General features: G+C 69.1%; 53 protein-coding genes, 3 tRNA genes and 2 pseudogenes (1 of these 58 running past the window's edge). 22 read left to right on the top strand and 36 right to left on the bottom strand.

Annotated elements, in window-relative coordinates; translation table 11 throughout:
- On the bottom strand, positions 1–1,244 hold the 5' portion of the coding sequence (locus tag I6N91_RS05460; protein ID WP_198811407.1) for an NAD(P)/FAD-dependent oxidoreductase. It extends 190 nt beyond the left edge of the window; only the first 1,244 of its 1,434 coding nucleotides appear in the window; it begins with the start codon at positions 1,242–1,244; its stop codon lies off the left edge, out of view.
- On the bottom strand, positions 1,241–2,107 hold the full coding sequence (locus tag I6N91_RS05455) for a UbiA family prenyltransferase (protein ID WP_198811405.1): 867 nt from the start codon (positions 2,105–2,107) through the stop codon (positions 1,241–1,243). The genes I6N91_RS05460 and I6N91_RS05455 overlap by 4 nt, the downstream gene beginning before the upstream one ends.
- A 216-nt stretch (positions 2,108–2,323) precedes the next feature.
- On the opposite strand from I6N91_RS05455, the gene I6N91_RS05450 reads away from it, so the two are divergent.
- Positions 2,324–3,349 (top strand): 6-phosphofructokinase, encoded by a 1,026-nt coding sequence (locus I6N91_RS05450; protein WP_198811403.1) that lies wholly within the window; start codon positions 2,324–2,326, stop codon positions 3,347–3,349.
- Between the two features lie 62 nt (positions 3,350–3,411).
- Positions 3,412–4,125 (top strand): GNAT family N-acetyltransferase, encoded by a 714-nt coding sequence (locus I6N91_RS05445; RefSeq protein WP_198811401.1) that lies wholly within the window; start codon positions 3,412–3,414, stop codon positions 4,123–4,125.
- A 23-nt stretch (positions 4,126–4,148) separates the two neighbouring features.
- Here the strand turns inward: I6N91_RS05445 and I6N91_RS05440 are convergent, their stop codons facing one another.
- The 4 genes from I6N91_RS05440 to I6N91_RS05425 form a co-directional block, all read right to left on the bottom strand.
- The gene (locus tag I6N91_RS05440) at positions 4,149–4,565 is read right to left on the bottom strand and encodes an ankyrin repeat domain-containing protein (RefSeq protein WP_198811399.1); all 417 of its coding nucleotides are present in this window, start codon (positions 4,563–4,565) and stop codon (positions 4,149–4,151) included.
- The gene (locus I6N91_RS05435) at positions 4,562–5,647 is read right to left on the bottom strand and encodes a folate-binding protein YgfZ (RefSeq protein WP_198811397.1); all 1,086 of its coding nucleotides are present in this window, start codon (positions 5,645–5,647) and stop codon (positions 4,562–4,564) included. Before I6N91_RS05435 ends, I6N91_RS05440 begins: the two co-directional genes overlap by 4 nt.
- 67 nt (positions 5,648–5,714) lie before the next feature.
- Positions 5,715–6,314: an FABP family protein gene (locus I6N91_RS05430; RefSeq protein ID WP_159617707.1), complete on the bottom strand. Its 600-nt coding sequence runs from the start codon at positions 6,312–6,314 to the stop codon at positions 5,715–5,717.
- Positions 6,315–6,603: 289 nt separating this feature from the next.
- Positions 6,604–7,347: a hypothetical protein gene (locus I6N91_RS05425; protein WP_307843246.1), complete on the bottom strand. Its 744-nt coding sequence runs from the start codon at positions 7,345–7,347 to the stop codon at positions 6,604–6,606.
- A 211-nt stretch (positions 7,348–7,558) separates the two neighbouring features.
- Here I6N91_RS05425 and I6N91_RS05420 point away from each other — a divergent pair, with 211 nt between their 5' ends.
- The 8 genes from I6N91_RS05420 (at position 7,559) to I6N91_RS05385 (ending at position 15,955) form a co-directional block, all read left to right on the top strand.
- Positions 7,559–8,269, top strand: a complete 711-nt coding sequence (locus I6N91_RS05420; protein WP_198811395.1) for a response regulator transcription factor — start codon at positions 7,559–7,561, stop codon at positions 8,267–8,269.
- A 281-nt stretch (positions 8,270–8,550) separates the two neighbouring features.
- Entirely contained in the window at positions 8,551–9,564 is a 1,014-nt protein-coding gene (gene mshD / locus I6N91_RS05415; protein ID WP_198811394.1) for a mycothiol synthase, read from the top strand.
- 70 nt (positions 9,565–9,634) lie between these two features.
- Positions 9,635–11,857, top strand: coding sequence for an RNA degradosome polyphosphate kinase (locus tag I6N91_RS05410; protein WP_198811392.1), 2,223 nt, complete (start codon positions 9,635–9,637; stop codon positions 11,855–11,857).
- Positions 11,857–12,825 (top strand): NUDIX hydrolase, encoded by a 969-nt coding sequence (locus tag I6N91_RS05405; RefSeq protein WP_198811390.1) that lies wholly within the window; start codon positions 11,857–11,859, stop codon positions 12,823–12,825. Before I6N91_RS05410 ends, I6N91_RS05405 begins: the two co-directional genes overlap by 1 nt.
- Before the next feature lie 99 nt (positions 12,826–12,924).
- Entirely contained in the window at positions 12,925–13,701 is a 777-nt protein-coding gene (locus tag I6N91_RS05400; protein WP_233091531.1) for a thymidylate synthase, read from the top strand.
- Positions 13,698–14,255 (top strand): dihydrofolate reductase, encoded by a 558-nt coding sequence (locus I6N91_RS05395; RefSeq protein ID WP_198811386.1) that lies wholly within the window; start codon positions 13,698–13,700, stop codon positions 14,253–14,255. Before I6N91_RS05400 ends, I6N91_RS05395 begins: the two co-directional genes overlap by 4 nt.
- A gap of 76 nt (positions 14,256–14,331) precedes the next feature.
- Positions 14,332–15,477, top strand: a complete 1,146-nt coding sequence (asd, locus tag I6N91_RS05390) for an aspartate-semialdehyde dehydrogenase (protein WP_198811384.1) — start codon at positions 14,332–14,334, stop codon at positions 15,475–15,477.
- 49 nt (positions 15,478–15,526) lie between these two features.
- Positions 15,527–15,955, top strand: a complete 429-nt coding sequence (locus tag I6N91_RS05385) for a hypothetical protein (protein WP_198811382.1) — start codon at positions 15,527–15,529, stop codon at positions 15,953–15,955.
- Between the two features lie 124 nt (positions 15,956–16,079).
- Here I6N91_RS05385 and I6N91_RS05380 read toward each other — a convergent pair whose 3' ends face one another.
- The 6 genes from I6N91_RS05380 to I6N91_RS05355 all read right to left on the bottom strand — a co-directional run bounded on the left by I6N91_RS05380 (position 16,080) and on the right by I6N91_RS05355 (position 20,923).
- Entirely contained in the window at positions 16,080–17,189 is a 1,110-nt protein-coding gene (locus I6N91_RS05380; RefSeq protein WP_198811380.1) for a UDP-N-acetylmuramate dehydrogenase, read from the bottom strand.
- Positions 17,186–17,626, bottom strand: a complete 441-nt coding sequence (locus I6N91_RS05375; protein WP_198811378.1) for a MaoC family dehydratase — start codon at positions 17,624–17,626, stop codon at positions 17,186–17,188. The genes I6N91_RS05380 and I6N91_RS05375 overlap by 4 nt, the downstream gene beginning before the upstream one ends.
- Entirely contained in the window at positions 17,623–18,075 is a 453-nt protein-coding gene (locus I6N91_RS05370) for a MaoC family dehydratase N-terminal domain-containing protein (protein WP_198811376.1), read from the bottom strand. The genes I6N91_RS05375 and I6N91_RS05370 overlap by 4 nt, the downstream gene beginning before the upstream one ends.
- A 77-nt stretch (positions 18,076–18,152) precedes the next feature.
- The gene (locus tag I6N91_RS05365) at positions 18,153–18,389 is read right to left on the bottom strand and encodes a hypothetical protein (RefSeq protein ID WP_198811374.1); all 237 of its coding nucleotides are present in this window, start codon (positions 18,387–18,389) and stop codon (positions 18,153–18,155) included.
- Between the two features lie 20 nt (positions 18,390–18,409).
- A complete protein-coding gene (locus I6N91_RS05360) occupies positions 18,410–19,333 on the bottom strand; it encodes a DUF2797 domain-containing protein (protein WP_307843245.1) in 924 nt (307 codons plus the stop codon).
- 129 nt (positions 19,334–19,462) lie between these two features.
- Entirely contained in the window at positions 19,463–20,923 is a 1,461-nt protein-coding gene (locus I6N91_RS05355) for an ATPase (protein ID WP_198811372.1), read from the bottom strand.
- A gap of 152 nt (positions 20,924–21,075) precedes the next feature.
- Between I6N91_RS05355 and I6N91_RS05350 the strand changes: the two genes are divergently transcribed.
- Positions 21,076–22,281, top strand: a complete 1,206-nt coding sequence (locus I6N91_RS05350) for a low temperature requirement protein A (protein ID WP_198811370.1) — start codon at positions 21,076–21,078, stop codon at positions 22,279–22,281.
- Positions 22,282–22,360: 79 nt separating this feature from the next.
- Here the strand turns inward: I6N91_RS05350 and I6N91_RS05345 are convergent, their stop codons facing one another.
- Positions 22,361–22,942, bottom strand: coding sequence for an XRE family transcriptional regulator (locus tag I6N91_RS05345; protein ID WP_198811368.1), 582 nt, complete (start codon positions 22,940–22,942; stop codon positions 22,361–22,363).
- A gap of 106 nt (positions 22,943–23,048) precedes the next feature.
- Here I6N91_RS05345 and I6N91_RS05340 point away from each other — a divergent pair, with 106 nt between their 5' ends.
- Together I6N91_RS05340 and I6N91_RS05335 are read left to right on the top strand one after the other, a co-directional pair.
- Positions 23,049–24,095 (top strand): NAD(P)/FAD-dependent oxidoreductase, encoded by a 1,047-nt coding sequence (locus I6N91_RS05340; RefSeq protein WP_198811366.1) that lies wholly within the window; start codon positions 23,049–23,051, stop codon positions 24,093–24,095.
- Complete coding sequence (locus tag I6N91_RS05335) at positions 24,085–24,753, top strand: bifunctional 2-polyprenyl-6-hydroxyphenol methylase/3-demethylubiquinol 3-O-methyltransferase UbiG (protein WP_198811364.1); 669 nt, start codon at positions 24,085–24,087, stop codon at positions 24,751–24,753. Before I6N91_RS05340 ends, I6N91_RS05335 begins: the two co-directional genes overlap by 11 nt.
- Before the next feature lie 67 nt (positions 24,754–24,820).
- Here I6N91_RS05335 and I6N91_RS05330 read toward each other — a convergent pair whose 3' ends face one another.
- From I6N91_RS05330 to I6N91_RS05310, 5 genes are all read right to left on the bottom strand, one after another.
- Positions 24,821–25,696: a hypothetical protein gene (locus I6N91_RS05330; RefSeq protein WP_198811362.1), complete on the bottom strand. Its 876-nt coding sequence runs from the start codon at positions 25,694–25,696 to the stop codon at positions 24,821–24,823.
- Between the two features lie 470 nt (positions 25,697–26,166).
- A tRNA-Met gene (locus tag I6N91_RS05325) sits at positions 26,167–26,240 on the bottom strand.
- A gap of 54 nt (positions 26,241–26,294) precedes the next feature.
- Positions 26,295–26,366 (bottom strand) — tRNA-Thr (locus I6N91_RS05320).
- Positions 26,367–26,494: 128 nt separating this feature from the next.
- Positions 26,495–28,402, bottom strand: coding sequence for a DEAD/DEAH box helicase (locus tag I6N91_RS05315; RefSeq protein WP_198811360.1), 1,908 nt, complete (start codon positions 28,400–28,402; stop codon positions 26,495–26,497).
- A gap of 338 nt (positions 28,403–28,740) precedes the next feature.
- Positions 28,741–29,382: an MOSC domain-containing protein gene (locus I6N91_RS05310; RefSeq protein ID WP_198811358.1), complete on the bottom strand. Its 642-nt coding sequence runs from the start codon at positions 29,380–29,382 to the stop codon at positions 28,741–28,743.
- A gap of 98 nt (positions 29,383–29,480) precedes the next feature.
- On the opposite strand from I6N91_RS05310, the gene I6N91_RS05305 reads away from it, so the two are divergent.
- Together I6N91_RS05305 and I6N91_RS05300 are read left to right on the top strand one after the other, a co-directional pair.
- Entirely contained in the window at positions 29,481–30,692 is a 1,212-nt protein-coding gene (locus tag I6N91_RS05305; protein ID WP_198811356.1) for an amidohydrolase, read from the top strand.
- Positions 30,689–31,129 carry a hypothetical protein gene (locus I6N91_RS05300; protein WP_198811354.1) on the top strand — a complete coding sequence of 147 codons (441 nt, stop codon included), beginning with the start codon at positions 30,689–30,691 and terminating at the stop codon, positions 31,127–31,129. Before I6N91_RS05305 ends, I6N91_RS05300 begins: the two co-directional genes overlap by 4 nt.
- 30 nt (positions 31,130–31,159) lie before the next feature.
- On the opposite strand, the gene I6N91_RS05295 is transcribed toward I6N91_RS05300, so the two are convergent.
- Together I6N91_RS05295 and I6N91_RS05290 are read right to left on the bottom strand one after the other, a co-directional pair.
- On the bottom strand, positions 31,160–32,326 hold the full coding sequence (locus I6N91_RS05295) for a cystathionine gamma-synthase (protein ID WP_198811352.1): 1,167 nt from the start codon (positions 32,324–32,326) through the stop codon (positions 31,160–31,162).
- A gap of 22 nt (positions 32,327–32,348) precedes the next feature.
- On the bottom strand, positions 32,349–33,725 hold the full coding sequence (locus I6N91_RS05290; protein WP_198811350.1) for a cystathionine beta-synthase: 1,377 nt from the start codon (positions 33,723–33,725) through the stop codon (positions 32,349–32,351).
- 242 nt (positions 33,726–33,967) lie between these two features.
- Between I6N91_RS05290 and I6N91_RS05285 the strand changes: the two genes are divergently transcribed.
- Complete coding sequence (locus I6N91_RS05285; protein ID WP_198811348.1) at positions 33,968–34,942, top strand: 3-methyladenine DNA glycosylase; 975 nt, start codon at positions 33,968–33,970, stop codon at positions 34,940–34,942.
- A gap of 141 nt (positions 34,943–35,083) precedes the next feature.
- On the opposite strand, the gene I6N91_RS05280 is transcribed toward I6N91_RS05285, so the two are convergent.
- Positions 35,084–35,476, bottom strand: coding sequence for a co-chaperone YbbN (locus tag I6N91_RS05280; protein ID WP_198811345.1), 393 nt, complete (start codon positions 35,474–35,476; stop codon positions 35,084–35,086).
- Positions 35,477–35,683: 207 nt separating this feature from the next.
- On the opposite strand from I6N91_RS05280, the gene I6N91_RS05275 reads away from it, so the two are divergent.
- Positions 35,684–36,457 (top strand): hypothetical protein, encoded by a 774-nt coding sequence (locus tag I6N91_RS05275; RefSeq protein WP_198811343.1) that lies wholly within the window; start codon positions 35,684–35,686, stop codon positions 36,455–36,457.
- A 20-nt stretch (positions 36,458–36,477) separates the two neighbouring features.
- Complete coding sequence (locus I6N91_RS05270) at positions 36,478–36,963, top strand: DUF6314 family protein (protein ID WP_198811342.1); 486 nt, start codon at positions 36,478–36,480, stop codon at positions 36,961–36,963.
- Positions 36,964–36,980: 17 nt separating this feature from the next.
- Here I6N91_RS05270 and I6N91_RS05265 read toward each other — a convergent pair whose 3' ends face one another.
- Positions 36,981–37,277, bottom strand: a complete 297-nt coding sequence (locus tag I6N91_RS05265; protein WP_198811340.1) for a hypothetical protein — start codon at positions 37,275–37,277, stop codon at positions 36,981–36,983.
- A 122-nt stretch (positions 37,278–37,399) separates the two neighbouring features.
- On the opposite strand from I6N91_RS05265, the gene I6N91_RS05260 reads away from it, so the two are divergent.
- Positions 37,400–37,621 carry a hypothetical protein gene (locus tag I6N91_RS05260; protein WP_198811338.1) on the top strand — a complete coding sequence of 74 codons (222 nt, stop codon included), beginning with the start codon at positions 37,400–37,402 and terminating at the stop codon, positions 37,619–37,621.
- 71 nt (positions 37,622–37,692) lie between these two features.
- On the opposite strand, the gene I6N91_RS05255 is transcribed toward I6N91_RS05260, so the two are convergent.
- From I6N91_RS05255 to I6N91_RS05245, 3 genes and pseudogenes are all read right to left on the bottom strand, one after another.
- Positions 37,693–38,076, bottom strand: coding sequence for a YtxH domain-containing protein (locus I6N91_RS05255; RefSeq protein ID WP_198811336.1), 384 nt, complete (start codon positions 38,074–38,076; stop codon positions 37,693–37,695).
- A gap of 977 nt (positions 38,077–39,053) precedes the next feature.
- Positions 39,054–39,440 (bottom strand): annotated as a pseudogene (locus I6N91_RS17555) (M15 family metallopeptidase); the annotation flags it as partial.
- Between the two features lie 315 nt (positions 39,441–39,755).
- Positions 39,756–40,430, bottom strand: a complete 675-nt coding sequence (locus I6N91_RS05245) for an HNH endonuclease family protein (protein WP_198811332.1) — start codon at positions 40,428–40,430, stop codon at positions 39,756–39,758.
- Between the two features lie 218 nt (positions 40,431–40,648).
- Here I6N91_RS05245 and I6N91_RS05240 point away from each other — a divergent pair, with 218 nt between their 5' ends.
- Both I6N91_RS05240 and I6N91_RS05235 read left to right on the top strand, forming a co-directional pair.
- The gene (locus tag I6N91_RS05240) at positions 40,649–41,764 is read left to right on the top strand and encodes a GNAT family N-acetyltransferase (protein WP_198811330.1); all 1,116 of its coding nucleotides are present in this window, start codon (positions 40,649–40,651) and stop codon (positions 41,762–41,764) included.
- Positions 41,765–41,921: 157 nt separating this feature from the next.
- Positions 41,922–43,433: an oligosaccharide flippase family protein gene (locus I6N91_RS05235; protein ID WP_198811328.1), complete on the top strand. Its 1,512-nt coding sequence runs from the start codon at positions 41,922–41,924 to the stop codon at positions 43,431–43,433.
- 63 nt (positions 43,434–43,496) lie between these two features.
- Here I6N91_RS05235 and I6N91_RS05230 read toward each other — a convergent pair whose 3' ends face one another.
- Positions 43,497–45,644, bottom strand: coding sequence for an acyltransferase family protein (locus I6N91_RS05230; protein ID WP_307843244.1), 2,148 nt, complete (start codon positions 45,642–45,644; stop codon positions 43,497–43,499).
- A gap of 244 nt (positions 45,645–45,888) precedes the next feature.
- Positions 45,889–45,970: transfer RNA gene (locus I6N91_RS05225), tRNA-Tyr, on the bottom strand.
- Between the two features lie 236 nt (positions 45,971–46,206).
- Here I6N91_RS05225 and I6N91_RS05220 point away from each other — a divergent pair.
- Positions 46,207–46,695: a YajQ family cyclic di-GMP-binding protein gene (locus tag I6N91_RS05220; RefSeq protein ID WP_120164599.1), complete on the top strand. Its 489-nt coding sequence runs from the start codon at positions 46,207–46,209 to the stop codon at positions 46,693–46,695.
- A 133-nt stretch (positions 46,696–46,828) separates the two neighbouring features.
- On the opposite strand, the gene I6N91_RS05215 is transcribed toward I6N91_RS05220, so the two are convergent.
- The 9 genes and pseudogenes from I6N91_RS05215 to I6N91_RS05175 all read right to left on the bottom strand — a co-directional run.
- Entirely contained in the window at positions 46,829–47,776 is a 948-nt protein-coding gene (locus I6N91_RS05215) for a hypothetical protein (RefSeq protein WP_307843243.1), read from the bottom strand.
- A 155-nt stretch (positions 47,777–47,931) separates the two neighbouring features.
- Positions 47,932–48,984, bottom strand: a complete 1,053-nt coding sequence (locus I6N91_RS05210; RefSeq protein WP_198811324.1) for a hypothetical protein — start codon at positions 48,982–48,984, stop codon at positions 47,932–47,934.
- Positions 48,981–49,235: a hypothetical protein gene (locus tag I6N91_RS05205; RefSeq protein WP_198811322.1), complete on the bottom strand. Its 255-nt coding sequence runs from the start codon at positions 49,233–49,235 to the stop codon at positions 48,981–48,983. The genes I6N91_RS05210 and I6N91_RS05205 overlap by 4 nt, the downstream gene beginning before the upstream one ends.
- Positions 49,235–49,570 (bottom strand): hypothetical protein, encoded by a 336-nt coding sequence (locus tag I6N91_RS05200; RefSeq protein WP_198811321.1) that lies wholly within the window; start codon positions 49,568–49,570, stop codon positions 49,235–49,237. Before I6N91_RS05200 ends, I6N91_RS05205 begins: the two co-directional genes overlap by 1 nt.
- Complete coding sequence (locus I6N91_RS05195; protein WP_233091516.1) at positions 49,567–51,348, bottom strand: glycosyltransferase; 1,782 nt, start codon at positions 51,346–51,348, stop codon at positions 49,567–49,569. Before I6N91_RS05195 ends, I6N91_RS05200 begins: the two co-directional genes overlap by 4 nt.
- Positions 51,345–52,631, bottom strand: a complete 1,287-nt coding sequence (locus I6N91_RS05190) for a lipopolysaccharide biosynthesis protein (RefSeq protein WP_198811319.1) — start codon at positions 52,629–52,631, stop codon at positions 51,345–51,347. Before I6N91_RS05190 ends, I6N91_RS05195 begins: the two co-directional genes overlap by 4 nt.
- Positions 52,621–53,439 (bottom strand): glycosyltransferase, encoded by an 819-nt coding sequence (locus I6N91_RS05185; RefSeq protein ID WP_198811317.1) that lies wholly within the window; start codon positions 53,437–53,439, stop codon positions 52,621–52,623. Before I6N91_RS05185 ends, I6N91_RS05190 begins: the two co-directional genes overlap by 11 nt.
- A gap of 10 nt (positions 53,440–53,449) precedes the next feature.
- A complete protein-coding gene (locus I6N91_RS05180; RefSeq protein ID WP_198811315.1) occupies positions 53,450–54,541 on the bottom strand; it encodes a hypothetical protein in 1,092 nt (363 codons plus the stop codon).
- A gap of 106 nt (positions 54,542–54,647) precedes the next feature.
- Positions 54,648–55,184: pseudogene (locus I6N91_RS05175) on the bottom strand (glycosyltransferase family 2 protein); the annotation flags it as partial.

Here is a 55,184-nt window from a genome sequence, read left to right as displayed (position 1 = left end):
TAGAGCGCTCCTCCGGCCGACCCGGCCTTGCTGAAATACTCCGGGTCGAGGACGAGGTGTTCGCCCAGATAGCCGGCCAGGGGCTCCGGCAGTCCGAGGGCCTGCGAGACCCGGTCGACCTCCCCGGCGATGAACCGGTCGTCCATCGCGTAGGCCCGGCCGTTCGCCGGGCTGGTCAGCAGAAGGGCAAGCGTCGGGGCCGCGTTCGGGTACACCTCGCCCGCCGGATAGTAGTTCGCGAAGGCCATGGTCTGCCCCGGTTCCGCCCCGGCCTCCAACGCGGAGTACAGCTCCCCCGGGGAATCGGGCAGGATCACGCTGTGCCGGGGGGTCCCCTCGGGCAGCGGCCGGTCCAGCACCGCATACAGTCCCACGGCCGAGCAGGAAAGCCTCCGCGGCGTCCGCGGCGGCCGGCCGGTAAGCAGCCCGGCCACCCGCTGCGCATCGACGCCGGCGACGACGGCGTCCGCAGGGTAGGTCCCCCGGGCCGTGCTCACGCTGCCCCGCCTGATCCTCCCCACCGGCTCCCCCGTGGAGATCTCCACCCCGGCGTCCACCGCCAGCCGCTCCAGCGCCAGCACCAGCTCATACACCCCGCCCCGGGGCACCCAGACACCGTCCTGGGCCATGACCGCAGGCATGCTCGCATACAGCGCGGGCGTCCGGGTGGGACTGACCCCGGCGTTGAGGGTATGGATCGCGATGACCTCCCGGAGCCCCTCCGGGAGCCACGGCAGGCTGTCCAGGTAGCTGCGGGTGGTGAGGCGGCCACCGTACAGCCGGGCGAGCCGGGTGAGCGCGGGATACGCGGCGCGTTCGAGCGGAGGGGTCGTCAGCAGCGTGGTGACCTCCGGCCCGAGGCCCCCGTGCAGCGCAGCGAACCGTTCCCAGGCAGCATGCCAGGGGTGGCCGGGCGGCACCGGAAGGCTGCAGGCCTCACCCCGGAAGGAGTACGTTCCCACCTCGGTGAGCCGAACGAGTTCGAGCCCGGCGGTGCCGGCGGCGCTGCCGGGCGCTCTGCCGGTGAGGGCGTCGATGCGGCGGAGCAGTTCCTCCCAGACTCCCGGAAAGGTGAACAGCGAGGGTCCGGTGTCCATGCGCTGCCCGGCAACCTCAACGCGCCGGCTCTTCCCGCCCAGGGTGGCCCCGCCCTCCAGCACGGTCACCGCGTGCCCGGCGGCGCCGAGGAGGGCGGCGGCCGCCAGGGACCCGATGCCTCCGCCCACGACGACGATCCGGCTCACCGGTAGATCCCCAGCAGCAGCGACCCGGTGAGCTGCACCCCTGCCACGGTGCCCGCGACATACGGGAAGGCGATGGAGTACCGGTAGAGCCGGTGCCCGGTTGCCGGGGACGGCGAGCGCAGGAGCGAGACGAGCAGCCAACCGGCGATCCCGCCGCTCACGATGGCCACGGGCAGGCTCACCAGTGCGAAGCAGACCGTGGAGAGGGCCCACCAGAACCCGCTCCAGCCAACGACGCCGCGCGCGCCCAGGCGCACCGCCGTCGTCGTGATCCCGGCCGCACGGTCCTCCCCGATGTCCTGGACGGCGTCGAAGGTGTGCTTGGCGGCGCTCCAGGCCATCAGGCCGACGGCGGCGGGCCAGAGGGGCGCGGCGCCGAGCGCGAGCGGGACGAAGACCAGGGGAAAGGCGTAGGCGGCGTTGCTGAGCGAATCGAGGTACGGACGGGCCTTGAAGCGCGGCGGCGGGGCGGAATAGGCGATGAACACCGCCGCGTACAGGCCGATCCAGGCCAGGGCCGGCCACGGCAGGGTTACCAGGAACCAGGCGAGGAACGGGAGGTTCGTGGCGGCCACCCAGGTCCAGATGGAGCGGACCTCCGCGGCCCGGATGCGCGCGCCCTCGAGCGATCCCTTGCGCGGGTTCAGCGCATCGGTGTCCTGGTCGAAGATGTCGTTGACGCCGTAGATCAGCAGGTTGAAGGGCAGGGTCAGCCAGATCAGCAGCGCCAGCGCCCCCGGATCCCACAGCTCGCCGGCGAGCCACATGCCCACCGCGCCGGTGCCCAGGGTGTTGATCCACAGCACGGGCCGCGAAATGGCAACCATCCGGGACGGTGCGGCCAGCAACCCTGATCGGGGCACGCGGGTCCTCCTTGGTTTGAGTTCGGGCTGAAACCGCCGGGCCGGACCTCGCCCGGCCGTGCGTGCGGCCGCGCGGCCGCTGGCGCTTTCCCAACACTACGGGCCACCACGGCCGAAGAGTGCGTCGGTGTCCGTTCCCGTGTGTCTAGAATCATAGTTGAGCTCGACGGCGCGCTCTGCGATGAACCGTCAACCCAGCTGAAGGAACACACCCCTATGAAAATCGGAATGCTCACGAGTGGCGGCGACTGCCCAGGCCTGAACGCTGTGATCCGGGGGGCGGTCCTCAAGGGAATCAAGGTCCACGGCCAGGAGTTCGTCGGCTTCCGCGACGGCTGGCGCGGCGTGGTCGAGGGCGATGTGATGGAACTCCAGCGCCACGACGTGCGCGGCATCTCGAAGCAGGGCGGCACCATCCTCGGCACCTCCCGGACCAACCCCTTCGACGGCAACGGGGGGCCGGAGGCCATCAAGGCCACGATGGACCGCCTGGGCATTGACGCCATGGTGGCCATCGGGGGCGAGGGCACGCTCGCCGCCGCCAAGCGCCTCACCGATGCCGGGCTCAAGATCGTTGGTGTCCCCAAGACCGTCGACAACGACCTCGACGCCACCGATTACACGTTCGGCTTTGACACCGCGGTACAGATTGCCACCGAGGCCATCGACCGGCTGCGCACCACCGGGGAATCCCACAGCCGGTGCATGATTGCCGAGGTCATGGGCCGCCACGTGGGCTGGATCGCCTTGCACGCCGGCATGGCCTCCGGGGCCCACGCCATCCTCATCCCCGAACAGCAGACGAGCATCGAACAGATCGCCCGGTGGGTCAGCGAGGCCAACGCACGCGGCCGGGCGCCGCTGGTCGTGGTTGCCGAAGGCTTCGTGCCCTCCCACATGGAACAGCCCCACTCGGAGCGCGGCCTCGATACCTTTGGCCGTCCCCGCCTGGGCGGCATCGCCGACCAGCTGGCGCCGGAGATCGAAGCGCGCACCGGCATCGAGACCCGGGCGACGATCCTGGGGCACATCCAGCGCGGCGGGGTTCCCTCCTCCTTCGACCGGGTCCTCGCGACCCGTCTGGGCATGGCCGCCGTCGATTCCGTGGCGGAGGGCCTCTGGGGCACCATGGTCTCCCTCCACGGAACCGAGATCGCCCACGTCGGGTTCGAGGACGCCCTCGGCAAGCTCAAGCGGGTTCCGCAGCACCGCTACGACGAGGCCGCAATCCTCTTCGGATGATCTTGGTCCCGCCGGCGCCGCACGGGGCCGGGCGCGGCGTCCGTCCGTGTTAGTTTGCCGTCATGGAACTTGATCCGGGAACCGTGGCCATCATCCAGCTGGCCTGGTCGAGGCTGCTCCGGCTCGAGGACGCGGCGTTGGCCGGCGACCCCGCCGAACGGATCGTAAGGGTCGATGAGGCCTCGGGCCGGCTCACCTTCGTGACCCTCTTCGGCAAGGAGGCTCTGGTGGGTCCGGAGTGGGCGGTTGAGGCCGCCCGGCGCCTTCCGGGTGGGCAGCTGCGGCAGCAGAGCACCCTGGTGGAGCTGAGCCGGAAACACGGAGGCAGGGGCCTGGGCGAGGCCCAGCTGTACTTCAGCGATACCCTGCCCGACCTTGAGGCCCTTCGAGACACCGCGGTGTCGAGCGACCAGGAGTTCGTCGACGGGTTGGAACGGATGTGCCCGCCGGACGACGTGTCCGAGGCGGGACTTGGCAGCCTCGACCACCGGTTCATCCTGGTCGATGACCGGCGCTCCGAGGATCCGGCTCCGCTGGCGGGAGCGGGCTACGAGCCGTGGGCGGGAATCCTCGCCCACCTCCGAGTGCTGACCGCCCCCCAGCACCGCGGCCAGGGCCTGGCCGGCCGGATCGCCGCCGTCGCCGTCGAGGAAGCCATGGCCGCCGGATTCGTGCCCCAGTGGCGCGCCCGCGTCGACAATACTGCCTCCCAGCGGGCCGCGCGCCGCGCCGGATTCGCCTTCGGCGGCACGCAGACCAGCGTGGCCCTCGGCTGAACTGCCGACCCGGAGCGCGGCGGTCAGCCGAACAGCTCGGTCAGGTCCGTCCGCTCGAACATCCTCGCGGCGTCGCGCGCACTCGGGGTGCCCGCGTCGGGGTCTGCACCCGCCTCGTGGAGCAGCTGCGCGGTCGAGGTGTGGCCCTTGAACACCGCACCGGCCAGCGGGGTCTGGCCGCGGTCATTGGCCTTGTTGACGTCGACTCCGCGCCCCAGGAGGTCCCTCACGATGGCCGGGTGGCCGTTGTAGGAGGCGAGCATCAGCAGGGAGTCCCCCGCCGAGTTGGTCAGGTCCGGCGGAACCCCGGCGTCGAGGTAGCGGACCAGAGTGGCGGCGTCGCCGTGGCGTGCCGCGTCGAAGAGCCGGCCGGCGAGGGCGAACGCCGCCTCGGCGCCAGTGTCCGCGCCGGTGTCCGCGCCGGTGTCCCGGCCGGTCACCGCGGGCCCTTCAGGAAACCGGTGGCCCGGCCCACGACCTGGCCGGCATCGGGGGGAACGATGACCTCCTGGGCGGCCGCGTACTGCTCGTCGGCGTCCTGCACCAGCAGCCGGGCGGACGGGTCGACCGAGCGCTTCACCACCGCGAGGGCGATGGGCCCCATCTCCCAGTGGTGGGCGACGGAGGTGATCCGCCCGACCGTGCGGCCCTCGGCGACGATGCCGCTGCCGCGCGCGGGAAGCGTGTGCTGGCTGCCGTCGAGGTGGAGGAAGACCAGCCGGCGCGGCGGGTGCCCAAGGTTGTGGACCCGCGCCACGGTTTCCTGGCCCTTGTAGCAGCCCTTGGCCAGGTGCACGGCGGTGCGCATCAGGTCCAGTTCGTGCGGGATGGTCTTGTCGTCGGTTTCGAACCCGACGCGCGGGCGCCAGGCGGCGATGCGCAGCGCCTCCGCCGCCATCATTCCCGCCGGCGTGAAGCCCTCGAGCCCGGTGACCGCCTCGAGGAGCGAGGCCTGCGGGATGAGGTATTCGAACCAGGGCCGCTCCAGGCCCGGGTGGGATTCCACCGCGGAGTAGGCGAACCCTCCGGCGCCGACGCCCGGCCAGGGATCGGCCCAGACGGTATGCCCTTCGAAGGCATCGATCCGAGCCACCGAGCCCACCACGGCCCAGTCCGCCGAGACGTCGGCGATCTCCACGCGCAGCATGAACTTCATCCGCTGGAGCCACTCGCTGAGCCCGGGCGCCTCGGCGCCCTCGACGATCAGCCAGGCGGTGGCGCCGTCATCGACAATGCGCGCACTGAAGTCGATGCGCCCCTGGACGCTCAGCAGCAGGGTCTCCGAGGCCTCGCCCGGCTGCAGCTTGAGCAGCAGCTGGGAGGAGAGCGTATTGAGCCAGCTCAACCGGTCGGGCCCGGTGACGGTCACGACGCCCCGGTGCGAGAGGTCGACGACGGCCTGCCCCCCGGCGAGGAGGCGCTGCTCGCGGAAGGGATCCCCGTAGTGGGCGGCGACGGCCTCGTCGGGGGCACCGCCCGGGACGGCTCCGGGCAGGCTGAGGAGCGGGCTGGTGTAGATCATGTGGATGTAACGCCTTTCAGGCGGTGCTATTCCCCTGCCCGGCCGGCCGGACGGCACCGGATCGGGGTCAGGAAAGCTTTTTGAGGATCGCCGAGGCGTGGGCCTGCAGCGCGTTTCCGGACGCGGCGACATCCCAGCGCCAGTACAGGTCGCCGCCGACCAGCCCGAACAGGCGGGTGGCGGCCGCGTACTCCTTGGAGTGCTGCCCGCGCATCACCACGTCGGTTGAAAGCTGGATCTGCGGACCCTTGATGGTGCCGTAGTAGAGCTCGGCGATGCTGCCGGGGTGGACGATGGTGGCGGTGATGTCGAACCCTCCCGCTTCGTTGCGGAAGTGCTCCACCTCGTCCGCGGTCTTCAGCGCCGGAACGATGTCCGCCGGGGAGAGCCCCGGCCCGACGTCGGCGTCGTTGAGCTTGCGGTCAAGCGCCCAGAACCCGGTTTCGACCGACAGCGGCCGCAGCCGGGAGCCCTGCTCATCAGTGAGCCAGCTCTCGGCGGTGTACTGCAGGTACGGCAGCCCGTGGTGTTCGAACGTCATCCGCTGCCCGAAGTGCTCCGAGTCGGCGTCGCCCTCACCGAGGCGCCCGGTCCCTTCCCAGGTGCCAAGCAGCCAGGAGAGCGGAACCAGCTCAGGGGTGAGGTCGGTGGGAAGTTCGATTGACATTGCCGGGTTGCCTAACCGCTACTTCTGGCCCTTGTACAGGCGGGCGACCACGAGCGCGGCGAAGCCCGCCATGGCGAGGCCGGCGACAACGAGCAGGCAGATGAAAAAGATTTCCAGTGCGAGGATCGACATATTTCCATCCTAACGCGCCCTTCCGGCCCGCAGTACACCATCGCGGGCGTGCCTCCGGGCGGGCGCCGGTGGGCCCATGGACCGCTGGAGGAACCTGCAACGCGGCAGGCGAAGCGGGCGGGCCCGACGTGCCCTGCGCCCCGCGGAGCCGGCGCGTTCAGGAGAGCAGCAGGGTGTCCAGGAAATAGACGAGGGCACCGATGGCAAGAACCGGGGTGATCCCGGCGGAGAGCGCCGCCGCGGCGTTCAGCGGTGCCTCCCGGGAGGTGAGCAGGCGCCGGCCGCTCACGAGCACCGCACCGCTGACGAGGCCGACGAGGACAGCGGGCAGGACGGGGACGCCGGGGAGCAGGAGTGCGCCGGCGCATCCGGCGGCAGCGGCGAGGACCAGGCCCAGCGGTGCGGCCACCCGGTCGGGCCACCGCGGAAGCAGGCCCGCGAGGCCCGCGAGGACGCTGATCCCGGTCACGAGCATCATGGACGTCCCGGCGGCGTTGACCGGAAGCCGGTCGGCGGCAGCCCACCCGGAGCCCAGGGCGACGGCGAAGACGCCCGAGCTGGCCCCGAGGGTCGATTCGAGGCGGTGGCTCTGACCGGTCCCCCGGAGCAGCTGGATCAGGAATACGGCACTCACGCCAAGGGCGACCGCGCCGGGGAACCAGACCATGAAGCCCGGGCCCGGGGTGAAGGCGGCGGCGGCGGTGGCAGCGATGGCGCTGAGTCCGATGGCCGCGGACTGGCGCTTGCGGGCGGGGACGCCCAGCAGATGGGGCCAGCCGATGGCGGCAACAGCGCACAGGAGCGCGGTGACGGCGGCGACGGCCAGCGGTGAGACGAAGGATGCGCCGACCAGGCCCGCCACCGAGGCGGCGGCTGCCGCGGCCACTATCCAGAATCTCACCCGAGCAATACTGCCCTATGCCTCCAAGGTCTGGGAAACTCCGGGCCCGCGGTCTGCACAGGGTCGGAGCAGGGCGCGGCTGCGGCCTCGGGCGCGGCGCCCGCCCTGCGGTTATACTTGTCCAAATCTGTACCGCCGGCGGCTTCCGGTTCTCCCGGTTCAGCTCCGGTCCGCCCGCCCGATGATGCGCGTCCCGACCCGTGGAGGACACATGCCGCACATCCTGCTGCTTACCAACAGTGCGGGATCCTCTGTGGAGATCCTCCCGGCCCTTGAACTGCTCAGCCACAAGGTGCATATCCTCCCCGCCGAACCCACCGCCCTGCTGGAGACCGAACCCTGCGACGTCGTCCTGGTCGACGCCCGGCGTGACCTCGTGGGGGCGCGCTCCCTCACCCAGCTCCTGAAGGCCACCGGGCTCAGTGCGCCGTTGATGCTGGTGCTGACCGAGGGCGGCATGACGGCGGTGACCGCCGCCTGGCTGGCAGATGACGTCCTGCTGGACTCGGCCGGTCCCGCCGAGGTCGAGGCACGGCTTCGGCTGGTCATCGCCCGGGCCCAGGCGGCCGGGGAGGAGACCAGCTCCGAGATCCGGGCCTCGGGAGTGGTGATCGACGAGGCGAGCTACACCGCCCGGGTTGGTGGGGTTCCGCTGAACCTCACCTATAAGGAATTCGAGCTGCTCAAATACCTGGCCCAGCATCCCGGGCGGGTCTTCACCCGCGACCAGCTGCTGCATGAGGTGTGGGGTTACGACTATTACGGGGGCACCCGGACGGTCGATGTGCACGTGCGGCGGCTGCGGGCGAAGCTCGGCACCGACCACGAACAGCTCATCGCCACGGTGCGCAACGTCGGCTACCGGTTCACGCTGACGCGGATGCCCGAGGAGACCGGGGCCGACGTCGTCCAGGACGCCTGACCGGCGCCTGACCCACACCCCTCCTGACCCGCACCGGCGCCGGCGCACCGGCGGGGCAGGGCCTTAACGCAAAGAACCCCCATCCCTGCGGATGGGGGTTCTTCGTGGGCCGGGCCCGAAGTGGAGGACATACGGGTCGAACGTATCGCGGGCACCCCAGTGGTGCATCCCCCCTGAACGGTTTCCCACGCTACCCCACCCCGGGGCGTCCCGCCAAACCGGCGGCCTGAACCTTGGCCGGCGGCCGGTCCCGGCGGGCGCCGGGGCACTAGGCTGGGCCCATGACGGCCGATGCGCAGCTTTCCCCCTGGACGATTACCCGGACCTCCGGCACCCCGCAGGCCCCCCTGCTGGCGGAAATCCGCGAACTCGCCGCTCGTGCGGCCGAGGCCGACGGCAACCCTCCCCTGTCCGAGCAGACCCTCGTGAACCTGCGTTCCTCCGCGCCCGACGCCGCCCAGGTCCTGCTTTTCACCGCGCGGCCGGGGGCCGGTTCCGGCGGAGACGACGGGGACGCCGGTGAACTGGCCGGCCTCGCCGTCGTCAGCCTGCCGGCGGACGGGGCGCCGGACGCAGGCCAGGAGGCCGCCGTCCTCGAACTGGTGGTGGCTCCTGACGCCCGCGCCGAGGGGGCCGGATCCGCCCTCGCGGACGCGGTCGCCGCCGAGGAAATTCCCGGGCTCCGGGCCTGGTCGCACGGCAACCATGCCGCCGCGGCCGCCCTCGCCGCCCGGCACGGGTTCCGGCCCGTCCGGGAGCTGTGGCGCATGCGCCAGACCCGGGCCGCGGCCGCCGAGCTGGCGCCCTCCCCCGCCCTGCCCGACAAGGTCCGGCTTCGGACCTTCGTCCCCGGACAGGACGAACAGCTGTGGCTCGAGGCCAACCGGTCCGCGTTCGCCCACCACCCCGAGCAGGGGTCCACGACCCTCGCCGACCTGCAGGCCCGCATGGCCGAGGACTGGTTCGACCCCGAGGGCTTCTTCCTGGCCGAGGACACCGAGACCTCCCGCCTGCTCGGCTTCCACTGGACCAAGGTCCACGCCGGCTCGGGCGCCCACCCGCCGCTCGGTGAGGTGTACGTCGTCGGGGTAACCCCCGAGGCGCAGGGCCGCGGCCTGGGCAAGGCCCTTACCGTGGCCGGCATCGAGTACCTGCACCGGCGCGGGCTGCAGGCCATCATGCTCTACGTCGACGCGGACAACACCGCCGCGGTGGCCCTCTACCGCCGGCTGGGCTTCACGCGCTGGGACGTCGATGTCATGTATGCAGGTGGAGAAGACACGCCCAGCTTGTAAGGTTGGATTCCAGCACAGTGCCCGCTTCTACGCGCGCCCCGAGACACCATTGAACGCCGCAGGAGACACCATGGCATCCGAGACAGCCGCCCGAGTCCCATCCCGTTACGGTTCCTCGGAGACCGCACCCGCCCGGGCCACCCAGGACCGCATCGAGATTCCCGAGTTCGCCCCGAGCCTGCTGCCGACCGGCGACATCCGCCCGGACCGGTTCCTTGACCGCGAGATCAGCTGGCTCGACTTCAACGCGCGGGTGCTCGAGCTCGCCGAGGATCCCGACCTCTACCTGCTGGAGCGGGTCGCGTTCCTCTCCATCTTCGCGTCCAACCTCGACGAGTTCTTCATGGTGCGCGTCGCCGGCCTGAAGCGCCGCATCGCCACCGGGCTCGCCGTCCCATCCGCCGCCGGGCTCAGCCCCATCGAGCAGCTCGAGAAGATCATGGGGGACGGCTACCGCCTCCAACAGCGCCACGCCGCGGTCTTCGCCGAGCAGATCCGCCCCGCCCTGGCGAAGGAGCACATCCACCTCACCACCTGGGACGAGCTCGACGAACCCGCACGGCTCGAGCTGAACAAGCTGTTCACCGAGAAGGTCTTCCCGATCCTCACCCCGCTGGCGGTGGACCCGGCGCACCCCTTCCCGTACATTTCCGGGCTGTCGTTGAACCTCGCCGTCGTGGTACGCAACCCCATCAGCGAGAAGGAGCTCTTCGCCCGCGTCAAGGTGCCCGACCAGTTGCCCCGCCTGATCTCCGTGGACGGGCACCGCGCCGGCAGCGTCTCGGGACGCACCGCCCGCTTCATCGCCCTGGAGGACGTCATCGCCGTTCACCTCGACCAGCTGTTCCCCGGCATGGAGGTGCTCGAACACCACACCTTCCGGGTCACCCGCAACGAGGACCTCGAGGTGGAGGAGGACGACGCGGAGAACCTGCTGCAGGCCCTCGAGAAGGAGCTGCTGCGCCGCCGGTTCGGCCCGCCGGTGCGGCTCGAGGTGGCCACCGACATCAACCCGAGCATCCGGGCGCTGCTCTCGCGCGAGCTGGGCATCGAGGAGGACGAGGTCTTCACCCTCCCCGCACCGCTGGACCTGCGCGGGCTCAGCGTCATCGGCAAGATCGACCGCGGGGAGCTCCACTATCCCAAGCACGTCCCCCACACGAGCCGGCACCTCAACGAGAGCGAGACCTCCAAGGCCGCCAACGTGTTCGCCGCCATGCGGCGCCGGGACATCCTGCTGCACCACCCGTACGACTCCTTCTCCACCTCGGTGCAGGCGTTCCTCGAGCAGGCGGCCGCCGACCCCAAGGTGCAGGCGATCAAGCAGACCCTCTACCGCACCTCAGGAGACTCCCCGATCGTCGATGCCCTGATCGACGCTGCCGAGGCGGGCAAGCAGGTGCTCGCCCTGGTGGAGATCAAGGCCCGCTTCGATGAACAGGCCAACATCTCCTGGGCGCGGAAGCTCGAGCAGGCCGGCGTGCACGTGGTGTACGGCATCGTGGGGCTGAAGACCCACTGCAAGCTCTCGCTGGTGGTCCGGCAGGAGATCGACGGGCTGCGCCGCTACTGCCACATCGGCACCGGAAACTACCACCCGCGCACGGCCCGTTACTACGAGGACCTCGGCCTGCTGACCTCGAACGACCAGGTGGGCGAGGACCTGTCCCGGCTGTTCAACCAGCTCTCCGGCTACGCGCCCAGGTCCACCTTCAAGCGCCTCCTCGTCGCTCCGCGGTCGGTGCGCTCGGGGCTGATCGACCGGATCGAGCGGGAGATCGCGAACAAGAACGCAGGCCGGGCGGCCCGCGTGGTGATCAAGGTCAACTCGATGGTCGACGAGGCGATCATCGACGCCCTGTACCGCGCCTCGCAGGCCGGGGTGAAGGTCGACGTCATCGTCCGGGGGATCTGCTCGGTCCGGCCGGGGGTGCCGGGCCTCAGCGAGAATGTGACGGTCCGCTCGGTGCTGGGCCGCTTCCTTGAGCACTCGCGCGTGTTCGCGTTCGCGAACGGCGGTGATCCGGCAGTGTTCATGGGCTCGGCGGACATGATGCACCGCAACCTCGACCGCAGGGTGGAGACCCTGGTGCAGCTGAGCGCGCCGGATGACATTGAGTACCTCATGACGCTCCTGGACCGGTACATGGACCCGCGCACCGCGAGCTGGCACCTCGACGAGACCGGGGCCTGGACCCGGCACGCCAAGGACGAGAACGGCGAGGACCTCGGCGACATCCAGTCCTGGCTGCTCGCCTCCCGTGCCCGGCAGCGCGCCGCCATCCGCCGCTGATGTCCGCCGACGTCCAGAGTCCGGCCGACGCCGCGCCGTCGGCCACCGAGGTGACTGTCACCGCCGCGGGCACCCTGTGCTGGCGGACCGAAAAGGGGCGCCTCGAGGTGCTGCTGATCCACCGTCCGCGCTACGACGACTGGTCCTGGCCCAAGGGCAAGCTCGACGACGGGGAGACCACCCCGGAGTGCGCCGTCCGCGAGACGCACGAGGAGGTGGGCCTGAGGGTCCACCTCGGAATCCCGCTGCCGTCCATCGATTACGAGGTGTCCTCCGGACGCAAGGTGGTCCACTACTGGGCCGCGAAGGCGGGCCACCTCAAGCCCGTCCCGGACGGCAAAGAGGTTGACGAACACCTGTGGTGCACCCCGGACAAGGCACGCCTCCTGCTGACCAACCCCTCCGATGTGGAGCCCCTTGATGCCCTCGAGGAGGCCCACGAACGCCGGGACCTCGGCACCTGGCCGCTGATCATCGTCCGCCATGCGAAGGCCAAGCCGCGCTCCTCCTGGAGCCGGGCCGAGGGCGAACGGCCGCTCGCGGCCACCGGCCGGCGCCAGGCGGTGGCCGTGAGCCGGCTGCTGCAGGCCTGGCGGCCCGAGCGGGTCATCAGCAGCCCGTGGGTCCGGTGCGTCCAGACGGTCTCGCCCTACGTCGCGAAGGCCGACGCGAAGCTGAAGCTCGTCGACGCCATCACCGAGCACGACGCGGCCCGGAAACCGGGGCGCGCCAGGGCTGCCGTGGAGAAGGTCTTCGACAAGCGCAACCCGGTGGCGATCTGCACGCACCGGCCGGTCCTGCCCCTCGTCTTCGGGGTGCTGCGCGGGCACATGGCGACGCACCTGGCCGCCCTGCTGCCGGTCACCGACCCGTACCTGTCACCGGGTGAGGCGGTCATCTGCCAGGTCAGTTCCGTCAATCACGGGCGCATCGTCTCCGTGGAGCAGTACCGCGCCTACGACGACTGACACGCCGGGGCACCGGCAGGCGCCCCGGCCGGTCCTCGCTAGACTGGCACGGTGAGCACACCCCTGAACACCCCGTATGAAGACCTGCTGCGCGATGTGATGGCCAACGGCACGGCCAAGTCCGACCGGACCGGCACCGGAACCCGCAGCGTCTTCGGACGCCAGCTTCGCTTCGACCTGCGCGAGTCCTTCCCGCTGATCACCACCAAGCGGGTGCACTTCAAATCCGTCGCCCTGGAGCTGCTCTGGTTCCTGCGCGGGGAGTCGAACGTCCGCTGGCTCCAGGAACAGGGCGTGTCCATCTGGGACGAGTGGGCCGACGCCGACGGCGAACTCGGGCCGGTCTACGGGGTGCAGTGGCGCTCCTGGCCCACCCCGGACGGCGGACACATCGACCAGATTGCCGCCGTCATCGAGGGCCTGAAGACGAATCCCGACTCCCGGCGGCACATCGTGTCGGCCTGGAACGTCTCGGAGATCTCCAATATGGCCCTTCCCCCGTGCCACGCGTTCTTCCAGTTCTACGTCGAGCCCTCCCCCGAGGGCCCGGGCCGGCTGTCCTGCCAGCTGTACCAGCGGTCGGCGGACACCTTCCTCGGCGTTCCGTTCAACATCGCCTCCTACGCCCTGCTGACCCTTATGGTGGCCCAGCAGGCCGGGCTGGAGCCCGGGGAGTTCATCTGGACCGGCGGGGACGTGCACATCTACGACAACCACGTGGAGCAGGTCACCGAGCAGCTCTCCCGCGAGCCCTACCCCTACCCGCGGCTGCGGATCACCCGCACCCCGGAGAGCATCTCCGATTACACCCTCGAGGACTTCGAGGTGCTCGACTACCGGCACCACCCCACGATCAAGGCTCCGATCGCCGTATGAGCTTCGACGATGTCACAGTGACCGGCGCCGTTGGCGGCGAGCCGGTGATCGGCCTGATCTGGGCGCAGACCGAGGACGGGGTGATCGGCAAGGACGGCGGCATGCCCTGGCATGTCCCCGAGGACCTGACCCACTTCCGCAGGATCACCACCGGCCACCCGGTCATCATGGGCCGGCGCACCTGGGAGTCCTTCCCCGCGAAGTACCGCCCGCTGCCGGACCGCACCAACATCGTCGTGAGCTCCTCCGGCCCGCTTGAGGGCGCCGTCGTCGTCGGTTCCCTCCAGGACGCGCTCGCCGAGGCGCGGCGGGCACCGGGCGCGGAGCAGATCTGGATCATCGGCGGCGGGAAACTGTACGCCGAAGCGGTCGCCGAGGCCAACGCGGCGGTGGTCACCGTCATCGAGACCGACACTGACGGCGACACCTACGCGCCGGTGCTTGGCCCGGAGTGGGACCTGAAGGGCGTCAGCCCCGCCGGGGGCTGGCTGGACAGCACCTCCGGCACCCGGTACCGGCTGAGCCTGTGGGCGCGCGGCTCCCAAACGGCCTAAGGCAGGGGGTCCAGCCGGACCGACAGCCGGCGTAACCGTTCCCGCACCGCACGCCGGGCTCGCCTAAGCTTGGAGGATGACCTCCGCAGCAAGCACCTCCCCCCTGCCCTCCGTCGGCTTCGTCGGCTGGCGCGGCATGGTCGGCTCCGTCCTCATGCAGCGACTCCAGGACGAAGGCGATTTCCGCCTGTTCAACCCCGTGTTCTTCTCCACCTCCAACGCGGGCGGACCGGCGCCGTCCTTCGCCGAGGGCGCCGGGAAGCTCGAGAACGCCTACGACGTCGAGACCCTGGCGAAGCTGCCGATCATCGTCACCGCCCAGGGCGGCGCCTACACCTCGGAGGTGCATCCCAAGCTGCGCGACGCCGGCTGGGACGGGCTGTGGATCGACGCCGCCTCCACGCTGCGGATGGAGCCCGAGTCGATCATCGTGCTGGACCCAGTGAACCGCGCGGTCATCGACGCCGGGCTGGCCAGCGGCGTAAAGGACTTCATCGGCGGCAACTGCACCGTCTCCTGCATGCTCATGGGCCTCGGCGGGCTGTTCCGCAACGGACTGGTGGAGTGGGGCACCTCGATGACCTATCAGGCCGCCTCGGGCGGCGGGGCACGGCACATGCGCGAACTGCTCACCCAGTTTGGCGCCCTTCACTCGAGCGTGCTCACCCACCTCGACGACCCGGCCTCGGCCATCCTCGAGATCGACCGGGCCGTGCTGGCCCAGCAGCGGAACCCGGAGCTTGACGCCTCGCAGTTCGGGGTGCCGCTGGCCGGCTCGGTGATCCCATGGATCGACGCCGACCTCGGCCACGGACAGTCCCGCGAGGAATGGAAGGCCGGGGCGGAGACCAACAAGATCCTGGGAACCGGCGACGGCGGGCGGATCCCCTTCGACGGGTTGTGCGTGCGGATCGGCGCCATGCGCTCGCACTCGCAGGCGCTGACCCTGAAGCTGACCGAGGACCTGCCGGTGGCGGAGATCGAGCGCCTGATCGCGGCCGACAACGAGTGGGTGAAGGTGGTGCCCAACACCAAGGAGGCCTCCGTGGCCGAACTGACCCCGGTGGCCGCGACCGGATCCCTGGAGATCCCCGTGGGACGCATCCGCAAGCTCGAGATGGGCCCGAAGTACATCAGCGCGTTCACCGTGGGCGACCAGCTGCTGTGGGGCGCGGCCGAGCCGCTGCGCCGGATGCTGCTCATCAGCACCGGGAACCTGTAGCCGGCACCCCGCGCGTGGAACTGTCAGAGGGCGGAGGCAGAATACCGGCATGGAACACACCGACGTCGACCGCATCCTGACCGGTTTCTTCGCAGCCAGCGCCCGCGGCCGGCACCCGGAAACGGTGATCCGGTACGGGCGCGTGGAGGCCGGGCTGAGGTCCTACCTCGAGGGCGAGGGGGCGCGCTCGCTGCCGCCTGAGGCGGCGGCGCTGCTTGAGCTTGAACGCCAGTTCTCCCCCGACGCCGCCTATGCGCGCCTGATGGGCGCCGCGGAGCTCCTCCACGCCCTCCCGGGATTCCTGGGCGTGCGCTGGCTGGCGGCCGACTTCCACGACCGGCTGGCCCAGATCAGCCTCGCCTCCCGTCTGGCGCAGTGGCTGTGCACCCGCCAGCTGGTGGACCGGAAGGCCCAGTGGGGCGACGTCCTGCTGACCCGTGCCGCCGCCGAGCACGCGCGGCGGACCTCGGTCACGTAGACGCGGCTCTCAACAGCCGGCCGGGCTCACAGAGTGCCGGGCCTACAGAGTGCCGGGCCTACAGACGGCCGGTGCTTACAGACCGCCGGCGCAGCCGCGCCCAGGGCGTACCGGGTAGCGGCCCTCAGGGGGTGCTGGGCGCCGGGAGCGCGCACCCGATCAGCAGCGGTTCGGGCTGCAGCCGGATGCCGAACTTCGCCTCAACCCCGTCCGCCACGAGCCCGGCCACGGCCAGCAGGTCCCGGGCGGCGGCGCCGCCCCGGTTGGTCAGCGCCAGGGTGTGCTTCGTCGACAGCGAGGCCCGCCCGCCCGCCGCGGCGAACCCGGCGTCGTCGGCCAGCCCGAAGCCCTTGGCGAAACCGGCACGCTCGATCAGCCAGGCGGCGCTGAGCTTCACCTTGTCCGGGTCCGCAACCGGGTACCGGGGGGCGTCCTCCGGCAGGCCCGCCGCCGCGGCGGCGTCGACAATCGGGTTGGTGAAGAAAGACCCGGTGCTGAAGGTGTCGCGGTCCTGCGCATCGAGGACCATTCCCTTGGCCGCGCGCAGCCGGAGCACCTCGCGGCGCACGTCGTTGGCGTAGGCCCGTTTGCCGACCTCAACGCCCAGGGCGCGGGCCAGTTCGGCGTACTTCACCGGTGCGCTCATGCGGCCGAGCGCGAGCTGGAATTCGACGGTGAGGACCACATAGCGCGGCGAGCCGGTGACGGTCGTCTGCTTCAGCAGCGAGTCCCGGTACCCGAAGTGGAGTTCGAAGTTGGTGAAGCTCTTCACCGCAGAGGTTTGCCGGTCCCAGGTGCGCACCGTGGCGATCGTCTGGGACACGTCGGAGCCGTACGCGCCGACGTTCTGGACCGGCGTCGCCCCGGTGGAGCCGGGGATCCCCGAGAGCGCTTCGAGGCCGGAGAAGGCGTGCTTCACCGTGTACTCGACAAGTTCGTCCCAGTCCTGCCCGGCCTGCGCCCGAACCATGACCCCGCCGCAGGTGGCATCGTCGTCGTTCACGGTGAAACCGTCGGAGGCGATGCGGACCACCGTGCCCTCGAAGCCTTCATCGGCGATAACGAGGTTCGAGCCGCCGGCCAGGATGAGCAGCGGCTCACCCGCGTCGTCGGCGGTGCGGACGGCGTCGATAATCTCCTGTTCGGAGCGTGCCTCGATGAGCGTGCGGGCGGGCCCGCCGACTCCAGCAGTGGTGAGGTCCGCCAGCGGCGTGCCGGTCGCCTGCGGGCTCATGAAAGGCGCACCACGGCCTGGGCCTTCACGAGGACCTTCTGGCCCTCAAAGGTCACCGTGAGGTCGATCCGCGCCGTTGCCTCCTCGGGGTTCAGCGCCCCGATGGTCCCCCGGACCTCGAGGACGGCGCCCGGAACGCCGGGCTGCGCCGTGGTGTCGGCGACCACGACGGGCCTGGTGAAGCGCGTCTGGTAGTCGATGACGGAGCCCGGATCGCCGGTCCAGTCGGTGACCAGCTGCACCGCGGCGCCCATGGTGAACATGCCGTGGGCGATGACCCCGGGCAGCCCGACGCCCTGGGCGAAGTCGGAATTCCAGTGGATGGGATTGAAGTCCCCGGAGGCCCCGGCGTAGCGCACCAGGTCCTGGCGGGTCACCGGAATCGTCACGGACCCGATGTCCTGCCCGACGGTCAGTTCTGCTGCTGGGATGCTCACTGCTGCTCCTCTCCCCGGACGAGCAGGGATGACGTTGTCGTGGCGGTCCGCACACCGTCCACTGTTGAGATTTCGGCGCGCGTGGTGATCATCGCCCCGCCGCCCATGGCCCGCACCGAATCGACGTGGAGGGCGGCGACCAGTTCATCCCCGGCGACGATGGGCCGGTGGTGGGTGAAGCGCTGGTCGGCGTGGACCACCCGGGAGAAGTCGATCCCGGCGCCCGGATCGGTGATGAGCTGGGCGTCCGCGCGCTGCGCCACGATGATGGCGAACGTCGGCGGCGCCACCAGGTCTGCGTACCCGAGGGCCCGGGCCGCTTCGACGTCGTAGTGGGAGGGATGGGTGGCCTTGACCGCGCGGGCGAAGTCGCGGATCGCTTCGCGCCCCACGGTGTACACCTCACCGGCGGGGTAGCTGCGTCCCTGCAGGTCGGGGTTGATGGTCATGGGGTCCTCCGGGAGTTCGCGGACGGCGGGCTGGATTCAAGCGTAATCGAGCGGCCGGCTCGGTGGCCGGTCGGGGCTCAGCGGGGCGCTGCGGGGCTCCGTCGCCGCCGGGCGTCGCGGGTCCGCACCACCATGCCGGCGATGTGGCACAGCAGGCCCGCGCCGATCACCGGCATCGCGGCGAACACCGCGGCCTCGGCGTCGGCTGCCGCCCCTGCCAGGGCGAGCGCGATGCCGGCGCCGGTGAGGATCAGCGCGGAGATCAGGAGCCTGCGGTAGAGCACCGATCCCGTGTCCCAGGGTGTGTTGAGCATCCTTTCATCCTACCGTGACCCTAGAAGAGGGACTCTTGGACGGCCGGCACGGCGGTCGAGTAGTCCCCCGGTGCGATCCGCCGCCCCTTGAGCCGGGACAGGTCCGCGAGGAAGCGCAACGGGGCGCCGTCGAGGCTGACGAGGGCGCAGGAGCCCAGCAGCGGACCGACGACGAACCCGTGGTCGCCGCTCTCGAGGTCCCCTGGATAGGGCTGGACCCCGCCGGCCGTCAACACCTCCTGCCACGACGGCGGCGGGTCGAACTCCTCGGTGACGACGGTGAAACCCTCGAGCTCCATCCCCTCCCGCAGCAGCTGCCGGGCCGCGTCGGCGAAACCCGTGTTGATACCGGCGAGCCGATCCTTTGGCAGGGGCCGGCGGAGGGCCTCGGCCTTCGCGGCCGAGCGCACGGCCTGCGGCAGGCCCACGCTGCGCGTCACCTCGTCCTCGAGGACGCGCACCACCCGCCCGTTGTCCGCGAGGGCCACGTACGAGGCGGTGACGGCGCCCTGCTCCACGAGCCGCCCGCGCTTGCGCTTGGCCGAGGCGGTGCCGACCTTGGTGGCGCCGTCGGCGAAGGTCGCCACGTACAGCCAGTGCGGCTCGTCGAGGTAGCGTTTCAGACCCTCCGGGGCGATGCCCGAGCGGTGGAAGTCGTGCATGAAGCGCAGGTCGTCCTGGGCGAAGCAGGGACCGCACTGGTAGCCCCGCTCGGCCTCGGCCTGCCGCGGGCAGGGCACGTGCGTGCGGGACTCGGCGTCGCGGACCCGGTAGGAACCCAGGCAGTACCGCACTCCGGCGGGACCGAGCGTGCGGTAGCCGAGCCGGGAGCCCGGCCGCAGCGGCAGGTCCGTCCGGACACCGTCCGGGTCGGCGAGGACCAGGGCCGGGACTTCGCCGTGCCAGGCCACCCCGCTGCACAGGTAGCGTCCACCGGGATTCACCAATTCAGCTTAGGCCACCGGCGGGTCCTCGACCCTTTCCCGGGCCCGGGCGGTCCAGGCTTCCGTACCGGCCGTGGCGACGCCGTCGACGCCCCGGACCGCCGCGGCCGTCGGTGGTGAACCGGTGACTCAGAGGCCCTCGGCCACCGCCGCCGCCGCGGCGAGCCAGGCCCGCTGGGTGGCTGGGCGCAGGGAACCATAACGGATCCTGCCCTTCAGCAGGGCGGGGTCGAAGGGGATGGTGACGGCGCTGCGGGCCAGCTCGGTGAAGCCTGCGGCAATCGCCTGGGCCTGGGCCGCGGTGCCGTTCTTGTCGGACTGGCTGACGATGACCACGGCGTTGCGGGAAAGCTGCTCGTAGTCGCCGCCGCGGGCCCGCAGGGCCTCAAGCAGGAGGGCGCCGGCCTCGGCGTGCTCCTCGAGGGTGGTGGTGGCGATGACCAGCTGGTGGGTGTGGTGGAGCATGCGCAGCCACCGTTCGGCCGTCTCGTCGTTGCCCGAGTCCACAACATTGAGCCGGAAGTACTTCGAGGCGACCTCGTGCAGGGCGTCGAAGTCCCGCGAGGTGACCTTCTGCTCGGAGGCCAGCACGTCGGGCTTGGACCGCAGCACGTCGTACTTGTCTTCGGTCTGGTGGTGGACGTAGCGGGCGAGCAGCGCCGACTGGGCGGACGGGGCGAGCAGGGCGCCGGTCTGCGGGAGCAGGTCGAGCACGGTTGCCTCATGCGGGCCCTGCTCGGTCCGCCACCCAAGGGTGCCGCGGGTTTCGTTGTTGTCCCAGGCCAGGACGGGCCCGCCCCCGTTGCGGGCGAACACCGCCGCGAGCATGACGGTGGTCGGGGTCTTGTTGGCCCCTCCCTTGCCGTTCACGACGGCGATGGTCCGCGGGCCGGGCCAATGCTGACTCACGGCGCGGGTGTGCGCGCGCACCGTCAGTTCCGCGGCGGACGGCGGAATCCGCACGCCGATACGGGTCAGGGCTCCCCGCAGGCCGGTTTCGGCGGGCACCACTGCCGTGTCGGGGGTGAGGAAGGAGCGGCGGCCGGTCCGCGCCGCGGAGGCTCGCTGGCGGGTGGCCGGAGGCTCGGCCGGAGGCGGGGGAAGCTCCGCCACGGGTTCGGAGCCGGATGCTCCGCGCGGCGGCCGGCCGTACTCAAACGGCCGGGACTCCCCCGGTTCGGCGGCGGGGAGGTCCGTGTCGGTGGGCCGGGACTCAAGCGCTCCGGCGTCGGCGGAGTCGGTCTCGATGGGTCCGGCGTTGGAGAGGTGGGGCTCAAATGCTCGGGTGTCGGAGAGATCGGCCTCAAACACCTGGGTGTCGGAAAGCCCGGACTCGAAGGGTTCCGGCTCGTAGGGAACCGTGCCGTTGGGAACCGTGCCGGTCGTCCGGGCGGCGATCGAGGGGGCGTAGTCCGGCGCTGCCTCGGGCCCGTACGCGGCTGGAGTGCCGTCGTTCTCCTCATCGGCGGACAGCGGCTCCCACCGGGCCCCCGGGTCCCCCTCGAGCAGGGACTGGCGGCGCCGGCTCGCCCTCGTGGGGTAGGTGTCGTTCGTGCTGTCGGCGCTCCACACGGAGTCACGTTCGGTCATGTAAGTCCATCCCCCCGCACACCTAACGGGGCGGCTGCTTAGCGGTCGTTGCCTTTGCCCATCCTATAAGTACCCTGATCGTCGAAGCCGCAGGCGAGTAACAGAGGGTTCGGATCGGAGACACCGCCCCGCCCGCAATTTATGCTTTCCGTATGTTTCCCGCCTTCCGATCGATGCGCCAGATCCGGGTCTCGGACGAGTCCCACCGGGTCACGACCTTCGAACTCTTTTTCGACCTCGTCTTCGTTTTCGCCTTCACCCAGGTCACCGGCTTCATGGCCCATGAACACACGGGCCTCGGTGTGCTCCAGGGCATGATCATCCTGGGCATCCTCTGGTGGTCCTGGGTCTGCTACTCCTGGCTCGCCAACCAGACCCACGTCGACGAGGGCATCGTGCGGCTCGGGATGTCGCTCGCCATGATGGCGATGTTCATCGCTGCCCTGACCATTCCGGAGGCCTTCCACGACATGGCCGGCGGCCTGGACGGACCGCTCGTGTTCGCGCTGGCCTACTTCGTCGTGCGCCTGGTCCACATCGGGCTGTACCTGGTCGCCGCCGGGGACGACGTCCCGCTCCGGCGCCAGGTGATCAAGACTTCGAGCGCCATGTTCACCGGCTCCGCCATCATCATCACCGGAGCCCTCGTCGGCGGGCCGTCCCAAACCTGGTTCTGGCTGGCCGGCCTCGCCGCGGATATCACCCTCACCTACCTCACCTCCGCCGGCGGGAACTGGCGGGTCCATTCCGCCGCCCACTGGGCCGAGCGGTACGGGCTCGTCGTGATCCTCGCCCTGGGCGAGTCGATCATCTCCATCGGCGTCGGCGCCTCGGAACGCCCGGTGAGCACCCTGATGATCCTGGGCGCGGTCTTCGGCGTCGGGCTCTCGATCTGCCTGTGGTGGCTGTACTTCGACGTCATGGCAATTGCGGCCGAGCACGTGCTGGCGCGGCTCCGCGGCCGGGCGCGTTCGGCCCTCGCCGTGGACGCCTACACCTACCTCCACCTCCCGCTGATCGCCGGGGTCGTGCTATCGGCGCTCGGGGTCGAGGATGCCCTGGCGCACCTCGATGAATCATCCGGCTACGGCTGGCTGGGGGCCGGCGCGCTGCTGGGCGGGACGGCCCTGTACCTCCTCGCCCACGCGGCGTTCTGGCGAAGGGTCGGCGGGTACTGGAAGACGTGGCGGCTCAGCACCGCCGCCGTCCTGCTGGCCCTGATCCCGGCCACTTCCGGGTTCGCCCCGCTGGCGGCGCTGGGCCTTGTCTTTGGACTGTGCGCACTGCTCGTCGTCGTGGAAACCACCGTCTACGCGGAGAAGCGCGCGGAGATCCGCCGCAGCCACTCTCCGGCGTAACGCGGCGTGTCCGCCCGTCGGGCGCCCCTGCCACACGGCGTCCCCTGCCCGTTCGCCGGCCGGGTGTCTCCGCCGGCTGCTAGGCCTTGGGCCGGGCCCGGACGTGCATCTTCTCCCCCTGGTGGCCGAACAGACTGAGGAACTCCACCGGGTGCTCGTCGGCGGAAGCGAACCAGTGAGGGGTATGGGTGTCGAATTCGGCAGCTTCGCCCGGCCCCAGGACGAAGTCCTTATCGCCGAGCACGAGGCGCAGGCGCCCATTGAGGATATACAGCCACTCATATCCTTCGTGCACGCGGAGTTCGGGTTCGCCCTTCCGTGCGTCGGCGGCAAGCACCATCTTGTACGCCTGCAGCCCGCCAGGCCTGCGGGTCAGGGGAAGGGCCGTCATGCCGCTGTGCCGGATGGGCCGCAGGTGGATGCGCGGATCACCGGTGGTCGGCGCTCCGACGAGGTCGTCGAGCGGCACCTGGAACAGTCGGGCCAGGGGCAGGAGCAGTTCGAGGTTGGGGCGCCGCTGGCCGCCTTCGAGGCGGGACAGGGTGCTCGCCGAGACGCCGGTGGCCTCGGATACCTCGCCGAGGGTGAGCCCCCGCTGCTGGCGCAGTGCGCGCAGCCGTGGGCCCATGGCGTCAAAAACCGATGAAAGATCGCTCTCCATCCCCGCATCTTGCCATATCGGCAAGGAATATTGCCAGCACGTCCACCCGGCGGGACAGTGGATACGAGGGCGCCGACCGTAGGCGCCTCGGAAAAGGAGAAGCATCATGCAGGACTCTTCGCGCTATGACGTCGTGATCATCGGCGGAGGCGCCGCCGGGCTCAGCGCCGCGGTGGCCCTCGGCCGGTCGCTGCGCACCACGGCCGTGATCGACTCCGGCTCGCCGCGGAACGCCCCCGCAGCCGGGGTCCACAACTTCCTGTCCCGCGATGGAGTGCCGCCGCTCGAGCTGGTGGCGTCCGGCCGGGCCGAAGCGGCGTCCTACGGTGCAGTCCTGATCGACGCGGAGGCGGTGCGCGTCGAGAAGGGTCCGGAGGGGTTCACCGTCACCCTGCAGGACGGCGGGCGCGTCGCCGGCCGGCGCCTGCTCGTCACGACCGGGCTCACCGACGAACTGCCCGACGTCGAGGGGCTCGCCGCGCACTGGGGTTCGGGCGTCATCCACTGCCCCTACTGCCACGGGTACGAGGCCCGCGGCAGGGCCATCGGCGTCCTGGCGACCGGCCCGATGGCGATGCACCAGGTCCAGATGTTCCGGCAGCTCAGCAGCGACGTCACCCTCTTCCTGCACACCGCGCCTGAACTGACGGCCGAGCAGGAGGAACTCCTGGCGGCGCTGTCGGTCCGCGTCATCTCCGGCACGGTCGAAGCAGTCCAGGAGACGGACGGCTCGCTCTCGGGCGTGCGCCTCGAGTCCGGCGAAGGCTTCCCGCTCGATGCCCTCGTCGTCGCACCGCGCTTCGCCGCGCGGTCGGCACTGCTTGAGTCCCTCGGCGTGCGGACCGCGGAGCACCCGATGGGCATCGGCTACTCGGCCGAGGTCGACCCGCAGGGCCGCACCTCCGTTCCCGGGGTGTGGGCGGCCGGCAACGTGGCGGATCCGGTGGCCCAGGTGATGGCCTCGTCCGCTGCGGGGCTGGCGGCCGGGGCGGCAATCAACGGGGACCTCATCGCCGAGGACGCGGCGGCCGCCGTGGAGCGGCTCCGGGAAGGCGCCGGGCAGGCCCTTGGCGGGGCGCCGGCCGGGCACGAGAATGGGACCACCACGGGGACACCCGACGGCAGAGCGGAGCTGGAGAGCCATGCACGCTGAGATGGACCAGGAGTTCTGGGACCGGCGCTACGCCGAGCACCATCGGGTATGGAGCGGGAACCCCAATCCCCACCTCGTCACCACGGCCTCCACGCTGCCTCCCGGGCGCGCGCTGGATGTCGGCTGCGGCGAGGGCGCCGACGCCCTGTGGCTGGCCCGCAGCGGGTGGCGAGTGACCGGCGTCGACATCTCCGAGGTGGCCCTCGGCCGGGCCCGCGAGCAGGCCCGGATCGAGGACGCCGCGGTTGCCGCCCGGGTCGACTGGTTGCACGCCGACCTTATCGAGGCGCCGCCGGATCCAGGCGGCTTTGATCTGGTCTCGGCACAGTTCATGCAGCTGCCGGAACCGGCGCGCTCGACGCTGTTCGCGGGCCTCGCCGACGCGGTGGCGGCGGGCGGCACGCTTCTCATTGTCGGGCACCACCCCTCGGACCTGCAGACGGCGGCGCGGCGGCCCCCGCTACCCGAGCTGTTCTACACCGCGGAGGACCTCATCCCCCTGCTCGACGGTGGCTGGGACATCACCGCCTCCGAGGCGCGGCCGCGTGCAGTCGAGGACGCGGCGGGACACGCTGCGGTGGTCCGGGACACGGTGCTCCAGGCCCGCCGGCTGGAAACCAGTCAGGCACCGGCGCCGCCCTCTGCAGGACCGGTGTAACTGTCGCAGCCGCCCGCCTCGGCGGGAGTGGTGCCGCGGCCGCACCACTCCTCCAGGGCGGGAAGCCCTAGTTGCGAACTTCAAACGGCACGATCAGGATGCCCGAGGTGGTCGAGTTGCGGCCGTGCCGGTCATTGCAATCGGCGCGCAGGAACAGCTTGTGCATGCCATTGGCCAGACGGGTGGTGTCGATGCTGATTCTCCCGTCATACTCCCCGCCCGCTCGCCTGAGGATCAGACCGGGAACATTCGCATGGAGATCCGGGTCGATCCGGACTTCATGGGCCGTCACGGGCGGGTCGTCCGCCTCACCGTGCCGCACCATCCTGACGGCGGGTGACCAGGTGCCGCTGATGGGAAGGTTTGGAACCGGAACTGTCACGAGAGCGGCTTCACAGTAGCCGCCCTCAGCCAGATCGCTCCCGGGCGCCGAGTACCATCCCTTACCGCGTAGATAGGGATCCCGGGAGACATCGCTCACGGCGCGGGTGGGCGACAGATCGACAGTGTACTGAAAATTGAGGGAGGCGATCATGCGGGCTGGTGCTGTTCCGCCGCCCGCAGCAGGGTCTGCGACGTCAGAAAAGAAGCGCAGCCGCGTTTCTTTGAGGCCATCGGTCGAGAAAACGGACGGATCAACCCTCACCTTGCCCCAACGGGTGCACGTACCTGGAGTGGGGCACGTCCAACCGGTTTGGTAGAGCTTGGACTGCGGCGTCTCAGTGGACGCACCCTTCATGACAACCGACACGTAGGGCGTGGAGGCCTTGCCGGTATTGACCTGCTGGCGGCCGGGATCATGCAGAATCATCCGGATATCGAGTGTGAATGGCCCGGTCACGGTTTCGCGTTCAGGAATGCAGGCTCCCACATGGATATGACCGTGGTCCGTACCTGCGGGAGCCGCTCCCGGGGTGGGCAGCCACCAGGACTGCGCGTCCACGAAGTGACGCTTCTCGGGATACCCCGCACAGGTGAGGGGGTCAGGGGTGCCGGCCACGGCCGGGGCGACGGGGGCGCCGAGTACGGTGCTGACCACAAAGAGTAGTGCCAAAACCATCCGCGCAGGCCGTTCGACATACCTCGAAGTCATCTGCCTTGGAGTTATCTGCCTTGGAATTATCTGCACCGGTGACTCCGTTCAATGCTGGCCGCTTGAGATGGAGCAGCACCCGACTGGGGCGGTTTACCGGGATAAATGTACGTCTTCGCAGTCCTGCGGGAAAGAGTCGGCCCTTTATGTTGCGAGGGGTCCGCGTGAGGGTCGAGGACCCGGCGGGCCACGCTGCACGGTTCGGGACACGCTGCGCCAGGCGGTCCGCAGCATGGGCTCCTACCAGCCGGGCCGAGGCTGCGAACCGGCCCCAAACGAAAAATCCCCGAGGCCAACGGGGCCTCGGGGATTGCTCTTTGTAGCGGTGGTGGGACTCGATCCCACGACCTCACGATTATGAGTCGTGCGCTCTAACCAGCTGAGCTACACCGCCCTAAATGAGTCTGCCCGCACCGATCGGATGATCGTCACGGGCCCCTCATTTACGAGCCCCCCACCGGAATCGATCCGGTGACCTCGTTCTTACCAAGAACGCGCTCTACCACTGAGCTAGGGGGGCAACGACAAGAAACTTTACCAGTTCCGAGCCGCTGTGCGAAATCAACAACCGCCCTTGCGTGCGGACCCCTGATTTCGCTTCGGATCCCCGCCGTGGCGGGGATCCGAAGGGGTTAGCCTAGGTGATTTTCACCACTGGTCGGACTGCGCATTGGAGCGGCCGAGACCGGCTCCGGCAGCCTTGCCCGACCGCGGCTTGCGCGCGCTGTCGCTGGAGAACCGGGTGTCGCCGTCGCGCTTCTTGAAGTCTTTCGAGTCCTTGCTGAATTCCTTTTTGAAGGGCTTCTTGAACTCACCGGCCGGGCGCTCGCGGTTGGGCTTGCGGCCCTTGTCGAGCTCGAGGTGGATCAGCTCACCGCCGATGCGGGTCTTCGACAGGGCGCGCCACTGATCCTTGGAGAGCTCCGCGGGGAGCTCAACGAGGGTGTGGTCGGCGCGGATGTCGATGCCGCCGATCTGCGAGGAGGAGAGCCCGCCCTCGTTGGCGATGGCACCGACGATGGAGCCGGGCATGACGCGCTGGCGGCGTCCGACGGCGATCCGGTAGGTGGCATTGCCTTCGGTGAGGGTGCGCGTCGGCCCGCGGGAGCCGAAGGCGTCCTTTCGGCCCTCCGAGCGCTCGCGCTGCCCGGCGGGAGCCACCGGGATGTCCTTGACCAGCAGGGGGTTGCTGCCCTGGGCCATGACGGCCAGCGCAGCGGCGATCTCGGCGGCCGGAACGTTGTGCTCCTGCTCGTAGCTCGCGATGAGGTCACGGAACGCCGCGACGTCCTCGCTGGCGAGGGTCTTCGTGATCTTCTCGGCGAACTTGTTCAGGCGCAGTTCGTTGATGCTCTCCGAGGAGGGAAGCTGCATCTGCTCGACCGGCTGGCGGGTCGCCTTCTCGATGGAGCGCAGCAGGTACTTCTCACGCGGAGTCATGAACAGGATGGCGTCACCCGAGCGTCCGGCTCGGCCGGTGCGGCCGATGCGGTGGACGTAGGACTCGGTGTCGTGCGGGATGTCGTAGTTGACGACGAGCGAGATGCGCTCGACGTCGAGTCCGCGGGCGGCGACGTCGGTGGCCACGAGGATGTCGATTTTGCCCTCACGCAGGGCCTCGACGGTGCGCTCGCGCTGCTGCTGGGGAATGTCTCCGTTGATGGCTGCGGCCGAGAAGCCCCGTGAACGCAACTTGTCCGCCAGGTCTTCGGTCGCCATCTTGGTACGGACGAAGGCAATGATGCCGTCGTAGTCCTCAACCTCGAGGATGCGGGTCATGGCGTCGAGCTTGTGCGGGCCCATGACCTGCAGGTAGCGCTGACGCGTGTTGGTGCCGGTGGTCGTCTTGCCCTTGACCGCGATCTCGGCCGGATCGTTCAGGTACTTCTTGGCGATCCGGCGGATGGCCGGGGGCATGGTGGCGGAGAACAGCGCCACCTGCTTCTCGGCAGGGGTCGAGGAGAGGATCTGCTCGACGTCCTCGGCGAAGCCCATGCGGAGCATCTCGTCGGCCTCGTCGAGCACGACGTACTCAAGGGCCGACAGGTCGAGGGAACCCTTAGAGATGTGGTCGATGACGCGGCCGGGGGTGCCGACGACAACCTGGGCGCCGCGGCGCAGGCCCGCAAGCTGGGGCCCGTAGGGGGATCCGCCGTAGACGGGCAGAACGGTGAAGCCGTCCATGTGGCGGGCGTAGGAGGTGAATGCCTCGGCGACCTGGAGCGCGAGCTCGCGGGTCGGGGCGAGGACCAGGACCTGCGTGTTCTTGCTGACACCGTTGATGTCGGCCAGCTCGGCCATCTTCGACAGCGCGGGAACCGCGAATGCTGCGGTCTTTCCGGTGCCGGTCTGGGCCAGGCCGACGACGTCGCGGCCCTCGAGCAGGACCGGAATGGTGGCGGCCTGGATGGGCGAGGGCTTCTCGTAGCCGACGTCGGTCAGCGCGGCGAGGACGCGGGCGTCGAGGTTGAGGTCGGTGAACAGCAGCTCTGCGGCGTCATCGGCAGCCGGGGCGTCAAGGTTTTCGGAGATTTCGGGGGACAGATTTTCAGGCATGGAGGAAAGACCTTCAGGTAGATGCCGGACGGCCCGGAAGGCGGGAGCCAACTGGTGCCGTGCTTACAACGAAATCCGGCACTGTTTCAATCCCGCGGCAGGACTTCCCGTCACAACTGGGCTTCCTGCTCCAAGAGCTGAAATGTGTGACGTTTTCTTCTAGCCGGCGCTCCCTGATGAATCTGCTCGCGGAAAATCTCGACGAGCCCCAACACAACCTATCCGCCTGAAAGGACGGAAATTAAGGGAATACCGGTGTGGGGGATATTTCAATCCTACCGCATGCGGGCCCCGGCCCCTGCCGTTCGGGCGCGGAAGGGCGGGTGACGTTGGGCACGTTAGGCGCCGGCGAGGGCCTGCACCGCCGCCCTGCGGACCTGCGGGGCAAGCGTAACCTCCTGCGCGCCGGCCTCCAGCAAGCGCACGCCGGCGGCGGCGTCGAGCCCGCCGAACACCTGAGCGATGGTCACGCCGTGGGCCGGGCGCGAGGTGACGGCGACCGCGTCTCCGGCCTGCACCGACCCGCCCTTCACCACCCGAAGGTAGGCTCCCGGACGGTTGGCTGCGGTGAAACGCCGGATCCAGCCGGGCTCGCCCAGGTGCCGGGCAAAGTTGCCGCACGGGGTCCGCGGCATCGTCACCTCGAACTCCACCCCGTTGATGCTCCACCGTTCACCGATCACCGCGTTGCTGGCTTCGATCCCCTCGAGCCTCAGGTTCTCCCCGAACAGTCCGGGCTCGATGGCGCGGCCGAGCTCGCCGCTCCAGTGGTCGGCGTCCTCCTGGGCGTAGGCATACACGGCCTTCGTGGGGCCGCCGTGGTTTTTGCGGTCGGCCTGAAGGTCGCCGGTCAGCCCCAGCGGGTGCACCTTCACCGGCCCGGCGACGGCGCGCTTGTCGATGGCGCTCACGCCGACGGTGTCGCGGGTCGGCAGCAGCCCGTGGACGAGGCAGACGGCGAGGACTCTCCCTTGGCTCATGCGGTCATCCTATGCGTCCGGGCGCCGCAGGCCCGCTCTGGGCAGGGCGCCCTCCGGGTATGTTGGGTGGACCACCGACGAGCGCGAAAGGTCCCCTCATGACCACCCCTCGAACCTCCGGCGCGGCGCCCGCGCCGGCCCTGGCCATCCTCAACGCCCATGTCGTCCCGATCGAGGGGGAGCCCTTCGACGGGACGGTCGTCCTCGAGGACGGAAGGATCACCGCCCTCGGCGCCGGCGTCGAGGCTCCGTCCGGGATGGAGACCCTGGATGCGGCCGGTAAGTGGCTGCTGCCGGGCTTCGTCGACGCGCACGTCCACCTGGGCACCCACGAGGAGGGCGAGGGCTCGGCGGGCGACGACACCAACGAGATGACCGACCCGGTGATGGCCGGGGTGCGGGTGCTCGACGCCATCAACCCGTACGATCCCGGCTTCGACGACGCCCTGGCCGGCGGCATCACCACCGTGAACGTCAATCCCGGCTCGGGCAATCCGATCGGCGGGCTCGCCGTCGCCATCCACACCCACGGCCGGTACATCGAGGAGATGCTGCTCCGCTCCCCCAGCGGCCTGAAGTCCGCCCTGGGCGAAAACCCCAAGCGGGTGTACGGCGGGAAGGAGAAGACGCCCTCGACCCGCCTCGGCACCGCCCTGATCATCCGCAAGGCGTTCAAGGACGCCCAGAACTACCTGGGCAAGGACGATGAGAACGCCCGGGACCCGCACCTCGAGGCCCTGGCGATGGTCCTGCGCCGCGAGATCCCCTGGCGGCAGCACGCCCACCGGGCCGACGACATCGCCACCGCCCTCCGGCTCGCCGACGAATTCGGCTACGACCTGGTGCTCGACCACGGCACCGAGGCCCACCTGCTGGCGGACGTGCTGGCCGAGCGCGGCACGCCGGTACTGATCGGGCCGCTGTTCACCACCAAGTCCAAGGTGGAGCTGCGGGGCCGGTCGCTGGCGAACCCGGGCAAGCTCGCAGCGGCCGGCGTCGAGATCTCGATCATCACCGACCACCCCGTCATCCCCATCAACTTCCTGGTGCACCAGGCCACCCTGGCCATGAAGGAGGGCCTCGACCGCACCACGGCCCTGCGCTCGATCACCCTCAACCCGGCGAAGGTGCTCGGACTTGCGGACCGGCTCGGCTCGCTCGCGGTGGGCAAGGACGCCGACGTCGTGCTGTGGAGCGGCGACCCGCTCGACGTGATGCAGCGGGCGCTCGGCGTGTGGATCGGCGGGCGGAAGGTCTACTCCTACGACACGGAGGCGCGCGCCGGCGTCGTCGTTCCGCGCGGGGCATGAGGCGCGCCCCCGCCGTCGGACAGCAGGACCCGGCACGCCCGCACCACCCGCGCACGCTCCGGGCGGCCTCGCTGCTGTGGCTGGTGGCCGCGGTGCTGCTCCTCGTGGCGGCCGGTTCGTTCGCCGGCTCGGCCGCACTGCCCGGCTCGGACAGCATCGCGCTCACCGGGCTCGCGGCCGTGCTGGGGGCGCTGGCCGTCCTGCAGCTCGTGCTCCTACTGCGGCTGCGCCGGGGCCGGCGCAGCGCCCGCGAACTGCTGAGCACCGTAGGAATCATCGCCGGGCTTCCCGTGCTGGTGCGCGGCACACCCGGGCTGTCGGTCATCGCCGTCGTGATGTTGCTGGCCGTGGTGCTGATGTGGCTTCCGGCCAGCAGCGCCTATTTCCGGGTGACCGACCCCAAGTCCCGAAAGAAGCGGGGGCTGCCCGGTACCTGACCGGACAGCCCCCTATCGCTGACGAAGCTGTCAGCCCCGAAGCGATCCCAGCGCCTGCTCGAGGTCACCGATCAGGTCCTCGAGATCCTCAATGCCGACCGAGAGCCGGATAAGGTTCTCCGGCACCGCCAGGTCGGTGCCCCGCACCGAGGCGTGCGTCATGGCCGAGGGGTAGTTCATGAGCGATTCGATGCCGCCGAGTGACTCCGCGAGGGTGAAGACCTTCGTCGATTCGGCCACCGCCCGCGCCGCGGCCTCCCCGCCGGTGAAGGTCACCGAGATCATGCCGCCGAAGCTCTTCATCTGCGCCGCGGCGAGGCCATGGCCCGGGTGCTCCGGCAGCCCCGGGTAGTACACCCGCTCCACGCCCTCCTGCTCTGTGAGCCACCGGGCGATCGACGCGGCGTTCGAGCTGTGCCGGTCCATGCGCACGCCCAGGGTCTTCAGGCCCCGTGTGGTCAGCCAGGCCTCCATCGGCGCGGACACCGCGCCCACGGCGAACTGGATGAAGCCCACCTTCTCGGCGAGGTCCTCGTCCTTAACGATCACGGCCCCGCCGCTGGCGTCGGAGTGCCCGCCGATGTACTTGGTGGTCGAGTGCACGACGACGTCGGCCCCGAAGCTCAGCGGCTGCTGCAGGTACGGGGAGGCGAAGGTGTTGTCGACGACCAGCAGCGCACCGGCCGCGTGGGCGATCTCCGCGACCGCGGCGATGTCGGTGATCTTCATCATCGGGTTCGACGGGGTCTCGACCCACACCATGCGGGTCTGCCCGCCGACGACGGCGGCGCGCACGGCGTCGAGATCGGCCATGTCGACGGCGCTGTTGGTGATGCCCCACTGGGAGAGCACCCGGTCGATCAGGCGGTAGGTGCCGCCGTAGGCGTCGTTCCCGAGCACGATGTGGTCGCCGGGCCGCAGCGCCGCCCGGATGAGCGAATCCTCAGCGGCCAGGCCCGAGGAGAAGCTGAACGCGTGCGTTCCGCCCTCGAGCGCCGCCAGCTGGGACTGCAGGGCGTCGCGGGTCGGGTTGGTGCCGCGGCCGTACTCGTAGCCGTTGCGCAGCTTGCCGATGCCGTCCTGGGCGAACGTCGTCGTCTGGTAGATGGGAGGGATCACGGCCCCGGTGGTCGGGTCGGGAACCTGGCCCGCATGGATTGCGCGGGTGTTGAAGCCGGAATTGCTTGAGTGCGTCACGCTGCTCCTGTTGGTCGAGGGGTTAGCTGCTCATATAGGTCAGCAGGTCATGGCGGGTCAAAATTCCCACCGGCGCCCCGGCGAGGGTGACCAGGACCGTGTCACTGTGCTGGAGGCGCTCCCGCGCCGTGCCGACCGACTCCATCGAGCCGATCAGCGGCAGTTTCGGGCCCATGTGGGCCGATACGCTGTCGGTGAGTTTGGCCTGGCCGGTGAAGATCTTCTCCGTCAGCGAGCGCTCGTCGACCGATCCGAGCACCTCGCCCAGCACCACGGGCGGCTCGTGCGAGAGCACCGGAACGCTGGAGAGCCCGTACCGGGTCATCAGGGCGATGACGTCGCGGAGGGTGTCGCGGGGGCGGGTGTGGACGAGGTCGGGCAGGGTGCCGGCCTTTGCGTGGAGCACCCCGGCCACGGGCGCGTCGTCCCCGGCATCGAGGAAGCCGTGCGACTCCATCCAGTCGTCGCTGAAGATCTTGCCGAGATAGCCGCGCCCGCCGTCGGGCAGCAGGACGACCACGACGTCGTCGGCGGTCAGGTCCTTGGCCGCACGCAGCGCCGCGACCACCGCCATGCCGCAGGATCCGCCGACCAGCAGGCCCTCCTCGCGGGCCAGCCGCCGGGTCATGGCGAAGCTCTCGGCGTCGGAGACGGCGATGATCTCATCGGGCACGGAGGGGTCGTAGGAGGCGGGCCAGATGTCCTCGCCGACGCCCTCGACGAAGTAGGGGCGCCCGGTGCCGCCGGAGTAGACCGAGCCCTCGGGGTCGGCGCCGATGACCCGGACCGGCCCGCCGGCGCGGTCCGCGGAGACCTCCTTGAGGTAGCGTCCGGTGCCGGTGATGGTGCCGCCGGTGCCGACGCCCGTGACGAAGTGGGTGATCCGCCCGTCGGTGTCGTTCCAGATCTCGGGCCCGGTGGTTTCGTAGTGACTCAGGGGTCCGTTCGGGTTGGAGAACTGGTCGGGCTTGTACGCGCCGGGGATCTCGCGGGTGAGCCGGTCGGAGACCCCGTAGTAGGACTCGGGGCTGTCGGGTTCCACGGCCGTGGGGGTGACCACGACCTCCGCGCCGTAGGCCGCCAGGACGTTGCGCTTGTCCTCGCCGACCTTGTCCGGCACCACGAAGACGCACTTGTAGCCGCGCTGCTGGGCCACCAGGGCCAGGCCCACGCCGGTGTTGCCCGAGGTCGGCTCGATGATGGTGCCGCCTGGCCGCAGCTTGCCCTCGGCCTCCGCCGCGTCGAGCATCTTCGCCGCGATGCGGTCCTTGACCGACCCGCCGGGGTTCAGGTACTCGACCTTCGCGAGCACCGTTGCCGCGATGCCGTCGGTGACCTTATTGAGCTTGACCAGGGGTGTGTTGCCGATCAGGTCAACTATTGAGTTCGCATACTTCATAGTCCTAAAGCTACCGGGTGGCGCTTCGAGAGGGGTGCGGCCTGAAACACATCGACCCAAAGCGGTGTCCGTGGATCCCCTTGGCGGCGGACGGACCGCTTTGCGACAAACGCACCGGATAAACCGCGCGCCTCTGTCGCTTTCGGGTGCGCGAGACGTTAAGTGGCGCCCGGGCCTGCCACCGGCGGAGTGTCGCGCGGCGGGCACGCCGGGGGCGCCCGGGGCCGTGGCACCATGGTGGGATGAGCAGTTCCCCCGTTGTCGTCGGTTCCGCCGGCGTCACGACGGTCTGGGAGCCCGGCGGCCCCTACCACCTCGCCGGCACAATCGGCACGCTGCAGTGCGGCGCGTACGACCCGGCCTTTCGCACCGTCGGCAGCGCGCACTGGCTCGCCTTCCGCACCGCCGACGGCGCCACCACCCTGCGCCTCCAGCAGCTTGGGACGCTTCGATCGTCCCGGATCGAGGCCACCGCCTGGGGCCCCGGCGCCGAAGCGGCCCTCCACGGGCTTCCGCGCCTGCTCGGCAGCGAGGACGACTGGAGCGGGTTCGACAGCCCCGACTTCCGGGCCACGCTTCCCGAGCTCGCCAAGAAGGGCCGCTACCTGAGCCCCGGGCTCCGTCTGCCCTCCACCGGGCGTGTCCTCGACGCCACGGCCCGGGCCGTGCTGGAGCAGCGGGTCACCACCTTCGAGGCAAGGCGCTCGTGGCGGTACCTGCTCGAACGGTACGGGGATCCCGCCCCGGACGCCGGCGGATCCGCTCCCCCGGAGCTTCGACTGCCGCCGACCGCCGAACAGTGGCGGAAGGTCCCCTCCTGGGAGTGGCACCGTGCCGGCGTCGACCCCCGCCGCTCGGCCACGCTGCTCAGGGCGTCGCTCGTCGCCTCGGGCCTCGAGCGCCTCGCCGAGGTGCCCGCCGGTCCGCTGGTGAGCCGGGGTCTCTCCTCGGTTTCCGGGATCAGTGTCTGGACCTCGGCCGAGGTCATGCAGCGCACCCATGGGGACCCCGACTCCATTTCGGTCGGGGACTACCACCTTGCCTCCTTCGTGGGGGCCGCCCTCACCGGACGGCGGACCGACGACGCCGGGATGCTCAAGCTGCTTGCCCCGTGGGCGGGGAACCGTCAGCGGGTGGTGCGCATGCTCTATGCCAGCGGCTTCCGCAAGCAGGCCTTCGGGCCGCGCCTTCGACCCGAGGACCACCGCCGCCACTGAGCCCGCCGGCCACCACGCCGATTCACCGCGCTGATTCGCTGTCCTCCGGAGCCAGCCGTACTTCCCGGGAACGGCAAAGCCCCCACCTCCGATTGGAGGTGGGGGCTTTGACCGGAGTCTTGGATGGAGCCTGCTTCGGCCTTACTGACCGTCGACCGGATCGGCCTGGGCGGCGGCCTGCTGCTGGGCGACCTGCTCGTGGACGGCCTTCATGTCAAGGCCCTTGACGGCGTCGACGAGTTCGGAGAACTGCGAGGAGTTCAGCGCGCCGGGCTGGGAGAACACGAGGACCTGCTCACGGAACGCCATCAGGGTCGGGATCGAGGTGATCCCCGCGGCGGCCGCGAGGGACTGCTCGGCCTCGGTGTCGACCTTGGCGAAGACGACGTCGTCGTGCTGCTGCGAGGCGGCGTCGTAGACGGGGGCGAACCGGGTGCACGGGGCGCACCAGTCGGCCCAAAAATCGACGAACACGATGTCGTTGTTCTCGATGGTCTCGGGGAAGCTTGCCTCGGTGATGTCGATGGTTGCCATGGTTCAACCGTAACGAGTCCACCGGGCGGTGTCGCCTGTGTTCGCTGTCGATGAAGCCTCCCGGCGCGCCACCTGCGGGGCCGCCGCGGGGGTCGCCGCAGGGTGAACACCCCCGCTGCCGCCGCAGACGATGGAGGACACCCGTGTTTGCGCCGCGCCCGCCACAGGCATAGCGTGGCGGGTATACAACTCCAGCCCTAGGCGATCATGAGCGACTCCCCGGCAAATGCTGCCGCTCCAAGTGCGGTGCAGGCGCGCAGGACGCTCGATGAGGGCGAATCGGCGGCCGCCCGCCTCCACAGCACGTCGACCGCGCCCGAGGGTTGGCTGCTCCTGGTGATTGCAGCGGGGATCGCCTGCTACTTCGCGGCCTCCTTCCTGGGGGTCCGGGCGTCACAGCTTACGGGGACCGCGCTCGCCGTGCTCCTCGTGGCGATCGCCGTCCTCGGGGTGGCCTTCCCGTTCCTGCTGCGCCGGCACCGCACCATCCGCCCGCGGCACTTCCCAACCATCGAAACCGCGGCGATCGTGGCGTCGGTGCTGCTTGGCGCGGCCTACCTGCAGATCTTCCGCGGTGCGCCCCCCGGGGTCTCCGATGCGTTGTCTGCCGGTTTCACCGCGGTCCTGCCGCTGGCCGCATGTGCCCTGTTCCTCATCGTCCGGTCAATGACGCTGGGCACAGGAGCACACACCGTCGGCCCGCCTGGGCCTCCGGGCGACCGGCGCTTCACCCTGCTTGCTGCCCTGACGCGCGTTCACTGCGCGTCCCCGTCGAGCCTGGGCGCCGCCGCCGGTCTTCCCCTCGATGAACTTGCCGCCGAGGCGGCGGGGCTTGAGAGGCAGGGCCTGATCATGGCGCAGGAGCGCCTCATCTCCCCCCGGGACACGGCCGAGGTCCGCCTCACCGTCAGGGGACGCCTGGAGGTTCAGGAGCGGACCGAGGCCCTCCTGGCGGCTGCCGGTCCTTCTCTCGGGCCTTAGCCGGATTAGGCTTGGGTGCCATGAATGTCCCGGTTCCCGATCTTCGCTCCTACCTGCTCGGCACCTGGCGTGTGCGCCGCAGCCTGGTCAACCGCGCCGATTCCACGGTGGGCTCGTTCACGGGAACCCTCACCTTCCGGCCGGTGTCTGACGGGGGTCCGGGCCTGTCCTGGCGCGAGGAGGGGACGGTGCACTGGCCCGGCGTTCGTCCCTCCGCCGGCCGACCGGTTCCGCCCTTCACCGGCCCCGCAAGCCGCCAGTACCTTCTTGTTCCCGGCGGGCCGGCCGCGCCGTGGGAGGTCCTGTTCGGGGACGGCAGGCCTTTCCACCGCCTCAGCCTCACCGCGGGCTCCTGGCGGGATGAGCACTGGTGCTCCCCGGACACCTACCGGGTGGAGTACACCGCACTGGCGCAGGACGGGCTGAAGTACGAGTGGGACGTCACCGGGCCCGCCAAGGACCAGCTGCTGACCACGGAGCTGACGCGGGAGCGCCCGCCGCGCTGAGAAGCAGGCCCCGGTGATCAGGCGGCGAACCTGCCGGGGGCCGGCAGTTCCCTGCGGGTGCACTGACCGGCCGGAAGCCAGGCTTCGCGGGCCCGGGAATGCTCGATCCACTGGACCCGCACGGCGTCGGTGGTCCAGGCCATGGCGAAGCCCTTGACGGTGCGGACGGTGCCGTCGGCGTAGGAGAGCCGGGCCCACAGGGCAGGGGCCTTCACCGACTCGGTCACCGCCCCGGCGGGCCGCTCCAACTGCAGCGGCGGCCCGTACCGGTCGGCGGCCGGCGGAATCCCGTGCCACCCCGAAGCTTGCGCCATGCCAACAGGGTAGACCTGTGCGGTGACACGGGCGAGGGGTTGCCCCGCCGAGCGTGCCCGCGGGAAAAGCGCGACGGCCGGGGACCCGATTACTAGAATGGTGGGGAAGGAAGGAACCGCCGATGAAGGCCTATGACTCGCTGCCGCCGATGGCGAAGCGCCTGACGAAATGGGCTGCCATCGGGTTCGCCGCCGCCGTCGTGCTTGCCGCCGTCCTGATGGTCTTCGTTGACTTCTGGGTGGCGTTTTTCATCGCGCTGGGCCTGTACCTCGCGCTGATCGGCCCCCTGAATGCCGCCGCCCGGCGGGAGCACCTTGAGATTCTGCGCTCCAAAGGACACTGAAACGGCACACTAAAACGGGCCCGGCGGGCACCCAATGTGCCCGCCGGACCCGTGTTGCACGGTGCCCCGGATCAGCTCAGCGGCGGACGCGAATTGGGGTCGTCGGCAAGGGTCGGAATCGGGTCGACCATGGTGGGGTCGTCGAGGCCGGTTCCGGCGAGGCCTCCATTGGTCACGGGCGGCGGCACGACGGCGACCGGGGTGCCGTCGTAGCCTGCGGCCTTGGATTTCGAGCCGTTGCCCCGCTTCTTCAGAACGCTGGTTAGCTTCCCCTGGACGGCGGGGGCCTTATCCTTGACGGTGTCGGTGGCGCTCGAAACGGTGCTCTGGATCTTGGGGTTGTTCCACAGCTCATTGGCCTTGGTCCGGATCTTCTCGTAGCTCTCCCGGCCGGCCCGCGTGCCCAAAACATACCCGGCGGCCATGCCCGAGGCGAAAACAAGCTTGTTTTTCATCGTGGTGCTCCGTTCGCAGATGGACGCTGTCCCCTTGAATCTAGATCAGCGGCATCGGCGGCGCATTGAGCTCATTCTTCTGGATTTGCGGGTTACTCTCCCGTAGAATCCCGTGCCCTTCCGAAAAGTCCCGCACGCCCGCTACGTGCCCGGGCATCCCCGGGCCCGCGGCTGCGTCAGCGGAAGACGCTGAGGGGACCCCACCCGGACCCGACCTGCCTGCTGCCCAAGAACTTATTGGTTCCGAGTCCGTAGTAGACCAACCGTCCGTCGGCCGCCTTGGCGATCAGCCCGCGGGTTCCGGCGCCGTCGAAGCCGGCGGAGGCGTGCGACTGCACGATGGCGTTCCAACCCGAGTCGACCTGGCGGCGCGGCTCGGAGACGAACCGGCCGGCGCCGTTGGAGCGGTACAGGATCAGCGCTCCGGAGGCCCGCGTGACCAGCATGTCCTCCCGCCGGTCATGGTCGAAGTCGGCCATCGTCAGCTTCAGGCCCTGCCAGCCGCTCCCGACCGCCTGCCGCGCCCCGAGGGCGGCACCTGTGGGATTCGGGTAGTAGAACAACGTACCGGCCGAGTCGTAACCGACCACCCCTGGATACCGATGCCCGTTGTGCCATTTGCCCACGGTGATGGTCATCGATTGCCATCCCGCGTTTCCAACCGTCATGGGGCTGAGGAATCCACCGGAAGCGCGGCCGAGGTAGACCGTCAGCCTTCCCGTCTTCCACTGACCCACCAGGTCATTGACGCCGTCGGAGTTCCAGTCGGCGACGAACCCGGACTTCAGCCCGGTCCAGCCCGAGCCGATCCTGGTGCGGGGCGCCAATCCTCCCCGTAGGTTTCCCGGATAGTTCCAGTGCGTCCCGGCGGAATCGGCGGCAGCAACGTCCGCGGCGCTGCGGACGGAGGGGTTCGCCGGCACCGAGAAGTACTGCTCCATCGTCGGGATGCCGCGGTTCTTCATGTCGGTCGCCAACGGCACGCCGACATAGCGCAGATGCCAGGGTTCATAGGTGTAGCCCGTGATGTGCGTGTAGCCCTTCGGGTACCGGACGATGAAGCCGTACCGGTGGGCGTTGGCCGCCACCCAGCGGCCGCCGGGGGTGTCTCCGAAGCAGCCGGCGAGCTCGCACTGCCCGGCGGTGTTGCCGACGTCGACGGCGAGGCCGGTCTGGTGTTCGCTGTGGCCGGGTTTGGCGGAAATCCGGTCGGCCTCGGCCTGGCCGTAGGTCCGCACGTAGTGGTCGTACAGGGCCGCCTGCTCGTCGTACGAGCGGTAGGCGCTGACGACGCCGAGCGAGTGACCCGCAGAGCGGGCGCCGCTGAAGAGCTGGGTGACGGCCGAGGCGACGTCCCGCCGCATCCAGTGGCCCGTGCCGGCCCAGTTGACCCGGTCCGGAGGAACGTACCTCAGCGGGTTCAGCGGGCGGGTCTTGTTGACGAGTACCCAGTAGTTGTTCGGGTCGGACACCGGGGCGGCGCGGGCCGGGCTCACCCCGACCAGGCACATCAGCGCAATAATAAGCACGACGACGGTACGGCGGGCAGCTCCATCGAGCCCGCTCTCCCTGGAAGCCCGCATGCCAGCCCTCCCGCTTCAGCGACCTTGGCGCTCAGAATACTCTTTGCCACCCCCGAAGGGGAGGGCCGGGGACACCCGCCAGCGCAGTGCCTGCGGTCAGATCTTGATGATGCTGAGCCTGGACGGCGGGCACGCGTCGGCGTACCGGACGAGTGCGGCCTTCTCGGTGCTGTCGACTGTCAGGCCCCAGCGCGTCTTCACGGTGATCCACTGCGCGATGTAGGTGCAGCGGTTCGACGGAGGAACCCATCCCTCGGGGCCTGACGTTTGCTTGGCCTTGGTCAGGGTTCCCGGCTGGGCGTTGAGCGAGCCCGGATAGCCCAGGTCGTTGTAGAAGGCGATCCGGCGGTCCTGCGTCCATGAGCGTGCGCCCGACCCCCAGGCTTCATGGGCCGGAACCGTGTGGTCGATCTGGACGGTGGTGGCCGACTTATGGGTCCGGTTATCGAAACCGGTCACCCACCGGCTGTTCGCCACCGTGCAGCGCCGGGCCGAGGTGTAGTTGGGCGAACCCTTGCTCTCCTGGACCAGCACCTCGGCGCGGGTGTCCTGGCAATCGCCGTCGGCGTCGACCCAGTGGCCGAAATAGCGGTCGCGGTCGAAGCCGAGATTGTCTTCTGCTGCCGCGGGAAGAGCCCGGGCTGCCTCCTGAAGCGTGGTGACGTCGGCCGATGCGGCGGACGCGGCGGCAGGCGCGGCGGAGGCCGGCGCGGCCGCGGTGACGAGAAGGCCCGCGGCGAGCAGCGCCAGGAACCCGGACTTGATGTTCATGCTCAATTCCTGAAAGACAGACGTGCCTCCAACAGGCACTCGAACAAGCATCCCATCCCATGCCGGACTGTAGGGCGCCGGTGGGTGAAAACTGCGGGAAAACTTTGCTTTCGCAGTCCACGTCGATCCTCCTTTTCTCTCGACAATGGGATCGCCCATGCGGAATAGTGAGGATCCTGCCCTGCGACGCGGAGCTATTGAGTCAGACGGGTTGATCAATGTCAGCTGAGCACCTCTGCACTTTGCAGCCGCTTGAGGATTCCTTAGAGCGGGAATGGGACAGCTTCGCCCTGTCGCGTGGCACGGCGCCTTATCTGCGCCCTGGCTGGTTCCGCGCCTGGATGGGGGCCTTCTGGCCGGGGCAGCCCCTGCAGGTACTGACCGCGCGACGGGCGGGCGAACTGGTTGCCCTCCTCCCCCTGATGGACACGCGACTGGGGTTTCGTGCCCCGGTGAACGCTGAAACTCCCGGATTCGAACTGCTGTCCACCGACGACGCCGCAATCCGGGCCCTCGTACCGCTGCTGCTTGAGAGCGCCTCACGGGTGGATCTGCGGTTTATGCCGGTGGGCGCACCGGAGGAGGCCTTCGTTGCAGCCGCCGGAGAGCAGGGCTGCCGGGTAACGAGGGATGTCATCCGGCGTTCCGTGTACACCGACGTCACCCAGAGCTGGGAGACGGTCCGGACCGAGGTGCTGGGGCGATCCCGCCGCAAGGGAATGGCACACAGTCGCCGTAAATTGGCGGAGCTCGGCGAACTCTCGTCGACAGTTCACGACGGGAAGGAAGATCTGCACGATCTGCTTCATCAAGCACTCGCCCTGGAAGCGGCAGGGTGGAAGGGAAGCGAAGGAACAGCCATTCTGTCCCGGCCCTCTACGGCACAGTTCTACCAGGAGCTCGCAGCATGGGCGGCAGACCAGGGACTGCTCAGGCTGCATTTCCTGAGGCTGGACGGGAAGCCGATCGCTTTCAAACTGACACTCGAACAGTCGGGTGTCGTGTACTCGCTGAAGGCCTCGTACGATGAACGGCTACGGCAATACGGGCCGGGCTTCTTAATGTCTGAAGAAGTCCTGGCATACGCCTCCGCGCAGCCTCATCTACGCACGGTGGAAACACTCGGCGAGGACGAACCACATAAGCAGGAGTTTGCAACGGGCGTGCATGCGCAACTGAAAATTTCGGTTTTCTCAAGCGGCCTGATCGGGTCGGCGGCCTGGATGCAGACCGTCGCAACCGATCGTTTGCGGGCCCAGGCGCGGAAGCACCTCTCGGCGTCCACGAGAACCCGCGTGACACGGCTGGCGAGGTCGGCGAGGCTGGTCCGGTAGGCATTTTCCGAATTACGAAGTTTCCCGGCACCGTTACCGACCAGCGGGACGAGCGCGCCCCGAGTGCGAAGCGTACCGCGGGAGGACTCGGTGGCCGCAGGTGTTGGACTGATCTGCGCCGCCGCTGCAACCGCTTCTAACGTTCGAGAGGGGACCCGTGACCAAGTCGCGGCGCTATCGGCTTACCTCGGCAATTGAGGGCCTGCGCCAGCCGGCAACTGCCGCCGCCGGTGGTGCCATCCTCGTCCTGCGCTACATCTTCACCGCAGTGTGCAACTACGGCCTCGGCGTCCTGCTTGCATGGTTCCTTACTGCAGAAGAGTTCGGACGTGTAAGCGTCCTGCAGACAGTTATCACGTTGAGCTCGTTCATCCTCAGCGCGGCCCTTCCCCCGGTACTCGCCCGTCGGATAGCTCAGGCCGGGCTCGAACGCCCGGGTGGGAGCGTCGCCACGTTCCGGTCCGCGCTTGTGGGCAACGCGCTCATCGGCGTGGCCCTGTTGGTCGGCCTGCTCGTGGCACAGGGAGTCGCGGGAGCACCACTGCCGAACGCAGGGCCGGTCGTGCTCGGGCTGGTCGCCTGCACGATCCCGCTGATCGCCATCAACATGGTGTTCCTTGGCGCGTTTCAGGGCAGCCGCCTGTTCGGCGGTATGGGGTTCGTGCAGTCGGCTGACACGGCAATTCGATTTGGGGTGGGGGTGACGTTGGGCGGAGTCTTGGGCCTGGGAATGCCGGGGGTCGCGCTGGCGTACCTTCTCGGTTCCCTGACTGCGGCGGCGGGTGGATTCGTCATACTGGCGAGACGGCTCCCGGGGCGGGGCCCGTTGGCCCCGTTCGCGACGTTCCGCCCCTCCATCCCGATCGGCCTCGGCACAATCGCCCTGGGCGTGGTGATGACAGTGGACCTACTGATGCTGTCGGCTCTGGGGCCAGGAGGCAACGCTGCCGTGGCGGAGTACCAGGTCGCCAGCATCTTCGCCCGCGCCATCTTTTTCGTCGGGATAGCGTTGTCCAGTGTAGTTTTTCCCTACATCGCGCAGCACGGCCCCGGCCATGATTCTCATGCCTGGTTCCTCGCCGCGGCGCGATGGATCCCTCTGAGCCTCATACCTATCCAGCTCGCGCTGCTTGTTGCTCCAGAGCCGATACTGGCGATCGCCTTCCCGGCCCGTTATGGCGATGCTTCATCGCTCGTCCGCATCCTCGCGGTTGGCACCGTTGGTCTCCTGCTTGCCGAAATGCTCCTCCAAGCGCTTGTGGCGCTCGGCGCCCCCCGGGTCGTTGCCGTCCGGGTTACTCTGGCCGCGGTGACCGAGGTGGCGTTCCTGGTCCTCCTCGTGCCGACGGCCGGAGCGACCGGAGCTGCAGTAGCGTTCGGAATCGGCACCTGGGTGGCCACCGGCCTGTTGGCTCACGCCTACCTGAGGTTGCAGCCCCGAAAGGGATTCACGTTGTCCGGGCCGCTCCGGCAGGCGCTGGCATTGGGCGCGATGCTGCCTGCACTCCTCACAGCCCGGCTGGTGCCGCCCTTCGCCGGAGCGCTGGCTATCGGAGTCGGCTTCCTCGTGTACCTCATCGTCGCGCGGCTGTTGCGGGTCATCACCGACGCGGATGTGCTGCGCGCACGGCAGGCTCTTGGTGCCCTGGTCCCGCGTAAACGACCTTGAGGTCTTACCAAGGACCGCGCGGATGTTGCGGTAGGTGAGCCGGCAAAAAACCTGGCCTGCGCGTCAGCGCAGGGCGTCGTGGAACCGCTTCTCGAACTCCGGCAGCGTCGTCTTCGTATAGGTAGTGGTCAGATGGTTGTCGTCAAGATAGACGTAGACGTTGCCGACGACCGGACTGCAGGTGCCGTCGGGGCAGATCAGGTCGGTCATATCGACGAACCGAAGCGCTCCGTTGGAGGCCTCCGCGGGCGGCACGGGCGGGGTTGCCGCGAGTTTCTCGCTGAGCGGGAAGGTGCACTTGTCGGATTCCGCGCCGTGCTCCTCGACGCAGCGGATCATGTTGAAGGTGAACCGGGGGTTGTCGCGGAGTGCGACGACACGGATGCCGGCCTCCCCCAGGACGGCAGCCGCCTCGGGCAGGCCCGCGACGGCGCGCTCGGCGCTGGTCTTCTTGTCCGACCGCGTCGCCATGGTGAGCACGGCGTCCGGCTTCACCTTCAGAGCGTAGGCCGTGGCGGCCTCGTTGAAGCTGTTGCACCCGGCGGACCGGGTCTCGCTGGCCGTGCCGTAATTGCACCCGCCGAGAAGCAGGGTGGTCAGCTGGTAGTTGTGGCGTTCCGCCAGGAGCTCGAGGGGCTCCACCCACTGCTCGACGTGGGAGTCCCCGATCACCAGGATTTCCTTGCTCGGTGTGCCGACGGCGGGCTTGAAGGCGCACACCCGGATCACGTTCGCGTCGCCGTCGGGAGCATGCTCCCCTTCGCACTCGCCGGCGAGCGCTCCCCACTCCCCCTTCAGGCTGCCCAGATCCGGAATGGGCGGAGAGTCCCCCGTTGAACGGTCGACGAACCCGGCCATCAGGGAGTACGCGCCGGGGTTTTGGGTGTCGGCCTCGGCGATCAGGTTCGCCGCCTGCACGCGCATGACCTGCTGTACGGCGCCCACCGGCACCGCGACGAGGCCTAGGCAGGCCGCGATCACCACCAGGGTCCGCACCCGGCTCGCCTCCACCTTGGGAAGGTTCCGCAGGGGCCGTTCCACGAAGCGCGTCGTGACATAGGCGAGCATCAGGGAAAGCACAATGATTCCGGTGCCGCCGACCGGCCCGACGGCGTCGCGCCCTCGAAACACCAGGTAAATGACCAGGATGGGCCAGTGCCACAGGTAGAGCGCGTAGGAAAGATCGCCCATCTTCACCAGCGGCCCCCAGGAGAGCAGCCGGTCGGCGCCCAGCCGGCTGCCGGTCTGGCCGGCCGAAATGACCAGCGCCGCCGACAGCAGCGGCCACAGCGCGACGAAGCCCGGGAACTCCCCTTCGACGTCAAGCACGTACCCGGCGCTGAGCATCCCGGCCAGTCCCAGCCAGCCCGCGGCGACAGCGAGAATCCTGGGGAGCCTCAGGTAGGGCAGCGCCAGCGCCAGCAGGGTGCCGAGGGCGAACTCCCACAGCCGGGCCCGCGTATCGAAGTACGCATAGGCCTGGTTGGTGTTGGTTTCATAGATGGAGAAGGCGAGCGACACCGCAAAGACGACGCCGAACAGCACCGCGGTCACGGTCCTGAACCGCAGGCGAAGAGCCTTCGCTGCCAGAGACGCGCCGAGGAAGAGCAGCGGCCACAGCACGAAGACCTGGCCCTGGATGGAAAGGGACCAGAAATGCTGGAGCGGGCTGGCGACGCTGGTATCCGCGTAGTAGTCAACGGACTCGGCGGCCAGCAGCCAGTTCTGGAAGTAGAACAACGACGCCCAGGAATGTTCAAGCACGAGGGTCCACTGGGCCCGCGGAAGCAGCACCAACGCGGCGCCGAGGGTTCCCAGCAGAACGACAGCGACGGCGGGCAGCAGGCGCTTGAACAGGTGAAGCCAGTGCCGAATCAGGCCGAACGGGGTGCCTGCCTCAGCCTTCCGCACGAAGGTGAGGGTCATCAGGAACGCCGAGATCAGCAGGAAGATGTCGACGCCGCCCGACACCCGGTCAAACCAGATGTGGTAGGTGACCACCATGAGGACTGCCAGGGCGCGCAGACCCTGCACCTCGGGGCGGAATCCCTGCCGGACGCCCGGTGTCCGACGGCTCGTCGGCGGGGCGGCGAAGTGGCGTCCACCGGTGGCGCGGCGGCGGCCGCGGCGCCGCCGTGGTGTACCGGTTGGGGAGAATGTTGCGGGTGTGCTCGCCGGTACGGCAGGGGGGTCCAGAAGGTCGTCCCTCACGGGGAATCCTTTCGTCGTCTTGCAGGGTGATGCTCCGCGTCCTGCATGACGACGTGCTCCCGTTGCGGCCTATCTTCCCATGTGCTTATCCCCCGGCGCGAAACGACCGGCACGGAACGGCGCGTCCACCGACCGGACCGGCGCAGAGGAAGCCTCCGCGCCGCTGCCGCGGCTATCTGGACCGGACATGCGAAAGGCCCGCTCCATCCCGTGCTTGCCGGGTGGAGCGGGCCTTTCCTTGCTGTGGCAGATGAGGGATTCGAACCCCCGTAGGCTGTGCCAGCTGATTTACAGTCAGCCCCCTTTGGCCGCTCGGGTAATCTGCCGAACGTCTCCAGATGAAGACAACCCGCAGCAAGCGCGGGCAAGACAACTTTACAGAACATCGGCCCCAGAATCGAATCGGCATCCACAACGCAGACGAAACCGCCCAAACCGGGCCGAGGGCGCCGGTTCTGCGTCCTCGATGAGCCGGCCGGGGCGGCACGACGCCGGCCGGGCGCCGCCGCCCACAAGCCAGTAGGCTGGAAGCAGGAAAGAATCCAACATCTAAGGAGGCACAGTGGCTAGCGAATCCACGTTCGACGTCGTAAGCAAAGTGGACAAGCAGGAGGTGGCCAACGCCCTGAACCAGGCCCAGAAGGAGATCGCCCAGCGGTACGACTTCAAGGGTGTAGGCGCGGAGGTCGACTTCAGCGGCGAAAAGATCCTCATGAAGGCGAACTCGGAGGAGCGCGTGCTCGCTGTCCTCGACGTCCTGCAGTCAAAGATGATCAAGCGCGGCATCTCCCTCAAGTCCCTGGACACCGGAGAGCCCTACCCCTCCGGGAAGGAATTCCGGCTTGAGACCTCCATCAAGGAGGGCATTGCCCAGGACATCGCCAAAAAAATCAACAAGCTGATCCGCGACGAGGCACCCAAGGGCGTCAAATCCCAGATCCAGGGCGACGAGCTGCGGGTCAGCTCCAAGTCACGTGATGACCTGCAGGCCACCATGGCCCTGCTGAAGAACTTCGACGAAGCGGACCTGCAGTTCGTCAACATGCGCTGACGGAAAGCGGTGCGGCGTTGCAGGTTCGAGGACAAGCACGCCGCACTGCGACCTCACGGGAACGCTGAGGTTCCAGGCAGCGGCGCCGGTGCAGGCGATCGGCCGCGGCAGAAACTTTTCATGGCAGAGACTTTTACTGCGGTGCGGAGCGCCACCCCACGTCGGTGCCGAACCCGGAGGTTGGGACGAACTTCCAGTCGAAGGATCCGCTGTCCCGGAGGGTCAGCCGGAGGAACCCGTGGGTGTCGCTGAACCGCTTCGAGATGTACCACGGGTTGCTCGTGAAGGGACGCAGTCCGATACCCCCGGTGGACACCTGGAATGCGGTCATCCCGTCCGGCACACATTGGTCGGCGTTGTTCACCGGGCACGACCGTTCGTAGTTGTGCTGTGACCCTGAGAGGGTCAGGCGGACCCGGTGCTTCCACATCACGTCGATCCACGGCTTGTGCTCATACGCCCGCTCGTGTGCCTCAGTGTTCGACGTGAAGTACGGTTCGTGGTAGACCACTGCCAGGTGCTTACCCTCCTCTTTGGCAGCAGCGAGGTCCTCGTCAAGCCACTCCGTCAGCTTTTCAGCTTCCGGGATGTCGTACCGCCAGGGCGCGGACGACAGGAACGCGACATGCCAGTTCCCGAAGTCCTTCGAGTACGGTTCCCCGTTGAAGATCCACCCCCTCTCCCGGTTGATCGCGGACTTTCCCATACTCCCCGGGCACTGGTCGTTCATGAAGTTGTCGAGGTCCTCATTGCGGCCGGGTTCCCAGTCGTGGTTGGGGGCGGACACCCAGTACAGCTTGGACTTCGTACCACCCCACAGCGTCTGCCAATACTTCACGTAGTCCTCGCAGTACGCGGTGTCGTACTGAAAATCCCCGAGCCCGAGGAACGCGTCAATCTCGTCGTTCTCCGCTAGCTCGGTGATCGCCGCGCCGTTCCGGCCCGACGGGCTGTCGGTTGCGTAGGTCCCGACGCCGTTCATGTCGCCGACAGCCGCGATCTCAACTTCCTCGGGCGGTTCGGACTCGCTGGTGCACCCCGCAGTGGAGACCGCCAAGAGGGCCGCGACGATTGCGGCCACCCACCGGCGAGGTGTTTGTCGAGGGAGCGCCGATTGCATCCGATAACCCCTTAGAAATCTTCCCGGAGGCGGACATCCAAACAGCAGGTCGGGCTTTCTCCCCAAGCGTAGCGAGTCCATCGGGTTCCTACCATGGGTGCTGGTATCGGCACGGCTCAGCCTCCGTCCGGGCGCCAGTACCGCAGCCCGCCGCTGGTGGCGCCATCCGGATTCACAGTGATCACGGCGTACGGGAACGCCCGACGGTCCGACTGGTCAGGTCCGTGGCCGCGGACGTCCGAACACCACGTGCCGGTGTTGACGTACCGGGTGGTGGATGCCGTGACCGTCGACTCGAGTGCGCGGTGGGTGTGGCCCGAGACGTACCAGGCCACCCCGAAACCATGCGCCTCAAGGGTACGTGTGATGGAGCCCGCTGCGGCAGGAGCCTCCTCACCGCTCACCGCACGCCCGGTGGCGCGGCGCGCCATGCGGATCGCGGTGGCCGGAAGCGCCGACACCGTCCGGAAGCGGGACAGGCGGGCCAGCTCCCGAACGGTGTCCCCGTCGAGCGCGAGCCGCAGCGACTCGGTTTGCAACAGCTCGTCGTACGCGGGCTGCCGAACGCGACGTTCCGCCCGCTCGGATCCCAGGCAGGCGCGGGCGACGGCTCCGGCCCGTCGCAGGCGCGACCGTGAGGGATCGGCATGCCAGGCGGCAAGCGGTGGTATGTGCAGCTCGTCAGTGTCGCTGACCGCCGCGCGGAGCACCTCCGGCGTCCGGTGCAGCGCGTGATGCTGGTGCCCGTGCTCGGCCACGAGCACGTGGGGCACGTGCAGGATCCACGGGTGTACCCTGACCCGCGTGGGCTCAAGGGGCGACAGCAGCGCCGACAGGCGGGCGGCAACCGAGGGCCGGGCCAGGTCGGCGTCGTGGTTGCCGCAGATGAAGTGCAGCTGCACACCGCGCGCCGCGCTCGCCTCAAGCTCCTGGAACGTGGCCGGGTGCCGGGCAAGGATGGACTTGAGCCGGGACTGGCTCTCGTGCTCCGCCAGCCCGGCCAGCTCGAACGTGTCACCCACGAAGGCGACGTGCTGCTGACGGTCGGAGGCTTCAGGCACCTCTCGGCGCAGGAACTCGGCCAGCATCCTACCGGGGCTCCGGGGGTCGTCATCCGACACGCCCAGATGGAGGTCGCTGAGGAGCCACCACCGCGCCCCACTGCTCACGCGAGCAGCTCCAGCACGCGTGGAAGGAAGAGGAGCACGCACAACACCCACATGACGGCGATGAGCACGCGGCCTTCCCTTGGGCTGAAGATCGCGGGGCCCGCGCGCTGCCCGGTGTCTGGTCCAGTGACCGGTCCGGCACGACGGACCTCGACCGTGACGAGGGTGACGAGCAGCACGGTGGCCACGAACAGGCCGGCCAGTTCGAACACAAGACCGTTCGACGCGACCAGGTCCTCCAACTCGTTCATTACCAAGCCACCTCCTGCCGTGCGCGCACTATGCATGCGAGGACGGTAATCACGCCCATCGTGACCACGCAAGCCTGCCACGACCACAAAGCCAGGTAGAACATTGCCGTTGACACGAACGTCAGCGCGCCCAGGCCGATAGCCAGGACGAGCACCGCGCCGAGCGCGACATCTGTCACCTGCGTGAGCCGCGTAAGTGCCTGCCCCGGCAGCAGGACGAGGACAGTTATCGCGGCGACCGCCTGCAGCGGCGCCGGCAGCCCGATGACGGTCGCCACCGACAGCACAACGGCCGCGAGACCGAGGGCCGCGGTCAGCCGGCTGACGCCGCTCATTCTGGCACCACCTCGTACACGCGCACGTGGGCGTTTCTGAACGAGAGCTGCACACCCTCCTGGGTCCTCAGCCACCTCTCCATTTCGGCGAAGTCGGGGGTGGTGGTGTCGCCTTGGATGACCAGACTCGCCTCTGCCGATTTCATCAGCACCAGGTAGGCACCCTGGGCATTGCGCCGGGCGTACTCATAAACGGTTGGGGCGCACGTCGCCGGCGTCAGGTCCTGCCGGCACAGGTCCTCGATCGTCCGGTACTGGTGGTCGAGGTAGGCGTCTTCGCGCCACGGCGTCGGATGCGCCGCCGAGATGATCGCCGAGTCGGGCGGTGCCATTTCCTCCACGGCGTCCATCGCGGCGACCTCACTGTCGGCGAAGACGTCATACTGCGCGTTGCCGAACCGGCCGGTCACTGTCAGTGCAGCCAGCAGGAAACAGGTGAGCACGAGAGCCCCCGTCGCGCGGGAGGAGGGACGTGCGCTGCCCTCCGTGGGAAGCAGGATCGAGCATGCCTGCAGGGCGATGAACGGCAGTGCGAACAGCGAGACACGGATGAGCATCTCGCCGCCGTACATCTGCACGGGGAAAATCAGCACCGGGGAGAAGGCGAGAAGGATCACCCGGAGATCGAGGCGGCCTCTGCGCCAGTCACGCACCGCCCCCGCCGCGGCGAGCGACCACAGCACGATGGTGAGAAGGACCCGGAGCTGCACTACGACCACGTGTCCCGGGGTCCCGCTCACCCGGTCAACCACGTTTGAGGTGATCGCGGCCCCCAGCCCCGCATCCTCGAGGGGCGGGTGCCCGACGAGGTATGGACTCGCAGGGTAGACAAGCCAGAGCACCAGCACGATGCCGGCGATCAGGGGCAGCCGGCTGGGCCAGACCCGGCCGCTCAGAGTGAGGGCGGTGATGGCAACAAGCATCATGAACGGAGTCAACTGATGGCTCGCGCAGATGACGACGATGAGCAGCAGGGCCACCACGAGGGCGCCCACCCGGTGTCCTGGGCGGTCGTCGGCGGGCGCCCGTCCCCGCCACCACTCTGCCAGGTCGGCACGTCGGAAACCGCGGAAGGGGGCGGGCCGGGCGGCCAGCGGGCCGACGAGCAGTGCGATCAGGACGAGGTACAGGAAAAAGCCGAAGGCCTGGGGCGACAGGTAATCCTGGTCCTGCCAGTTGCCGAGGCAAAAGAGCCAAAGCACCAGCCAGCGCCGTCGCGGATCGCTCGTGAGGAACCGCGTCGCTGCGCCCACGGCGGTGAGCCAAAGACCCACGTTGACCACCGGTGCCCACAGGGCCACAGTCACCGGGTCGAGACCGGTCGCCGCGAGCATGGTCGCCAGGAGGGCGAAGAAGCCCGGCCAGTTGAAGTAGGCGTCGATGTCGGGGTCGACCCCCACCTGGGAGAGCGCGTCGGAGACCCCCAGGTGACGGAACGCGACCTCACCCCGCGGTATGTCCGTCACGAAGATCGGGGTTCCGAAGAGCACGAGCACGAAGACCACGAGGAGCGACATCATGACCAGGCGGCGCGCCGGTCCATCCGCGTCCCCGCGCAGCGCCACGAAGAAGGCGATGTTCAGGATCAGGACCCCGATCCAGAACGGGTAGGGCAGCACCGCGACGAGCCCCAGATCGCTGTTCACAGGCACGGACACCGTGGAGGCGGCGCCCACGACAAGAGCCAGCGCCACGACTCCCGCCACGATGCACAGCACATCACGGCGTTGCCAGCGCCCCCCGGTGGGTCGAGTCACTTCAAGTTCATCGATCATCATGCCTCCCGCCTGACGCGCCGAAGGATGGCGATCAGCCGGAGGCCGACCACCAGGGCGCCGCCGGAGAGCGCCAGGAGAAACGAAAGGGCCATGGCGCTGGCGCCCAATTCGGCGGCCGTCAGCGCTGCGGCGGAGACGGCGGTCCCGACCATCACGCCAACGATGATCGGCTCGAGATAGCGGCCGCGGATTCGGCACACGGCGTTATAGGCCTGAAGCACCGCGTACGGCACCACTCCGATCGCCAACAACCGCAGGGCGACAGTGGACGAGTCGGCATAATTCTCCCCGAGCAGGTGGAGCAGCGGACGCGCGAAGACGACGAGGACGGCGGCAGCCACGCATCCCAACGCGAGTGACCAACGGAAACTCGCTAAGAATTTCGGAACGAGTCGGCCGGGGTCGCGGACACCTTCGGAGAACTGGACGATGGCCATCAGCATCGGAGCGGTGTAGGCGGCCCAGGCCATCATCCATGCGGGATACCAGTAGGCAGCCGTCGCCGGCGATACCAGGAGCGCGAGAAGGAGCGGCAGGATCAGCCCGGGGGCGCGCTCGGTGAGCGTGATGAGCTGGTTCGGGATGCCAAGCACCAGCAGCGAACGACTGTGCGCCAGGTGCAGGGAGGGTCGTGGCCGGTAACCGATCAGCCGTCGCAGCTGGACCATGCCGATGAGGAAGGCCACGACCGACCCGAAGGTCCAGCAGACCATCAGGATGTCGGCGCCGGCGCCGTTCCTCCACCAGGCAAGGAACGCTGCAGCCCCGAAGGAGAGCACGCCGGCCACCGTGTACCGGATCGTCGCGCTGGCACCGCGGCCCAACGCCACGAGCGTTTGGTCAAGCACGGTGCACATTGTCCCTGCGACAACGGCAACGAGGAACGTGAGCCAGAAGAGGATCGATGTCGACGCTGTCTCCGCGTCCGCGGTCATCAACTGGAGAAAGAGGAAGCCGAGGGCCAGCACGGTGCCGGTCACCGTCACGATGCCGAACGCGGAATTCAGCACCCGCTCGGGGGACTCCCCCCGACCCACGGAGACGATCACGGCCGACCCGGTGCCCAGCACCGCGAGCTGCGTGCAGAGAATCACCGCCGAGACCGCCGCGGTGGTGAGCCCGACCTCATGGTCGGTTGTCGCGCGGGCGGCCACGATCCAGAAGGCGAAACCCGTACCCGTCGCGGCGGCCTTGGCCACGACAAGGCCGATCGAGCTGTGCAGGGCGGAACGCCGGACGACGGTCGAGGGGTCCGGGACCGCGGAGGCCCGCTCAGCCCACACGACCGAGACCCTTTGCCATGCCCGCGTAGTTGTACCAGCAGAAGGCGAGGTAGTAGCGCAGCCACCGGGGCTGCCCCCCGGCGAGGCTCAGGGCGCTGCCCCGGACAGCGGCGGCGGCGGGCAGCAGAGCCAACCTCGCACCGCGCCAGCCGTGCTTGCGGATCATCCGCCCGAGTCCCTTGCCGTCCATGAGGAACTGATCGAGCGCGAAGTCGAAGTCGTCGGCGGCGAAACGATGTTCGACGAGGACCTTTTGTGACACGCCCGTCCGCATGCCTGACTGCCGCATCCGCCAGCGCAGCTCGATGTCCTCCCCCGACTTGAACGAGTCATCGAAACCCACGCCCAGCATCAGCTCCCGGTCGATGACCGTCGCCACCAGTCCGAACCAGTTGCGGCTGCGGCCGGTGCGGTGGTGATGGGCCAGCGCCTGCCCCCAGTAGCCCGGTCCAGCGACGCTCTCCAGACCGGCCTGGAGTGCGTCGTAGCCCTCCTCGACCAGCTCCGTGAGCAGGTCAGCGACCCCCGTCGGCTCGAAGACGACGTCTGAGTCGACGAGCAGGACCCACCGGGTGCTGCTGCTCTTCACACCGAGCGTTCGGGCCCATGGCAGGCCCCGGCCCTCGTCACTGAGGACCCGGGCACCCGCCGCAAGGGCTATCTCGACGGTGCGGTCGGTGGAGCATCCATCCACCACGATGATCTCGGCGACACCGGACTTGCTCAGGGCCTCGAGGCAGCGCGGGAGCATGCTCTCCGCGTTACGGGCCGGAACGACGGCGGTGACCTCGCTGGGGCTGGAATCCACTGTTCACCCCTCAGGACTGCTCGTCGAGGACCGACGGCAGCAGCTCCTCAAGGAAACGAACGATGTCATCCGATGCCTGGTCCGCCGTGTAAGCGGAGGGCACCTGCAGCAGGTAGCAGGGCCGGCCGTCGAGCGCTTTGCTCAGTACGACCCCCTTTGCGGCGAAGTGCTCGCGCCACGAGATGACGGACGTAGCCGCCAGGCTGGTCACGACCCGCTGCGAGAAGCCGGCCATCTCGATGTGGAAGTTGCCGATCATGCGGTCGACCATCCAGTCCTTCGTCCGCTCGACGATCCGGGACCGGCTGCCCTCGAAGCGCTCGATGTAGACGGCGACCGCGAGCGGGGCCGAGGTTGTCACCTCCCGTCCGGGGAACGCACTTGACGCATCGACCATGCGGTGCTCCGGCGACCATCGGCGGGAGAAGTCCGCGAGGCGCGGATAACGGATGACGTACGGGTGCACCACCGTGGTGAGGCGGCCGACGCTCTGGGAGAGCCCTGAGGGGACCAGGGGCTTCCGGACACCTTCGAACAGGTGCGGGTAGATGGCCCGGTGGTGCGGCTTGATGAACATCGGCTTCGCATAGCCAAGCTGCGTGCCGTCCTCGGCGAGGAAGGCCCAGTCGTCGCCCATGAACGACCATCCCTCGCGCCTCATCAGCTTGGCCGCGGTGCTGGTCTTACCGGTGCCTCCGGCGGCGGGAAGTGCGATCGCGTGACCGTTGTAGGCCATCGTTGCCGCATGGAACATGGCGGCACCCTGACCGACCATGGCGGCGTCGAGAACAGGGACCACGGAGGTCAGCAACTCGCCCGCCCCGTGAATGCGCCACTGCTCGGGCTCCCGGACGATCTGGACCCGATCGTGTTGGAAACGCACGCTGGTCTCCGTGTAGGCGAGCTCGTGCTCAAGCAGGCCCGCCTCCGGCATCGGCTCCGGCTGGCTATCGACGATGATGTCGGCCGGCCCTTCGGAGTCGGTAGCGAAACACGCCAACATGCTCTGGAGCTGGGTCGCTGACGGCGCCTTTGCGTCGACGCGGATCCTCACCCGGCCGTGGATGTCGAAGTGCAGTGCCTTTGTACGCCCGGTGCGCATATCGTCCCCTGTCTGGAAGGTGTCGGTTGAGTGGTAATTCTGGGGTGCACGGCGTCGGACGTGCCACGGTTTCCGCGGTGCTACCCGGCGGTGACTTCTATACGGGTCAACTCGCGCTCATCAAGTGAAGAACGCTCTGCGGATCCGTGGGGGTTCGGGGGAAGCTCACATTGGAATAGGCGTATTTCACCCGCCGCAGCACCTCCGGCCGGGCCCCGGCGGTAGGGGCCTCCCACACGAGGCATTCGTGGGCCATGGTCCGGAGCACCCGCCACCCGTCCCGAAAGGTCTGAAGATTCGACGCCCCGGAGATACGGTCCAGCTCCAGGCTGGGAACCTCCGCAATCCGGAGGCCGGCCTTCGCCGCCCTGACGATCAGTTCCGTCTCGATCTCGAAGCCGTCGGATTCCAGCTGCAAAACCTCGAGGCACTCCCGCCGGAAGGCGATGTAGCCGTAGCAAAGGTCGGAGTAGTTGCTGTGCAGGACCATATTGGCCAGCCCGGTCAGTGCATGGTTTCCGGCCTTCCGCAGCCAGGTCAGGTCCTCGGAGCCGCCTCCGGTCACGTGCCGGGAGCCCTTGACGAAGTCGAAGTCGTGCTGGAGCGGGGAGACGAACCAGCCGATCTCCTGCGGGTCCATGCT

Origin of the sequence: Arthrobacter sp. MSA 4-2, assembly GCF_016405885.1 — a bacterium.
In the GTDB taxonomy this organism is placed as follows: Bacteria; Actinomycetota; Actinomycetes; order Actinomycetales; family Micrococcaceae; genus Arthrobacter_D.
Note: the sequence above shows the minus strand (reverse complement) of the source record. Positions and strands in the feature narration are given on the sequence as shown.

What these genes read in the sequence shown, in the direction of transcription:
- I6N91_RS05450 (WP_198811403.1), top strand. Translation starts at nt 2,324, where the DNA reads ATGAAAATCGGAATGCTCACGAGTGGCGGCGACTGCCCAGGCCTGAAC.
- I6N91_RS05445 (WP_198811401.1), top strand. Translation starts at nt 3,412, where the DNA reads ATGGAACTTGATCCGGGAACCGTGGCCATCATCCAGCTGGCCTGGTCG.
- I6N91_RS05435 (WP_198811397.1), bottom strand. Translation starts at nt 5,647, where the DNA reads ATGATCTACACCAGCCCGCTCCTCAGCCTGCCCGGAGCCGTCCCGGGC.
- I6N91_RS05430 (WP_159617707.1), bottom strand. Translation starts at nt 6,314, where the DNA reads ATGTCAATCGAACTTCCCACCGACCTCACCCCTGAGCTGGTTCCGCTC.
- I6N91_RS05420 (WP_198811395.1), top strand. Translation starts at nt 7,559, where the DNA reads ATGCCGCACATCCTGCTGCTTACCAACAGTGCGGGATCCTCTGTGGAG.
- mshD (WP_198811394.1), top strand. Translation starts at nt 8,551, where the DNA reads ATGACGGCCGATGCGCAGCTTTCCCCCTGGACGATTACCCGGACCTCC.
- I6N91_RS05410 (WP_198811392.1), top strand. Translation starts at nt 9,635, where the DNA reads ATGGCATCCGAGACAGCCGCCCGAGTCCCATCCCGTTACGGTTCCTCG.
- I6N91_RS05405 (WP_198811390.1), top strand. Translation starts at nt 11,857, where the DNA reads ATGTCCGCCGACGTCCAGAGTCCGGCCGACGCCGCGCCGTCGGCCACC.
- I6N91_RS05400 (WP_233091531.1), top strand. Translation starts at nt 12,925, where the DNA reads ATGGCCAACGGCACGGCCAAGTCCGACCGGACCGGCACCGGAACCCGC.
- I6N91_RS05395 (WP_198811386.1), top strand. Translation starts at nt 13,698, where the DNA reads ATGAGCTTCGACGATGTCACAGTGACCGGCGCCGTTGGCGGCGAGCCG.
- asd (WP_198811384.1), top strand. Translation starts at nt 14,332, where the DNA reads ATGACCTCCGCAGCAAGCACCTCCCCCCTGCCCTCCGTCGGCTTCGTC.
- I6N91_RS05385 (WP_198811382.1), top strand. Translation starts at nt 15,527, where the DNA reads ATGGAACACACCGACGTCGACCGCATCCTGACCGGTTTCTTCGCAGCC.
- I6N91_RS05380 (WP_198811380.1), bottom strand. Translation starts at nt 17,189, where the DNA reads ATGAGCCCGCAGGCGACCGGCACGCCGCTGGCGGACCTCACCACTGCT.
- I6N91_RS05370 (WP_198811376.1), bottom strand. Translation starts at nt 18,075, where the DNA reads ATGACCATCAACCCCGACCTGCAGGGACGCAGCTACCCCGCCGGTGAG.
- I6N91_RS05365 (WP_198811374.1), bottom strand. Translation starts at nt 18,389, where the DNA reads ATGCTCAACACACCCTGGGACACGGGATCGGTGCTCTACCGCAGGCTC.
- I6N91_RS05355 (WP_198811372.1), bottom strand. Translation starts at nt 20,923, where the DNA reads ATGACCGAACGTGACTCCGTGTGGAGCGCCGACAGCACGAACGACACC.
- I6N91_RS05350 (WP_198811370.1), top strand. Translation starts at nt 21,076, where the DNA reads ATGTTTCCCGCCTTCCGATCGATGCGCCAGATCCGGGTCTCGGACGAG.
- I6N91_RS05345 (WP_198811368.1), bottom strand. Translation starts at nt 22,942, where the DNA reads ATGGAGAGCGATCTTTCATCGGTTTTTGACGCCATGGGCCCACGGCTG.
- I6N91_RS05340 (WP_198811366.1), top strand. Translation starts at nt 23,049, where the DNA reads ATGCAGGACTCTTCGCGCTATGACGTCGTGATCATCGGCGGAGGCGCC.
- I6N91_RS05335 (WP_198811364.1), top strand. Translation starts at nt 24,085, where the DNA reads ATGCACGCTGAGATGGACCAGGAGTTCTGGGACCGGCGCTACGCCGAG.
- I6N91_RS05315 (WP_198811360.1), bottom strand. Translation starts at nt 28,402, where the DNA reads ATGCCTGAAAATCTGTCCCCCGAAATCTCCGAAAACCTTGACGCCCCG.
- I6N91_RS05310 (WP_198811358.1), bottom strand. Translation starts at nt 29,382, where the DNA reads ATGAGCCAAGGGAGAGTCCTCGCCGTCTGCCTCGTCCACGGGCTGCTG.
- I6N91_RS05305 (WP_198811356.1), top strand. Translation starts at nt 29,481, where the DNA reads ATGACCACCCCTCGAACCTCCGGCGCGGCGCCCGCGCCGGCCCTGGCC.
- I6N91_RS05300 (WP_198811354.1), top strand. Translation starts at nt 30,689, where the DNA reads ATGAGGCGCGCCCCCGCCGTCGGACAGCAGGACCCGGCACGCCCGCAC.
- I6N91_RS05290 (WP_198811350.1), bottom strand. Translation starts at nt 33,725, where the DNA reads ATGAAGTATGCGAACTCAATAGTTGACCTGATCGGCAACACACCCCTG.
- I6N91_RS05285 (WP_198811348.1), top strand. Translation starts at nt 33,968, where the DNA reads ATGAGCAGTTCCCCCGTTGTCGTCGGTTCCGCCGGCGTCACGACGGTC.
- I6N91_RS05280 (WP_198811345.1), bottom strand. Translation starts at nt 35,476, where the DNA reads ATGGCAACCATCGACATCACCGAGGCAAGCTTCCCCGAGACCATCGAG.
- I6N91_RS05275 (WP_198811343.1), top strand. Translation starts at nt 35,684, where the DNA reads ATGAGCGACTCCCCGGCAAATGCTGCCGCTCCAAGTGCGGTGCAGGCG.
- I6N91_RS05270 (WP_198811342.1), top strand. Translation starts at nt 36,478, where the DNA reads ATGAATGTCCCGGTTCCCGATCTTCGCTCCTACCTGCTCGGCACCTGG.
- I6N91_RS05265 (WP_198811340.1), bottom strand. Translation starts at nt 37,277, where the DNA reads ATGGCGCAAGCTTCGGGGTGGCACGGGATTCCGCCGGCCGCCGACCGG.
- I6N91_RS05260 (WP_198811338.1), top strand. Translation starts at nt 37,400, where the DNA reads ATGAAGGCCTATGACTCGCTGCCGCCGATGGCGAAGCGCCTGACGAAA.
- I6N91_RS05255 (WP_198811336.1), bottom strand. Translation starts at nt 38,076, where the DNA reads ATGAAAAACAAGCTTGTTTTCGCCTCGGGCATGGCCGCCGGGTATGTT.
- I6N91_RS05245 (WP_198811332.1), bottom strand. Translation starts at nt 40,430, where the DNA reads ATGAACATCAAGTCCGGGTTCCTGGCGCTGCTCGCCGCGGGCCTTCTC.
- I6N91_RS05240 (WP_198811330.1), top strand. Translation starts at nt 40,649, where the DNA reads ATGTCAGCTGAGCACCTCTGCACTTTGCAGCCGCTTGAGGATTCCTTA.
- I6N91_RS05205 (WP_198811322.1), bottom strand. Translation starts at nt 49,235, where the DNA reads ATGAACGAGTTGGAGGACCTGGTCGCGTCGAACGGTCTTGTGTTCGAA.
- I6N91_RS05200 (WP_198811321.1), bottom strand. Translation starts at nt 49,570, where the DNA reads ATGAGCGGCGTCAGCCGGCTGACCGCGGCCCTCGGTCTCGCGGCCGTT.
- I6N91_RS05195 (WP_233091516.1), bottom strand. Translation starts at nt 51,348, where the DNA reads ATGATGATCGATGAACTTGAAGTGACTCGACCCACCGGGGGGCGCTGG.
- I6N91_RS05180 (WP_198811315.1), bottom strand. Translation starts at nt 54,541, where the DNA reads ATGCGCACCGGGCGTACAAAGGCACTGCACTTCGACATCCACGGCCGG.